Origin of the sequence: Bradyrhizobium sp. 4 (genome assembly GCF_023100905.1) — a bacterium.
Classification (GTDB): domain Bacteria; phylum Pseudomonadota; class Alphaproteobacteria; order Rhizobiales; family Xanthobacteraceae; genus Bradyrhizobium.
Genome location: NZ_CP064686.1, coordinates 6,904,841 through 6,959,567 on the forward strand (window position 1 = coordinate 6,904,841; position 54,727 = coordinate 6,959,567).

Genomic DNA, 54,727 nt, shown 5'->3' on the forward strand with positions numbered 1-54,727 from the left:
CCAGATGCGGCCGGACCTGCTGGCGGCGTCGGTCGACGACATCATGACCAGGCAGCCAAAGACCGTGCCGCCCTCGATGCTCGCCACCGAGATGATCGAGGTGCTGAACACCCGCAAGATCACGACGCTGGTCGTGACCGAGGCGGACAAGGTGGTGGGCATCGTGCACCTGCACGATCTGCTGCGGGCGGGCGTGGCGTAGGGGGCCACTCACCGTCATTGCGAGCGCAGCGAAGCAATCCAGACTGCCTCCACGGAAAGACTCTGGATTGCTTCGTCGCAAGAGCTTCTCGCAATGACGGCGGTTAGAGCAACGCCGGGAATCTTGCCGCCGTGTCCTCCAGCGGCAGCCGCAGCCCGTTCGCCAGATACGACACCGTGCGGTAGAAGCCGCACAGCAGCATGATCTCCAGGATCTGCGCCTCGTCGTAATGCGTCGACAGCGCGGCGAACTCGGCGTCGTCAAAGGTCGCGCGGTGATGCAGCGCGTCGACGGCGGCGATCAGCGCCTGCTCGGCCGGGGACCAGCACGGCGACCTCGCATCGCCCCGCACGGTGGCGTGCACTTCCTCCTCGGTGAGTTTCGCTGGCCCGGCAAAGACCGCGACGTGCACGCCCCATTCATATTCGCATTGGTTCAGCGCGCAGGTGCGGTCGATCACGATCTCGCGCTGGTGCAACGACAGCGGGCCGGGATCAAGCAGGCCGCCGGCGCGAAACTTGTCCCAGGCGCGGGTATGGCCCGCCATCATCCGGAACAGCAGCAGCGGCGGCGCACCTCGCATGATGCGGTCGAACTGCGCCTGGATCTCCGGGGGATAAGGCGGGGTCAGCGGGGCAATGCGTGGTGTGGCCTGGGACATCGGCCGCCTCTCTTGCTACATTTACTGTAGCATAACGCTACACTATCTGTAGCATTGCGCAAGAGGGCGGCGATGGCGAAACAGACCACTTCGAGATCGCGCGGCGTCCGTGGCTCGCGCACCGGGCGGCCGGTCATGGTGCTGCTCGACCTCCTGGGACGACGCTGGAGCCTGCGAATCCTGTGGGAGCTGCGCGACGCCCCCCTCACCTCGCGCGCATTGCGAGCGGCCTGCGACGAGGCCTCGCCGACGGTGCTGCAGGCGCGGCTGGACGATTTGCGCGAGGCCGGGTTCGTGGAACTGGGCGAAGCTGGCGGTTACGGGCTGACGGCGCTGGGGCGGGAATTGTGCGAGACGTTCATGCCGCTGCATAGGTTTGCGGAGCGGTGGCGAAGCAAGAGCGGCGCGTAAGTCTGGCGATGCCGTCCCGACAAGCTTGTCATTGCGAGCGCAGCGAAGCAATCGAGACTGTCGCCGCGGAAAGATTCTGGATTGCTTCGCTTCGCTCGTAATGACGGCGACCTAAGCCGCCGCCACCGTCAGATTCGCACCGTCGACCTGCACCACCTTCACACGCGTGCCCGCCGGCGTATCAGGACCTGCGACGCGCCAGACGGTGTCGCCGATGCGCATGGTGCCGTTGCCGTCGACAATCGGCTTCTCCAGCGTGAACTCGCGGCCGAGGAGCGCATCCGCGCGCTTGTTGAGGAAGGGGCTGGCGGCAATTGCATCCGGCTTCGGCCGGGCGAGCCGGCGCCAGACCGGCACGGCGGCGGCGGCGAAGATCGCGAACATCACGAGCTGGATCTGCCAGGATATCGCTACTCCGAACGAGATCAGCCCGACGAGCAGCGCGGCGAGCCCGAGCCAGAACAGGAACACGCCCGGCGCCAGCACCTCCAGCGCCATCAGGATGAAGCCGAAGATCAGCCAATTCCAGGTGCCGAGCGATACGAACATGTCGGTCATGACACGACCTCTTTGAAATGGCGCATGCCCTCGTCGGAAAACCGGTGTCCACTTTTCCGGGGCATGCGCTTTACCCCTGCCGCGGCGGCACCGCCGGCGGCGTGCTGCCGGTCGTCGGCACCGCCGCGCGACGAGCGGCGGCAGCCGCGGATGCCGCACTCTCGCCGAACGTCGCCTTGGCGATCTCGCCGATGCCGGCGAGCGAGCCGAGCATGCTGGTGGCTTCGATCGGCAGCATGATGATCTTCTGGTTCGGAGAGTCCGCGAACTGGCCGAACGCCTTGATATACTTGTCGGCGATAAAATAGTTCAGCGCCGCGACGTCGCCCTTGGCGATGGCTTCACTGACCATCTGCGTCGCCTTGGCCTCGGCTTCCGCCGACCGCTCGCGCGCTTCGGCGTCGCGGAAGGCGGCCTCGCGGCGACCTTCCGCCTGGAGGATCTGGCCCTGCTTGGCACCCTCTGCGCGCAGGATCTCGGACTGGCGCGCACCTTCAGCCTGAAGGATGTCGGCGCGTTTGACGCGCTCGGCCTTCATCTGTCGGCCCATGGCCTCGACGAGGTCTGCCGGCGGCACGATGTCCTTGATCTCGATACGATTGACCTTGAGGCCCCAGGGCGAGACAGCGGCATCGACCACACGCAGCAGGCGCTCGTTGATTTCGTCACGGTGCGACAACACCTGGTCGAGATCCATCGAACCCATCACCGAACGGATGTTGGTCATGGTCAGCACGGTGACGGCCTGGGTCAGGTTGGAAACCTCGTAGCTCGCCTTGGCGGCATCGAACACCTGAAAGAAGGCGACGCCGTCGACCGTCACGGTGGCGTTGTCCTTGGTGATCACCTCCTGCTCGGGGATGTCGATCACCTGCTCCATCATGTTGATCTTGCGTCCGACGCGATCGAAATAGGGCACGATCAGATTGAGCCCGGGGCTCAGCGTCTGGGTGTATTTGCCGAACCGCTCGATGGTCCAGTCATAGCCCTGCGGTACCGTTTTCACGCCGGCAATCAGCGTGACGATGACCAGCAAAACCAGCACAATTGCGAAAATGTCGAAACCGCTCATATTTCCTCCAAGGCGGGAAAAAGCCCTTTCCCGCGCTGTCATTGGTCGGGATCACGACCCCAAGGGTTCAGTAAAGCGTTCAGTAAAGAGTTCAGAAGATTCAAGGCTCAGCGGTCGTGCCTGGTTTCGGCATCGGCAGGATTCTACACAAGACGCCGGGAGAGGGAATGGTCGCGATTATGTATTTGCGAGGCGCTCTTGAAAGCGTGCTGGCGTAGACCTAGCGCCGACGTTAACGAATCCGGCCATGCCGGCCGTCGCAGCCGAATCCTACTCGATGACCTCGTTCGCGGTTGCGAGCAGGCTTGGCGGAAGCGTGACGCCGATCGCCTTCGCAGTCTTCAAGTTGATCGCGAGCTCGAACGTGGTGGGATTCTGGACCGGCAAGTCGGCCGCTCGCGCACCCTTCAGGATGCGATCGATATAGGAGGCGGCGCGGCGGAGCTGCTCGGCGCTATCGGTACTGTAGGACATCAAGCCACCCTCGTCGACGAAGGTGCGGCTCCAGAACACCGCCGGCACGCGCGCTTCATTGATCGCCGCCAGCAGAAGCGCACGGTTGGACATGGTGAAGAAGTCCGGCAGCACCAGTAGGCCGCCGTCTTTCCGTAGGGCCAGGGCGGCGATCGAGGCCGTGTCATGGACCGGCACGGGCTCCACCGTCACATCGAGCGCGCGGCCGGCGTCCTCGATCGTACGCAGCATCAGCGGCGCGAACGGCGCAGTGGCGGGATTGTAGACGACCAAGACACGGGACGGTTTTGGCGTGACCTGCGTCAGCATCTCCAGCCATTTGCCGGCCAGCGGGCCGTCGTAATCGGTGAAGCCGGTGACATTGCCGCCGGGATGGGCGAGATTCTGGACAAAGCCCTGGCTGACAGGATCTGTGACGACGGCGAAAACGATCGGGATGGTCGTCGTGCGCCGGCGCAGCTCCTCGACCGAGGGCGTGCCGACCGCAAGCAGGATGTCGGGCTTGAGCGCCACGAGTTCGTCGGCGAATTGCGCGATCCGTGCGCGGTCGCCGCCGCCGTTGCGCCAATCAATCTTGAGGCTGTCGTGCTCCTTCCAGCCATGGCCGGCAAGCGCCTCGACCAGGACCGCGCTACGCGTCTGACCGATCGCATCGTCGGCCGCAGTGACCGAGAGCACGCCAAGCCGGCGCGCCGCATTCGTTTGCGCCAGCACCGAGGCCGGCAGCGCCGCAATCACCCCAAGAAGCGCCAGAACCTCGCGGCGGTTCATGGGGCGCTCCTCAGATCCAGGCTCACTAGATCCAGCCCTGGAGCTCGCGCAGCACCAGCGTTCGGATCACATCCATGCCGGGGTCGCTGTCGTTGAGGCAGGGGATCGCGGAAAACTGCTCGCCGCCATTGTGCTTGAAGATCTCGGCATTCTCCTGCGCGATCTCCTCCAGCGTCTCGAGGCAGTCGGCGGAAAAACCCGGCGTGATCACCGCGATGCGGCGCACGCCCTCTTTCGCCAGACGCTCCATGGTCTTGTCGGTGTAGGGCTGCAGCCACTCGTCGAATCCGAACCGCGACTGGAAGGTCAGCAGCAGCTTTGTCTCATCCATGCCCAGCCGGCGGCGCAGCGCCTCTGTGGTCGCGACGCATTGGCTCTGATAGGGATCGCCCTTGTCGACATAGGCCTTCGGCATGCCGTGGAATGAGGCGACGATCAGCTCCGGCTTGAAGGGCAGGCTCGCCAGATGCGTCTCGATCGAGGTGGCGAGCGCCTCGATATAGGCTTCATCCTCGTAGTAAGGCGGCGTCACCCGCAGCGTCGGCTGCGCGCGCATGCGGGCAAGCACGCGGAACACCTCGTCGCAGACGGTGGCGGATGTTGCAGCCGAATATTGCGGATAGAGCGGTACGGCAAGGATGCGATCGCAGCCCTTCGCAATCAGGGCATCGATGCCCGACTTGATCGAAGGATTACCATAGCGCATCGCCCACTCCACCGTGACCTGGTCGCGGTCCGAAAGCATGGCCGCGAGCCTGTCGCTCTGCGAGCGCGTGATGGTCTTGAGCGGCGACTCGTTCTTCTCGGTGTTCCAGATCTTCAGATAGTCGCGCGCCTTGGCGCGGGGGCGGGTGCGCAGGATGATGCCGTTCAGCACCGCCTTCCAGATCAAGCCTTGATTCTCGATGACGCGGGCGTCCGAGAGGAACTCCTTCAGATAGACCCGCACGCCGCGCGCGTCGGCGGTATCGGGCGTGCCGAGATTGACCAGGAGCACACCGACGCGCGAGGGGGCGGGCTGCGTGGCCGGCATCGCGGCCTGGCTGGGAGCGATTGTCATCATGATCCGTTGCGTCGCGCGTTGTTCCGAACTTGTCAAGATTGGGGCGGTTTCGCTAGGGTCAGTACACAGGGGGAGAACCATGACGCTAGCGGAATGGTGCGTTTTCGGGGCGCTGCTGCTCTATCTCTTAACGATCGTCTCGATCAAATGGATCAGATTTCGCGGCTTCGACAATTCGCGGCCGCGCGATCCAGCCTTCTTCGAGGACGCCATCGCTCAGCGCGCCCTCGGCGCGCATCAGAACGGGATCGAGACCTTTCCGTTCTTCGCCTTTGCGGTGCTGCTCGCCGAATACAGGGATTCGCCGCAGCGCCTGATCGACGAGCTCGCGGTGCTGTTCCTGATCGTACGGATCGCCTATGTGCTGACCTATCTCGGCAACCGCCCGACGCTGCGCTCCATTCTCTGGAGCATCGGCTTTGCGATCAATCTCGGGATCTTCTTCATGCCAGCGTTGAAGCAGTTCTTGCCGGTGTGACATCTTTCCTTCCTTCTCCCTTGTGGGGGAAGGTGGCGCGAAGCGCCGGATGAGGGGTTCTGTCCGCGGCGCGGCGAGCCACCCTCTCCACAAGGGGCGAGGGAAAAACTCAGAAACACGTCGTCCGTTCGGCCGCGATGTAGCCCAACAACAGACCCGCGCCGAACAGCAGCACGACGCCGGCGGCGGCGAATTCGATACCGCGCATGAACAGTGCGCGGCTGCCGTCGCGTCCGGCGCTCAGGCGGGCGGCGATGTCCTTGGCGGAGACGGCGACCACAGCGATGGCCGCGACCGTGATCGCGGTGCCGAGCCCCATCAGCAGGGTCGCGGCAATGCCGGCCCAGAACAGGCCCTGGGCCAGCGCGAACACGAGCACCAGGATCGCGCCCGAACAGGGGCGGATGCCGACGGTCAGGATCGCGGCAAAGCCGCGTCCCCAGCCACCGGGGCCGGCGAGTTCGCTCGGCGTGGGGCCGTGGGAATGGCCGCAATGCTCGTCGTGAACGTGGTCATGCTGGTGGTGATGATGGGCCTGGGCGTGATCGTGGCCATGATGATCGTGCGCATCGTGATGGTGGTGACCGAGATCATGATGGTCATGCGGCACGCCCGCGATCGCCGGCACCGCCTGAACCGCCTGCAGCGCGCGGATGAAGGTGCGTCCCTTGACCCAGACCAGCCGCAGGCCGAACAGCGCGATCAGCGCGTAGCTTGCGATCTCGATCGCGCCTTCCGCCTTGCACATGGTCTTGGCGGTCGCATTCAGCACCCAGGCCGAGATGCCGACGATCAGGATGGCCACCAGCGACTGCATCAACGCGGAGGCAAACGACAGCATGATGCCGCGCCGGGCGGTCTCGCGATTGGCGACGAGATAGGAGGCGATCACCGCCTTGCCGTGCCCGGGACCAGCCGCGTGGAAGATGCCATAGGCAAACGAGATGAAGAGCAGCGTCCACACCGCGGAGCCATCGGACTTCGCGGCGCGGATGGTCGCCGACATCTGCCGATAGAATTCCGACTGTTTTGCCAACAGCCAGCCGATCAAGCCGCCGGCCTCGGGCTGGGCAGCTTGTGTCGAACGCGGCGCGCCGAACGGGTTCTGCGCGAGGAGATCGTGGAGCGCCGCATCGGTCACGCCCACGACGAGAAGAACGCCGGCGCAGACAGCGAGCCCGCGCGCCATGGGCGTGAGTTGCGGCTTCAAGGGCAATCCACCGTGATCTTGTTGGCGAACATCATGCCGAAATTGGAATTCTCGCCGTTCATAAAAGTCTGCTCGTTGAGCTTCTGAGCACTCGCGGTGCCGTCGCTCGGCCGGTCAAGTTTCATCTGGCAGCCGGCGGGCGCGCCGACCAGCTTGACCGGATTGTCCTTGGCCATCTGGAAGTCGATGAAGAAGGAGCGGTCGAACACTTCGAGCACCAATTGCCTGGGCTTGATCGGGTTCTTCAGGGGCAGCGTGAAGTGCAGGGTCAGGACCGTATCCTTGTAGTCGAGGAAGTAGTCGACCGGCTCCTGGAATCGCTCCTTCTTGCCGTCGGCTCGCGCGAAGGTGAAGTAGGCATATTCCTTCAGCGATTCGACATTGGTCTGCGCCAGTGGACCCAGCTCCTCGCGGGTGTAGGCGCCCTTGGCCTTGCTCTCGAGCCCCTGCACCGCATAGGCCGAGAACATGTCGTCAAACGTCCAGGCGTGGCGCACGCCGGTGATGGTGCCGTCCTCGGCGTAGAGCAGCTCGCTGGTCGCGGTGATCCAGACATGCGGATGCGCCTGCGCCGCGCCTGCCGCGAGCGACAGGGCGACAGCGAGCAGCAGCCCGAACAGGGCGCGCATGCCCGTCAGGCCGCCTTCGGAGCGTCGAGCAGGCCGCGGCGGCGCAAGAGCGCGTCGGGCTCCGGCGGCCGGCCGCGGAAGGCCTCATAGGCGGCTTCCGGATCAACCGATCCGCCGCTCGAGTAGATGTCGTCGTGCAGACGTTTTGCGATGGCCGGATCGAAGATGTCGCCGGCTTCCTCGAATGCACCGAAGGCGTCGGCGTCCATCACCTCAGACCACATGTAGCTGTAATAGCCGGCGGCATAATGATCGCCAGTGAAGATGTGACCGAATTGCGTCGGCCGATGACGCAGCGATATCTCCTCGGGCATGCCGATCTTTTCCAGCTCGCGTCTCTCGAAGGCGCGGACATCCTGCGCGGCGGAGGGCGGCTGGGTGTGGAATTCGAGATCGATCAGCGCCGAGGAGACGAACTCGACGGTGGCGAAACCCTGGTTGAATTTTCGCGCGGCCAGGAACCGTTGCAGCAGATCGTCCGGCAGCGGCTCGCCGGTCTGGTAGTGGCGTGCGAACTGCTGCAGCACCTCGGGCCGCTCCTGCCAGTGCTCGTACAGCTGCGAGGGTAGCTCGACGAAGTCGGTGAACACGGAGGTGCCCGACAGCGAGGGGTAGGTCACGTTGGAGAGCATCCCGTGCAGGCCGTGGCCGAACTCGTGGAACAGGGTGCGGGCATCGTCGGGCGACAGCAGCGAGGGTTCCCCATCCGCGCCCTTGGAGAAGTTGCAGATATTGAGGATCAGCGGCGCGACCTCGCCGTCGAGCTTCTGCTGGTCGCGCAACGAGGTCATCCACGCGCCAGAGCGTTTCGACGGCCGGGCGAAGTAGTCGCCATAGAACAGCGCTTTGTGCTTGCCGTCCCGCCCCTTCATCTCCCAAACCCGGACATCCGGATGCCAGACCGGCACGTCCTTGCGCTCCTCGAAGGTGACGCCGAACAGGCGCGTGGCGCAGTCGAAGGCGGCGGCGATCATGTGGTCGAGCGCGAGATACGGCTTGATCGCGGCGTCGTCGAAATTGGCGCGCTGAAGGCGCAGCTTTTCGGCATAGAAGCGCCAGTCCCAGGGGGCGAGCTTGAAATTGCCGCCCTCCTCGGTGATCAGCGCCTGCATGTCGTCGCGGTCGGCGAGCGCCCGCGCCCGCGCCGGCTTCCAGACCCGCTCCAGAAGGCCGCGCACCGCTTCCGGCGTCTTGGCCATGGAATCCTCGAGCCGGTAGGCCGCGAAGGTCGGGTAACCCAGGAGATTGGCGCTCTCCTCGCGCAGCTTGAGGACCTCGACGATGGTCGCGTTGTTGTCGTTGGAATTGCCGTTGTCGCCCCGCGCGGTGAAAGCCTTGTAGACCTTCTCGCGCAGGTCACGCCGGGCCGAGCTCTTCAGGAACTGTTCGACCGAGGAGCGCGACAGGGTGACGATGGCCTTGCCGGCCATGCCGCGTTCTTCTGCCGCAGCCTTGGCGCTGGCGACAAAACTCTCCGGCAGGCCCTGGCGGTCGGCTTCGCCGAGCTCCATGAACCATTCCTGCTCGTCGCCGAGCAGATGATGACTGAAGCTGGTCCCGAGCTGGGCGAGTCTCTCGTTGATCTCCGCCATCCGCGTCTTGGCCTCCTCGGAGAGGCCGGCGCCGGAGCGGTGGAAGCGGGTGTAGGTGCGCTCGAGCAGGCGGAGCTGTTCCAGTGTCAGACCGAGATTGGCGCGGTTCTCGTGCAGCTGGGCGATGCGGCCAAACAGCACGGCGTTCATCATGATCGGATTCCAGTGCCGCGCCATCCGCAAGGAAACCTCCTTGTCGATCTCCAGGATGGCCGGGTTGGAATGCGCGGAGACGAGGTCGTAGAAGACCGACGCGACCTTGCTGAGCAGCTTGCCCGAGCGCTCCAGCGCCGTGATGGTGTTGGCGAAGTCGGCCGCGGTCGGGTCGCTGGTGATCGCTGCGATCTCGGCGGAGTGGTCGGCGAAGGCCTGCTCGAAGGCCGGGAGGAAGTGCTCCGGCTTGATCTCGTCGAAGGGCGGGGTCGCAAACGGCGTCACCCAGGCCTTCAGCAGCGGGTTGGTCTCGGAGTCCGTAGTTTGGCGGGGTTCTGACATTACAAGTCCCGATTTGTGGCTCGATTGTTGCGGCCAGCTATAGCACGCGATGGGGCTTTTTTGGGCCATTTGCCCTTGCTCCCGGCTGCCTTTTCGGGGAGATTGCGGCCCTCCAAGCCTAGGACCCCTGAGCTCATGAACGCGACCTCCTCGTCTTCCCGTCGGATCGTCTGGCCGAGCGTCATCACCGTCATCAGCGCCGCCATCCTGATCGGCGCCGAGGTGTTCGGCGCGGCGTTTGCCGGCGGCTGGGCGCTCGCGATCCTGTTCGGGCTGGCCGAGCAGGGCACGCACATCCTTCAGGCCGCGCTGTTTGCACTCGGCGTGCTCGTGATGACTGCCTTCATCCGCGCCGCTCAGCGCGTCGAGCCGTTCACGAAGCGCGGCTGACACTTCCTCGCGTGCGAGAGACACGCGCGCAGAAAACTTAACGCGCGTTCATCTTCCGCGTCGCTCGCGCAACACTGCGCAAGCAGATGTTAGGCAATTCTGTTCGCAGTCTAAAAAATCTCTTGCGAAGCAGAGTCAAAACACTTATGTGCGGATTGCCCAATTTCGCACGTGCCTGTGGTCGTGTGTCAGTCGGTAGGTATCCGGACAAGAGGCCGGACAGCCGCCAAGGGGTGAAGAAGCCGAGGGGCTCTTCGGAAGTGTGGAAGTCGGAAGGCTCATAGCCGGAAGACGAAAGCAAACCCGGAGCGTCCAGCATCTCTCTCAAAGAGATGCCTTGTCGAAGGTGACTTTGCTCTTTGCAACCGTGACTGGCAGCCGGAGGCGAACCGGCGCACCCCGCTCTCAACGGGGGACGCGACTTAAAGCAACGACGGATCGGGCTTTTTTGGTCTCTACCGGCAGTCCAACGCCGGCGCGGGCTACTGAAAAGGCTTGTCCTTCATTGCCAGGTGTGCGGGCGGGAACATTCCCAACCAATCCACGGCAGCACAGTCTGATGTGAGTCTTTGGCTCGTCGCGCCTCCATCGCGCGATCTGGCCGGAGCGCTCTTATCCGACGTCATTTTTTGAACGGATCCCCGTCGCTGGGCCGTTTGGGAGAGTGCTATGACCGACCGTATCCAGGAATTCCTGCGCAACCGCCGCAGCGAGGGCCTCGACACCGAACCGTGCCTCGTCGTCGACCTCGAAGTCGTGCGCGACAATTACCAGACCTTTGCCAAGGCGCTACCCGACAGCCGCGTGTTCTATGCCGTCAAGGCGAACCCGGCGCCGGAAGTGCTGACTTTGCTCGCCTCCATGGGCTCCTGCTTCGACACCGCGACGGTCGCCGAGATCGAGATGGCGCTGGCCGCCGGTGCGACGCCCGACCGCATCTCCTTCGGCAACACGATCAAGAAGGAGCGCGACATCGCTCGCGCCTTCGCGCTCGGCATTCGGCTGTTCGCGGTCGATTGCACCGCCGAGGTCGAGAAGATCGCCCGTGCCGCGCCCGGCGCAAAGGTGTTCTGCCGCATCCTCTACGACTGCGCCGGCGCCGAATGGCCGCTGTCGCGCAAGTTCGGCTGCGACCCGGAGATGGCCGTCGACGTACTCGACGTTGCCAAGCGTCTGGGCCTGGAGCCGTGCGGCATCTCCTTCCATGTCGGCTCGCAGCAGCGCAAGGTGAAGGCGTGGGACCGTGCGCTGGCGATGGCCTCGCAGGTGTTCCGCGACTGCGCCGAGCGCGGCATCAACCTGACCATGGTCAACATGGGCGGCGGTTTCCCGACCAAGTACCTGAAGGACGTGCCGCCGGTGGTGACCTACGGGCGCTCGATCTTCCGCGCGCTGCGCAAGCACTTCGGCAACCAGATTCCGGAGACCATCATCGAGCCGGGCCGCGGCATGGTGGGCAACGCCGGCATCATCGAGTCCGAAGTCGTGCTCATCTCGAAGAAGAGCGACGAAGACGAGGTGCGCTGGGTCTATCTGGACATCGGCAAGTTCGGCGGTCTCGCCGAGACCATGGACGAGTCGATCCGTTACGCTATCCGCACCCCGCATGACGGTGCGGACATGACGCCGTGCGTGCTCGCGGGCCCGACCTGCGACAGCGCCGACGTGCTGTACGAGAAGAACCCGTATCCGCTTCCGGTGACGCTCGAGATCGGCGACAAGCTGTTGATCGAAGGCACCGGGGCCTATACGTCGACCTACTCGGCGGTGGCGTTCAACGGCATCCCGCCGCTGAAGACCTACCATATCTGATCGCCTCTCTTTCCGAGGCCTGACGAACCCGGGAGCCGGCTTGCCGGCTCCCTCCCTGACATTTCGATTTCTGACGACGCCTTGGACCGGGTGCTTTGGGCACGTCCGTTTCAAGCGGGGACTGACGCGCCATGACTGCTCTTCGGAAGACACAGGTTGATCCCACCTCGAAAGCCGCTCCGTTCGCGATCCGTGCGGAGCGTGCGGCCGACGTTGCGATGCGTGAAGCGCTGCTCGATGCGTCCTTTGGCGAGAACCGCTATGGCCGCACCTGCCAGCGCCTGCGTGACGGACGCGCACCCGCAGCCGGCCTCGCGCTGACCGCGATGCGCGAGGGGAAGCTCGTGGGAACCGTGCGGCTGTGGCACGTCAGCGCCGGAGGCAGGCCCGCTCTGGTCCTCGGACCGCTGGCGGTGGACCCTGCCTGCCGCGAGCTCGGGATCGGCGCCGCGCTGATGCAACAAGCGCTGGCTGCCGCCCGGGCGCGCGGCCATGCCGCCGTGATCCTGCTCGGCGATGCCCCTTATTACGCCCGCTTCGGCTTCTCCGCGGCCAACACCGGCGAGCTGTCGCTGCCCGGTCCGTTCGAACGCGACCGCCTGCTGGCGATCGAATTCACGACAGGCGCGCTGGAGGGCGCCGCCGGGATGATCGTCCCGACTGGGACGGCCTTGCCCAAACGGAGGGTAGTTCGCGCCCTCCAGGCGCGCGCGGCCTAAGGGATCGCCATGATGGCGACGACCCCGCCGCGTTAAGCGGCAACGCCCGGCTGTGCCTGCGTTAGGCTTCGTTCCTTTGGGGTTGCGCAGGCCGGCAAATTGCCCCTAAACCCCACGAAATTCCTCTTCAGTCGAGGCCCACGACCAATGTCCCGCCGCCTGATTTCCACCGGCTCCCCGTTCGAGAAGACCGCCGGCTACAGCCGCGCCGTGATCGACGGCGAGTTCGCCTTCGTCGCGGGGACCACCGGTTACGACTACACCACGATGACAATGCCGGCCGATGTCACGAGCCAGTCACGCAACTGCTTCAAGACCATCGAAGCTGCCCTGAAGGAGGGCGGCTTCGAGATGGCCGACATCGTCCGCGTGACCTACTACATCACCGACATCAAGGATGCGGACGCGCATTTCGCGGTCTGCGGCGAAGTCCTCGGCGAGATCCGCCCGGCCGCCACGCTTCTCGTCGTCTCGGCGCTCTACAAGCCCGAGATGAAGGTCGAAATCGAAGCCACTGCCAAGCGCCGCAGCGCCTGAGCCATCCCCCACCATTTGTTCGCCAGCACGTTCCGGAGAAACCATCCCATGAGCCCCGCCTCGCAGATCTACGCGAAGATCACTGGTCCCATCGTCATGGTCGGCTTCGGCTCCATCGGCAAAGGCACGTTGCCGCTGATCGAGCGGCATCTCGATTACGACAAGTCGCGCATCACCGTGATCGATCCGAAGGACGAGGGGCGCAAGGCTCATTGCGAGAAGCACAATGTGCGCTTCATCCAGAAGGGCGTGACCAAGGACAATTATCGGGAGTTGCTGACCCCGCTGCTCACTGAGGGCGGCGGCCAGGGCTTTTGCGTCAATCTCTCGGTCGACACCGGCTCAACCGACATCATGGAGCTCTGCAACGAGCTCGGCGCTCTCTATATCGACACCGTCAACGAGCCCTGGCTCGGCTTCTATTTCGATTCCTCGAAGGGCCCGGAGGCGCGCTCCAACTACGCCCTTCGCGAAGCGACGCTGGCCGCCAAGAAGGCGCGCCCCGCGGGCTCGACCACGGCCGTCTCCTGCTGTGGCGCCAATCCCGGCATGGTCTCGTTTTTCGTCAAGCAGGCGCTGCTCAACGTCGCCGCTGACCTGAAGCTCAATGCGCCCAAGCCGAAGACCAAAGCCGAATGGGCGGACTTGATGCGACAGGCCGGCATCAAGGGCATCCACATCGCCGAACGCGACACCCAGCGCTCCAAGAAGCCGAAAGAGCCCGATGTCTTCGTCAACACCTGGTCGGTGGAAGGTTTCCTGTCGGAAGGCGTGCAGCCATCAGAACTCGGCTGGGGCACCCACGAAAAATGGATGCCCGAGAATGCGCGCACCCACGAATCCGGCTGCGGCGCCGCCATCTATCTGATGCAGCCCGGCGCCAATACGCGCGTGCGCACCTGGTGCCCGACCCGCGGCGCGCAGTATGGCTTCCTTGTCACCCACAACGAGTCGATCTCGATCGCGGACTATTTCACCGTGCGCGACGCATCGGGCACGGCGGTCTATCGGCCGACCTGCCACTATGCCTATCATCCGGCTGACGATGCCGTGCTGTCGCTGCATGAAATGTTCGGCCGCGCCGCTAAGATGCAGGAAAAGCACCACATCCTCGACGAGAACGAAATCGTCGACGGCATCGACGAACTCGGCGTGCTGCTGTTCGGCCATGACAACAATGCCTATTGGTTCGGCTCGCAGCTCTCCATCGAGGAGACCCGCAAGCTCGCGCCCTATCAGAACGCCACCGGCCTGCAGGTGACCTCCGCCGTGCTCGGCGGCATGGTGTGGGCGCTGGAAAACCCGAACGAGGGCATCGTCGAAGCCGACGAGATGGATTTCGACCGTCTGCTGGAAATTCAGCTGCCGTATCTCGGGCCGGTCAAGGGTTTCTACACCGACTGGACCCCGCTGACGGATCGTCCTGGACTGTTTCCGGAAGATATCGACACCAGCGATCCCTGGCAGTTCCGGAACGTTTTGGTGCGGTGATTGTGCCGTCATGCCCGGACTTGTCCCGGGCATCCACGCACTTCTTTCTCGCGACTCCAAGAACGTGGATGGCCGGGACAAGCCCGGCCATGACGCCACAGCTGGCAGTTAGCTACTTCCTCTCGATCGGCGGCGCGATCTTCTCGGCTGGCGCCGGCGGCAATGTTGGTTTAGCCGCACCGGCAGCGCCCTGCGTCTGCGGGTCGGGCCGCGCGGGCTCTGGGGCTGGCGTGGTCGGCCGATCACCGCCGGGCTTGGCCTCCGCAGGCTTGTTCTGATCGTCGGACGGCGTGCCCTGAAGGGGTTGCGTCGCCTGGGCCGTCTGCATCCGGGTCTCGGCGCGGATTTGCGCCAGCGACATGCCTGACACCACGACGCCCGCCGCGAACAGCGAGCAGGCAACCATCAGGTCGATCTTCAGTCTGCGCTTCTCATATTGGCCGGGCATGTCGATCACCGCCTTTGTCCGTGGGATCAACGAAATCGCCGGTCCGCGGTTCCCTGCCCGTGGTGCGGGAACTCGGCGGCTGCGCGCCCAATCGCCGCGCTCAGTCCGTGGTGCTGACTTCCCAGGTGGCGTGGCGGACGCCGGGCAGGTGCTGGAGATCGGTGGCCACTGCATTCAGCTCGTTTGGATCGACGGCGCTCGCGACCAGCTTTGCCACGATCTCGATCAGATCATCCCCGGTTTCGACCATTTCGATATCGGCCACCAGATATTTTGCGCTCTCGAGCTTCTCAACGAGCCGGTCACGCATGTCGGGCAAGGCGTCCGATGCGACCGCGAGCTTGAAGTAATAGGTCGCCTCGGAGGTCTTCTCGTTGAGAGGGATGCGGTTGATGGCGTTGACCAGCGGCCGCAGCATGGTGTTGCCGGCAATGACGAAGACGGTGAGCGCCGCGGCCTGCGCGACCATGTCGGCGCCGGCGCAGGAGCCGACCGCGGCCGAAGCCCACAGCGTCGCCGCGGTATTGAGCCCGCGCACGTCCATGCCCTGCTTCATGATGACGCCGGCGCCGAGGAAGCCGATGCCCGAGACGACGTAGGAGATCACCCGCACCGCGCCGTCGGCGCCGGTCAGGTGCATGGCGAGATCGACGAAGGCGGCGGCGCCGACCGCGACCAGCACGTTGGTACGCAGGCCCGCGGTGCGCTGCCGGTATTGCCGCTCGGCACCGATCAGCGTGCCCAGCACGAAGGCCGTGAACAGGCTGACCAGCGTGTCCGCGAAGTCAGCGAGCTGGAAGGTCGTCAGAAACCGCATGGCCCCATCTACGGTCGGAACGATGACAGATTAAAGCTCCAGCAGGCCGCCGTCCCCATTTTCGTCGGCAAACGCCAGCAGCGTCCCCTTGGCATTCCAGGCGAGCGCGGCCACCGGCGGGGTGCCATTGCGGCGGACGAGGATCTCGGCGCCGTCCTCCAGACGCACCATCAGCACGGTGCCGTCGCTATAGCCGGCGGCGAAGATGTCGTTCCTGGGATGGCAGGCAACGACCGACACGCGCGCCTGCAGCGGCGCGAGCATCGCAGGCTCCTTGCCCATCGGGCCGTCCTTGCTGGCGAACGGCCATATGATGACGGTGTCGGCGCCCGAAGTCGCGAGCCCCTTGCCGCCCGCGCTCCACGACATCGAGCGGACGCGGCCGGGATAGCCGGTCATGCGCATGTGCCTGTTGTCGGCAAGCCGCCAGCCGTGCAGCGCCGATTCGTGCATCGTGGTGACCAGGAATTTGTTGTCCGGGCTGAAGGTAACGCCGAGATGCGAGCCGGCCCAGGGCAGGAATTCGGCCGATCCCGCCATGTTGGGAAACCACAGCGTCGCGCCGTTGTAATGGGCGATCGCGAGACGCTGGCCCTTCGGCGCAAACGCGAGGCCGCCGACGGTCGAGGGCACCTCGAGCGACTTCTCCTCGCTCTTGCCGCTCTTGAAGAAAGCGGTCTTGCCGGCCGACCAGGCGTAGGCACCGTCCGGATGCAGCGCTACCGCATCGATCCAGCGCCGCTTCGGGTCGGTGGCAAGCAGCGTCACCTCGCCCTTGGCGTCGAGCGACACGACTTTTCCATCGTCGCCGCCCATCACGAGGCGCTTGCCGTCGGAGGCGGCCGAGAGAATGCCGCCGCTGTGCACGGCGACCTTGCTGATCTCACCCTGGCCATCCACGAACGCAACGTTCTCCTCGCCGCCAACGAAGGCGGCGCGAGGCCCAAGGAAATGCACGGAGGTCACGACCGTCCCGAGCGCGAGCGGCTTGACGCGCTCGGTGACGGAGACGATCGAGGCGCAATCGGCGGGCGGCGTAAACTCTTTCATCACGAGACGATGCAGCTCTCAAAACCCTGGCGAATGAGATCTTGCGGCAATTCGCGACCGATGAAGACGAGGCGGCTCTCGCGCGGCTCGCCGTCCTTCCATTTGCGCTGGTGATTGCCCTCCAGCATCATGTGCACGCCCTGGAAGACGTAGCGGTCGTCGTCGTCGTGGAAAGCGAGGATGCCCTTGGAGCGCAGGATCTTGCCGCCCTCCACCTGCACCAGATTCTGGAGCCAGGGCATGAACACGTTCGGATCAAGCGGCTTGTCGGTCTTGAGCGACAGCGATTGCATGTCCTCGTCGTGATAGTGCTTCAGGCCGTGGCCGTGATCATGATCGTGACCGTGGTGATGATGATCATGGTCGTGGTCATGATCCTCGGCATTCAGGAAGTCCGGCTCGATGTCGAGGATGCGGTCGAGGTCGAAAGCGCCGCGGTCGAGCACGTCCGCCAAAGCCACCGAGCAGCGCTCGGTGCGGTGCAGCTTCGCATAGGGGTTGATGGCGCGGATGCGAGCCTCGACCTCGGCAAGCTCGGCCTTGGTGACGAGATCGGTCTTGTTCAGCACGATGACGTCGGCAAAGGCGATCTGGTTCTTGGCCTCGGGTGCATCCTTGAGACGGTCGGACAGCCACTTGGCATCCGCAACCGTGACGACCGCGTCAAGGCGCGCGTTCTTCTGCACGTCCTCGTCGACGAAGAAGGTCTGGGCCACCGGTGCCGGATCGGCAAGACCGGTGGTCTCGACGATGATGGCGTCGAACTTGCCCTTGCGCTTCATCAGGCCTTCCATGATGCGCACGAGATCGCCGCGCACGGTGCAGCAGATGCAGCCGTTGTTCATCTCGAACACTTCCTCATCGGCGCCGATGATGAGGTCGTTGTCGATGCCTATCTCGCCGAACTCGTTGACGATGACGGCGTACTTCTTGCCGTGGTTTTCCGACAGGATGCGGTTCAACAGCGTGGTCTTGCCGGCACCGAGATAGCCGGTCAGGACGGTCACGGGAATTTTTGGGGCGGTCGCTTCAGACATAACAACTCCGGACTTCGGGCTTTTCGCGCGACGCGAGGCGGGGTGGCCCCTGCCCTAGTGGTCAAGCGCGCTGGTCAGGGCCTTTATATTGTGCCTGACCATATCAATGTAAGTGGGTGCAGGCCCCTTTTCGCCGGTCAAACCGTCCGAAATCAGGGTCCCACCGACTTTTGAGCCGGTCTCCGCCGCGATCCGCCGGATCAGCCGGTCGTCGCTGATATTTTCCAGGAACACGGCCGGGATTTTTTGGGCCTTGATCTGGCCGATGATGGTGGCGATGTCCCGCGCGCTGGGCTCGGTTTCCGTCGAGACGCCCAAGGGCGCGATGAACCTGACGCCGTATTCGGCGGCGAAATACCCGAAGGCGTCATGGGTCGAGATCACCTTGCGCCGCTCCTGCGGGATTTTGGCCACGGCTTCGCGGACCTCGCGGTCGAGCGTTTCGAGCTTTTCCAGATAGGCCTTGGCCTGGGCGCGGAAGAACTCCGCATCATCTGGGTCGGCCGTAGCCAGCGCATCGGCGATGTCGGTGACGTAGATTTTGGCGTTGGGGACGGACTGCCAGCCATGCGGGTCTGCGGCAGAGCCGAGCTTGAGCGGCGCGATGCCCGCGCTCGCGGTGACCACCTGCGCCTTGCTTCCCGAGGACTGCACGAGGCGCGGCAGCCAACCCTCGAGACCAAGCCCGTTGACGACGACGAGATTTGCGTCCGCGATCCGCTTCGCATCGCTTGGCGCGGGCGTGTAGACGTGGACGTCGCTGTCGGCCCCGACCAGCGTCGTCAGATTGATCCGGTCGCCGCCGACATTGCGGACGAAATCGGCGAGGATCGAGAAGCTCGCGACGACCTTCAGTTGCTCCGCGGCGTGCAGCGGCGAGGCAATCAGCAAAAGCACACAAAGCAGGATGCGCCGCATCGCTATCACGCTTCCAGATGCCGGCCGGGAAACAGCTGCCTGACGACGCCGCCGACCCGGCCGAACAGGACGGAGACGGTGTAAAGCGCGCTCGCCACCAGAATGATCGCAGGGCCCGAGGGCACACGGGTCTGGAACGACAGCACGAGACCTGCATAGCCGGAGACTGCGGCAGCGACGACCGCGATGCAAATCATGACGGTGAGATCGCGCGACCAGAACCGCGCTATGCCGGCCGGCAGGATCATCAGACCGACCGCGAGCAGCGTGCCGAGCGCCTGAAAGCCGTTGACGAGGTTGATCACGACCAGCGCGAGGAAAGCGAGATGCGCAGGCCCGCCAGCCCGGCTCACGGTGCGCAAGAACAAGGGGTCGACACTTTCGATCACCAGCGGCCGGTAGATCACCGCGAGCACCAGCAGCGTCACCGTGGCGTTGAAGGCGACGACCAACAGCGTATGGTCGTCCATCGCGAGAATATTGCCGAACAGCACGTGCAGCAGGTCGATATTGGTGCCCTTGATCGAGACGATCGTCACGCCCAGCGCCAGCGATGCCAGATAGAAGGTCGCGAGCGAGGCATCTTCCTTCAACCCGGTCGAGCGCGCGACGAGGCCTGCGAGGATCGCGACGGCAAAACCTGCGATCAGGCCTCCGGCCGTCATCGCGAACAGATTGAGACCTGAGAGCAGAAAACCGACAGCGGCGCCGGGAAGGATTGCATGTGCCATGGCGTCGCCGACCAGGCTCATCCGCCGCAACATCAGGAACACGCCGATCGGCGCACCCGCGAGCGACAGCGCGATGACGGCCGCAAGCGCACGTCGCATGAACTCGAATTCGGTGAACGGGCCGATCAGCGCGTCATAGAGCATCGAATATCAAGCCGCCCGTGAGCGGGCATCATCGGCCGAGCAGGCGGCGGCGCTATCGTCGAAGGCTTCGCACATCCGCATCGCGACCATCAGGTTTTCCGGCGTCAGCACCTCCGCCGTCGGCCCCCACGCCACGGGACCGCGCGCCAGCACTAGCGTCTCGCTGAAATGGGTGCGCACCATCTCCATGTCGTGCAGCGCGGCGAGCACGGTGCGGCCCTCGCCATGCCAGTGCTTCACCAGCGTCAGCAGATCGGCCGTCGTCTTGCTGTCGATGGCGTTGAAGGGCTCGTCGAGCACGATCAGCCGCGCGTCCTGGAGCAGTACGCGCGCGAACAGCACGCGCTGCATCTGGCCGCCCGAGAGTGTGCCGATCGGGCGGTTCTCGAAGCCGTTGAGGCCAACGGAAGCGATCGCGCGGAGGATCTTTTCGCGCGCCGCCTTGCCGATGCCGCCGAACAGGCCGGTCCCACGCCACAGACCGGTGGCAACGAAGTCCAGCACCGAGATCGGGAAGCTGCGGTCGATCTCCGCGCTCTGCGGCAGATAGGCGATATCGCGGCTGTCGAGCCCGCCGAGATGGATGCTGCCGTCGAGCGGCCTGAGGATGCCGACGATGCCGCGCAGCAGCGTCGACTTGCCGGCGCCGTTCGGGCCGATCACGGCCAGCAACGCACCCGGCGCGACCTCACCATTGAGATGGTGCACGGCCGGATGGCGGTCATAGCCGAGCGTAACGTTGTGAAAATGCAGCGCCGCCATGGTCACCTCATTGCCAGGAAGACCACGCCCCAGAGCACGGCGCAGACCGCGAGCGCGGCCGCGAGGCGGGCGGCCATCGTCATGCGCAGGATCGACCAGTGCGCCGCCTGAGCCGGATGCGGAGAGGCCGCATCGTGGACATGGGCGTGGGTGTTAAGCGGGTGGCTGTGATCGTGTCCGTGCGAATGCCCGTGATCATGGGAATGGCCATGAGCATAGTCGTGATGATGGGCTGGGGACGCGGCGGGAACCATGCCGAAACGTTATATTATAACATTACCCCTGTCCACGCCGGGCTCAAGGCTTGCCAATCACCATGGAAATGGCGGCGGCGACGAACGGGAACGGCAGCGAGACCGCACAGCGGAACCAGACGAAACGGGCCGGCATGAAGGGCATTTCCCACAAAATCACCCGCTGGAAGGCAAACAGCGCCCAGGCGACGACATAGGCGACCACCTGCGGCACCCCACCGCCCGATTTCAGCGCCACCGTACCGATGGAGAACCCGATCACCGGGCCGCCGGGCGTCGCGGCCCCGGCGACCACGGCAGTCGCGACCCCGAGCCAGCCGCTGTCCGGGCCTAGCCAGCCGCTGATCACCTCCTGCGGGATGATGGCGGCGATGTAGCCGGAGCCGATCACCCCCAGCGCGATCCGTGGCACGATGTTGATGAAGTCCATCGAGCCTTCGCGCAGCGAGGCCTTGAACACCGGTGGGCCGCGGCGAAAGGCGATCAGGCCAACGCCGAACACCGAGCCCCACAACAGGATGTCGATCAGGAGCGCGGCGCTCAATTCTCATCGTCCTTCAGGACGGGCTTCGGATAGAGCCGGACATATACGAAGCGGCCGAGCGCGCCTGCGAGCACCGGCAACGGCAGCGAGATGACAATGCGCCACAGCGTGAAGTCGGTGCCCATGATCGGGATTTCCCAGGCCACCGCCCGGCCATAGCCGATCAAGGTCCAGCTCACGACCATGGCGATGGTGGCACCGAAATCGGCGCCGACCGCGAGCAGCGCACTCGCCACGGGATAGGCGGTGAAGGGACCGCCGGGCAGGATCGCGCCGAAGGCGGTGCCGATCAGAAGGCCTTTGAGGCCCGATTTCGGCCCGAGCGCGCGCGAGACTTTTTCGTGCGGCAGGATCTCGGAGATGAACGCGCCGAGCAGGCAACCAGCCAGCACGCGCGGCAGGATGCCGCCGAACAGCGAGAGATCGTGGGTCAGTATGTCGAGAACACCGTCGGTGCCGTCACGCCGCCAGACCAGCCCCGCGCTCACCGCCACCAGCGCTGCGATGATGATGGTCGACCAGCCGATCGGCTTCCGCACGCGACCCGGCCGCGGCTCGGATTCCGCGTCCTCGGCGGGCGCCGGGTCTTTCGGGGAGGGTTCTGACAACGGGCGCGTTCGGCTCGAGGGTGATGCCCGTCCTGATTAAGGGCGCCGCAGATGCGATGCAAACAGTACGATGACGGGAGCGATGCGCACCTCGCGCACGGCCATGCGGACGAAGTGCGAATTCCGCACAGCAAAAAGGCGGCCGCGCCTGCGACCGCCTTTTCAAGTCCGGCATTCCGGAGCGGCAAGGCCGCATCCGGAATGCGTGAAGCCTCAGGCCTTGTCGAGCTCAGGCCTTGTCGAACAGGGACTCGACGTATTCCCAGTTCACGAGGTTCTCGACAAACGCCTTCAGATAATCGGGACGGCGGTTGCGATAGTCGATGTAGTAGGAGTGCTCCCAGACGTCGCAGCCGAGGATCGGGGTGGCGCCGTGCACCAGCGGATTCTCGCCGTTCGGGGTCTTGGCAATCTCGAGCTTGCCGTTCTTGACCTGGAGCCAGCACCAGCCGGAGCCGAACTGGCCGACGCCGGCCGCCTGGAAGTCCGTCTTGAACTTCTCGAAGCCGCCGAGGTCCTCGTTGATCTTCTTCTCGATCTTGCCCGGCAGCTTGGTGCCGCCGCCATTGGGCTTCATCCAGCTCCAGAAATGGATGTGGTTGTAGTGCTGGCCGGCATTGTTGAACACCGCGGGGTTCTTGCCGAACGAGCCCTTGACGATCTCCTCAAGGGACTTGCCTTCCCATTCGGTGCCCTTGAGCGCGTTGTTGCCGTTGGTGACATAGGCCTGATGATGCTTGTCGTGGTGGAATTCGAGCGTTTCCTTCGACATGAATTGTCCGAGGGCGTCATAGGCGTAGGGGAGTGGGGGCAGCGTAAAGGTCATGGGTGTTGTCCGCGACTGATGGGGGAACGAGACTTAACGGTCACCCCTTATAGAAGGTTCCGTGGCCGTTAAATACCGCGAATTTTTCCAAAAGCGTGGTGCGGCGGCTTGGCCGGATTGCATAAAATCGTCGCAAGGATGTCGGCGTCTCAACCAGGCCGTAAAATATCATTGCCTTTGAGGTGCTTATGGCAGAACGAAACGCACCGACGGCGCGGAGATGCGAAAGAGAGAGCGATGAGCATCGAGATCGACATTTTGAACGGCGACGCCTCGTGGCGGATGGCGGAGCCGCTGCATCGGGCGGTCTTCGGGCCTGATATCGTCGGGAAGCAGCCCTGGGCTCACGTCAAATGGGCCAATGCCGACCTGCGCGTGCTCATCGAGACCCCCGAGGATGGTCTCGTCTGCCACGTCGGCATCTACTTCCGCACCGTCACCTGGAATGGGCAGAAGGTTCACATCGGCGGCATCGGCGGCGTCTGCACGCGGGAGGACCGGCGCGGCCGCGGCTATGCGACCATGGCGATCGACGCCGCGCTGCATACCATGCGCGCCAACGAGGCGGTCCGCTTCGCGCTGCTGTTCTGCGAGCCGCACAATGTCGCCTTCTACGAGGCCCGCAGCTGGCTCCCCTTCAAGGGCGAGGTCTATTGCGAGCAGCCGGAGGGGCGGATCCGCTTCACTCACATGGCGCCCTATGTCTGCAACATCGTCAGCGCGCCGACGCTGGGCACCATCGACCTCTGCGGCCTGCCCTGGTGAGCCCTGCGTGAGGCGCGGCTGGTGCCGGGGCTGTACGCCATATAATATGTCGATCATCATCTAATATTCCGCGCGGTGACACATGACGATCGACGCCTCCCTGGACGCCGTGCCGCCGCCTGCCCCGGCCGCCTCCCCCATCGCCAGTCTTTTGACGGCACCGATCCTGCCGACGCTGCTGCGGCTTGCGATCCCCAACATGATCGCGATGGTCGGCAGCACGTTGGTTGCGATCGCCGAGACCTCCTATATCGGCCGGCTCGGCACAATCCCGCTCGCAGCGATCGCGCTGGTGTTTCCGTTCGCCATGCTGACGCAGATGATGAGCGCGGGCGCGATGGGCGGCGGCGTCTCGTCTGCGATCAGCCGCGCGCTCGGCGCAGGCGATCGGACCCGTGCGGCGACGCTGGCGCTGCATGCCGCCATCATCGGCCTCTGCGGCGGGCTTTTCTTCACGGTGACGATGCTCGTCTTCGGCCGCTCGTTCTTCACGCTGCTGGGCGGGCGCGAGCGCGTGCTCGAGGAAGCCAGCGGCTATTCGCAAATGCTGTTCTCCGGCGCGGTCGCGATCTGGCTCGTCAACACGCTGGCCTCGGTGATCCGCGGCACTGGCGACATGCGCCTGCCCTCGATGGCGCTGATCGGGACGAGCGTGCTCCAGATCGCGCTCGGCGGCACGCTGGGGCTCGGCCTGTTCGGTGTGCCGCAATTCGGCATGCCCGGTGTCGCCGCCGGTCAGTTGATCGCGTTCACCTGTGCCGCGATCTTCTTCCTCTGGTATCTCTGGTCCGGCCGCAGCCGGCTGCCGCTGGATTTCCGCGCCTTCCATTTCGATCGCGCGTTGTTCTTCGACATCCTCAAGGTCGGCGCGGTGGCCTGCCTGTCGCCGCTCCAGACGGTACTCACCATTTTGATCTTCACCAAGATCCTGGCGACCTTCGGCACCGAGATGCTGGCCGGTTATGGCATCGGCTCGCGGCTGGAATTCTTGCTGATTCCGATCACCTTCGCCTTCGGCATCGCCTCGGTGCCGATGGTCGGCATGGCGATGGGCGCCGGACAGGTGAAGCGCGCGCGGCGCGTGGCCTGGACCGCGGCCGCGGCCTCGGGAATCACGGTGGGCCTGATCGGCGTCGTCATCGCGCTCGATCCGTCACTGTGGGTTTCGCTCTTCACCAGGGATCCCGGCGTTGCCGCCGCCGCGCACAGCTATTTCCATTGGGCGGGTCCGACCTTCGTGTTCTTCGGCATGGGCGTGTCGCTGTATTTCTCCTCGCAGGGCGCGGCGCGGGTCGGCGGTCCCGTGCTCGCCTCCACCGCGCGGCTGCTGATCGTCGCGATCGGCGGCGGCGCCCTCATGATGGCGCAGGCTCCGGCCTGGACCCTGTTCGCGCTGGTCGGCGGCGCAATGGCGGTGTTCGGGCTATCGACCGCGGCCTCGGTCGCCTTGGTACGCTGGGGCAAATGAGCACAGGTCAATGCACGCAGGCAAATAAACGCGCGAATGTGATTCCATCCAGCGTTGCACTATCCTGCTAGGCTGCTATGGAGGCGCTCCACTTTGGGGCTCTCTCCATGACTTCCAGATTCGCTGCTCTCATCGTCCTTCTGGCTGCGCTCCTTGGCGCGACTGCCGCCCATGCGCAGAGCGCCGACGGGACCTGGCTGACCCAGGCCGGCGACGCCCGCGTCAAGATCAGCAAATGCGGCGGCGGCATCTGCGGCAATGTCGTCTGGCTGCGTGAACCCCACGACACCGCGACCGGCCAGCCCGCCACCGACAGCAAGAATCCCAATCCCGCCCTCGCCAGGCGCCCGATGATCGGCTTGCCATTGTTCAGCGGCATGCAGCCGTCAGGGCCGAGCAAATGGTCGGGTCAGATCTACAATGCCGACGACGGCAGCACCTATGCGAGCAGCGTTACGGTGACATCAGCGGATTCGCTGCGGGTTGAGGGGTGCGTTGGCGCGCTCTGCGGCGGAGAAACGTGGACCCGGGCGGGGCGCTAGCGCTTCACGCCATCATCGCCTTCAGCGCCGTCGCCGCCGAAGCGTAGCCGCCCCGCGCACCGTCGATAAAATGGACGTGGTCACTGCGCAGCGCGGACGGGGTGAAGCAGGTCATCATCGCTGCATCCTGCTGGTGGAGGCCGTAACGCACGATGCCGTCGCGCGCGGCAGTCGCGAGGCGATCACTGAGGGCGCGCTCGAGCTCCGGCGTACAGTCGAGGATCATGCGCAGGCCGTCGTCATATTTGCGGAAGTCGGAGTTCTCCACGAGCTGCCGCTTATAAAGCTTCGGCACGAAGCCGCCGACCTTGAGATTGAAGCGCATGATCAGATAGACGAAAAGCGTATAGGCCAGCACGCTGGCGCGGCGTGCGAGCAACGGACCTCCGCGCTTGGTGCGCGCCTCATAGTCCAGCCCCTGCGGCGGCCATGTCAGCGGCGGACCTTGCGGCGGCACGGGCCGACCGGCATCCGGACTGCGCTCGACGAGATGGATGATGTCCTCGATCACCTTGCGGAATGCCGAGGGATCGGCGCCCTGGGTCGGCATCACCAGCACGGACAGGATCAGGCCGCGCGCCGCCGGAATGACCTCGAAGCGGCAGGACAGGCCGGAGAGATCGGGCTGCGTGCCCGCGGGCGCTTCGGTGATCGCAAACTCGCCGCGCTTCATCGCGGCGTCGGCCCAGGCGAGCCCGCCGCCCGAGAACATCGCATAGGACAAATTGGCCGAGGGACCGAAGCGCGCGACGCGCACGTCGAGGCCCTGCGCGCGGATGGCGCTCACCGGCACCAGCGCGACGCGCATCCCCAAATCGAGATCTTCCCGCACCCAGGTCGCGGTCGCAGCCAAAGCCTCGCGGGCCGGCTCGAGATCGCGGGGAGCGACCGCAAAACTCGCGCCGTCGCCGCCGAACACGAAGGGAAATTCGCGTCCCTCCAATGCGTTCGTCACCGCCGCGATCACGGCGGCACCGGCCATGTTCACCGCCTTGTAACGCTGCGCCGCGATGGCCTTGGTCGAATCCACGATGTCGGCAACGCCGACGCTCCAGTCGTCGGGCAGCGGCGAATACAAAGCGGGGTCCATCAGGCTGGTGAAGCCGCGAAAGACCGGAATGCCGCTATAAAAGGCTGATGTCATCGGATGATGCCGGATGGTTGGGACGCGCGTCCAAAAGACATACGTAGCAGGATCGATCCGGGTTCGCCGGGGGGGCGCGCCCTTGCAACCATTGGCCGAAATGGACCCGGACAACAAGATGAGGGCGCGCTGCAATGCCACAGAAGGTCATTGATCGGCATCAAACAGCGGGCCGCAAATGGCGTCTAGTCTCGATGATCTGACATGGTTGCGCGGGAACATCGACGTGTCCGACTTCAACGAGAAGGACTCCATCGCTTCGGTACGCCGGCGCACCGGGCGTGATCCCATCAGCGCGGTGAAGATGCCGGAAAGCCTGACCGCGGCCGTCGATAATTGGGCCGAAGCCCATCACCTGTCGCGCTCGGATGCTATCCGCACGCTGGTCGAACTGGGCCTGAAGGTCGCGCCCCCGGCACTCCCGCCAGGACACCCGCTCGCCTCGGATGCCACCAGGATCGAAGAGCTCGCAGTGCATGAACTCGAGGGGTTGCTCGATCCTGCCCTCTCTGAGGACGAACGCGAGCGCCGGATCCGCCGTCTGACCGATGGCCCGCCGGAGTTCTCACACGAACGGATTGACCTGCCGAAGCACCGGACCTGAATGCCTAGTGCAGCTTCTCGTCCTGACGCTTGCGCAGCACAGAGGCGGGAACGTCATGGCAGCCGACAAGGCGCACGAATTTCTGCGGATACATTTCGTAACCGTGATCACCGGAATTCTGATGAGACATCGGCTCGCAGTGAACGGGCTGGCCGTGAACGTCGCTTTGCTGGGCGGAAGATAGCTTTGCCGACGCCTTGCCCGGGTTCGAAGCGGTCATGGACTGCTCCCTATCGATTAGGGCAGATCGATTGACGTAACCCAATCGATTGCGCGGCATCTTACGACCAAATCCGGATCATGTCATTGCGCCGGATCAATGCAATTGTGGCGATGGAGTTCCGCCTACGCCGTGTTGCCCGCGTCGACCGTGAACACGCTACCCGTCACATTGCGACCGCCCTCGCCCAGCAGATATTCCACCATGCGCGCGACGTCGTCGGTCTCCGGCAGGCGCCGCAGCGCGCTGCGGCCGGCGATGCGCTTGCGGCTATCGTCGGAGAGATTGTGCGTCAGCTCGGTGTCGATGAAACCGGGCGCGATCGCGTTCACGGTGATGCCGAGCTTGCCGACCTCGCGCGCGAGCGAACGGGTGAAGCCGGTGGCGGCGGCCTTGGTCGCACCGTAAACCGAGAGGCCGTTATAGCCGGTGGTCGCGATGATTGAGGAGATGTTGATGATACGGCCGGCACCGTCGGCCATCATCTGGCGCGCGACATATTTGGTGAGAATGATCGGCGACAGCACGTTGAGCTGCACCAGCGCCTCGATCTCGGAATTGTGCATGGTCGCCAGCAGGCCTTCGGTGCCGAGGCCGGCATTGTTGACGAGGCCGTAGATCGGGCCGAATTCATCGCGCACGAGTTTGGCATAGGCCGGGATCGCGTCGATCACGGCGAGGTCACAGGCGCGGAAATGCAGGCGCCCTTCCGACCCGGCGATCGCCGCCGTGAGCTCGTCGCTCTCGCGCCGCGCGGCCGCGATCACGTTGTAGCCGGCATCGACAAGCCGCTTGCCGATCGCAAGGCCGATACCGCGGCTACCACCCGTGACGAGAACATTATGCATCGGTGCGCGCCAGTTTGCCGGCCGGGGTGACGTCGAGCGCCTCGACGAAGCGGATCACCGCCGGCACCTTATGGGACGCGAGCTGCGCGCGGCACTGATCCAGGATCTGGGCGCGGATCTCTTTCGCGCGCGCCGGATCGGTGCCGTCGGCGAGGATCACGTCGGCAACGACGATACCGCCGGTGATCGGGCTCTTGCGTGACTTCGCCCGCGACATCCGCACGTCGGGATGACGGTTGATCACCGCCTCGATCTCTTCGGGGTGAACCTTCAGCCCACCGATATTGATGATGCCGCCGCGGCGGCCGACGAAATAGTAGCGGTCGCCACGCAATTCGACGATATCGCCGCTGTCGACAAATCCGTCTACGTCGGTGAGCGCAGCCGCGTCGCGGCCGATGTAGGCGTGCGCCGTGCGCGTCGAGCGGATGCGTAGCGAGCCGTCGATGACCTTCATTTCGACGCCGTTGCGGTTGCCGAGATAGTCCGCCGGAAAGCCTTCCAGCCCATCATTGACGGCAAAGCCGACGCCGGCCTCGGTCGATGCATAGGCATGGCCGACGGAGGAATTCGGGAACGCCGTTTTCAGGCCGTCCAGCACCGCCTGGTCGGCGATCTCGCCGGAGAGGCGGACATAGCGCGGCGCGAACTGCGCGGCCGAGCCGCTCATCAACAGCTTGCGCCAGTGCGAGGGCGTGCCGGAGATGTGGGAGACGCCGCGCGCGTTCAACCGCGTGACGTGATCGCCGAGCGCCTCATGGGGATCGGACAGCACCATCGAGCCGCCGGAGAGGACGGCGCGGAGGAATATCTGCAGGCCGCCATAGCGGCGGATGTCGTAGAACGTCGCCCATACCGGCGCGGGTCCGCGCGCCGGGCCTTCGGCGACGATGGCGCCGGTGAGTGCTTCCAGTGTATGGCCGACGATTTTCGGCACGCCCGACGTGCCCGAAGTGAGCATCAGCCATTCCGTGGCGCGTTCGGTCCTGGCCGGCGTGGTAGCCTGAGGCGGCAGTTGTGCGGTGAGGACGAGCGGCACGCCGGTCTCGGCCAAGCGATCGGGCTCGTCGGTGACGACGGCGTCGATCCCGGCATCCGCCATCAGCGCATCGAGATGCGCGGGATTAAGATCGGGCGGGCACAGCAGCATGCGGCGCGCAATACCGTCGAGCTCGACCATGGCAAGGCCCGATCGGAGCTGGTCGGACAATTTCAGCAGCACCGCGCGGCCGGACAGCTCGCCCAGGCGGCCACCCAGGACCGTCTGCGACAGGATATCCGTCAGCGACACGACATCGTGCGCGTCCGACAGCGTGCGGCCGGTCAGCTCCGCGCCGAGATGGTCGCGAAGCGCAAAGATCTCACGCGGGGACATTTTCGTAGGCCCGCACGAAATCGCCCACAGTGGCGGGGAACGCTGCGTCCTCGGAGATGGTGAAGGGGTCGACGCCGGTCTCGTCCTCGAGGCGCGCCACCAGGATGGCGAAGGCGAGCGAGTCGAAGCCCGTCTCGTGCAGGGACAGATCGTCCGAGAGTGCGGGAAGCGCGACGTGCTGCTCCTTGGCGATCTGCTGGATCGCTTCAATGACCTTAGACCGTACCGACATGGCTGGCTCGCTTCTGTTGTCGTTCGTGTTGCGGCGGTTCTTGATGACCGCCTCCCTTGGCCGTTTGTTTACCCGACAGAAGTAAATGGCTTCTTGGACAATTCGGATAAAATTGGACCTATCTCCGAATTTTCGCGGGCTAGAGCCGGATCGTGCCCTCGTTGATTTGCGCATGTGTCTCCGCGTCCAGCGCGACATAGGTGCCGGCCTTCGGGTCCAGCATGAACAGCGGATCGGAGACCACGCCCGGATCAAATCCCTCGCGCGCGAGCTCGCCCTTTTTCTGCTTGAACGTCTCGGTCGCATCGAGTTCGCGCGAGATGCGTATGAAGACGGGGTGAGCATAGGCCGGCAGGCGCTGAGCGAGATGGGCGGGCAGCGCCTCGACGTCAAAGCCCTCGTTCACCACGACCGCGCTCATGCCGGCGCGGCCATCGGTGCCGGGGATGTTGACGCCGTAGGTGGTGGCATCGATCACGCCGGTGAAATCGCGTACGGCGTCGTTGACCTCCGAGGTCGCGACGTTCTCGCCCTTCCAGCGAAAGGTGTCGCCGATGCGATCGACGAAGTGGAAGAAGCCTTTCTCGTCGAGCCGCATCAGATCGCCGGTGCGGAACCAGGAATCGCCCTTGGCAAAGACATCGCGCAGGATCTTCTTCTCGGTTTCGCTCGCCTCGGTGTAGCCCTCGAAGCGACCGCCGCCCTCATCCGCCGTGCCGATGCGGCCTATGGCTTCGCCGGCCTCGCCGCGCGCGCAGGGAATACAAAACCCCTCTGCATTGCGCAGCGGCGCGCCGTTATCGGGGTCGAGCTTGACGAGGCCGGCAGGAAAACGATGCGCGAGCAGCGGCGGAACGCGGCCGATTGCGCCGGGCTGGCCCTCGACGTTGAACAGCGAGAAATTGCCCTCCGTCGCCGCGTAGAATTCGAGGATGCGCGGAATGGCGAAACGCGCCTGAAAATCATCCCAGATGTCACCGCGCAGGCCGTTGCCGCAGGCAAGCCGCAGGCGATGCCGGTTCTCGTATTCCGACGGCGACGCCTTGAGCAGGTAGCGGCAGAGCTCGCCGATATACTGAAACAACGTGCAGTCGTGGTGCACGACGTCCGGCCAGAAATTCGAGGCTGAGAATTTTTCCGCGATCACCACCGAGCCGCCGGCAGCGAGCATGCTGCATGGCGCGACGATGCCGCCGACCGAGTGGAACAGCGGCAGGCAATCGTAGAGCCGATCCTGCGGCGTCGCGCCGGTGAGGCCGGCGAACCAAAAGCCCCAATTGAGGATGCGGCGATGGCTGATGCTGGCGGCTTTCGGCAGGCCGGTCGTGCCGGAGGTGTAGATCAGCAGGGCGCGGTCGTCGATGGTGACGTCGCCACGCTCGTCCGGCGAAAGCGGCCCGTCATCGAGGGCGGCAAGCGCGACATCGATCGCACGTTCGCTGCGGGCATCGCCATGAGTCCAGACCTTTGCTTCCGTCCTCAGGTGCGGCGACGCCCCGTCCAGCGCCTCCGCAAGCTCGTGCGCGACAATGACGTGAGCGGGCCTTGCGACTCCGATGCAATGCGCGAGCGACTGGCCAACGAGCTTGGTGTTGATCAGCGCGACCACGCCGCCGACCCGGCTGATGCCGAGCCAGGCCGCGACATAGTCGATGCCGTTCGGCATGATCAGCGCGACAGTGTCGCCCTTGGCCACACCGGCCGAGCGTGCCCACCGCGCATAGCGATTGATGCGTTTCGAAAGTCCCTCATAGTCGAGGCTCGCGTCATCGGTGGCCAGCGCACTGCGATCTGGCTGGCGCTGCGCCCAATCATCGACGACGTCGGCGAACAGCCGGCCCGGCAACGTCTCGATCCGTGCGGTGAGCTCGATCGCCTTCAGCCAGATTTTCGAAGCCGAAGGTGCGCGCGCGGCTTTCGGTTGCTCGATGACGCCGGTTGTCATGCCGTTCATTCTTTCGGAACGTGTCTGCTGGTTCCCGGCAGCTTAGCTCGCACGCCCTGCCCAGGCGTTAAGAGACAAGGTAAAACCAGGTTAGTGCGCGATTAACTCTGTCATCCTTTACCAAACCGGATGCGATCGACGTGCGCGCGGCCTGGCAATTCTTGCGACAGCAGAGCCGGGCCGCGTTGCGCGGGAGGCTAGGCGGCTCCGGGCAAACGGGTTAGGCTTTTTGACCCTGCATTGTCCGGATTGCGAAAGGGAGACGACCTGTGGCTCTCGACTCGTCTGAGTTTCCTGTCCAGGTCGCGCCGTTCGAGCAGCCGCTGACCCATTTTGCCAGTCGCCTGAAGGACAGGCAGGTCAAGGTGGTCGCGATCGGCTCGTCGAGCACGGCGGGCGAAGGAGGCATCGCTCCCTATCCGCAGCGGCTGCTGGCCGACCTTCGGATACGATTTCCAAATGCCATGATCGAAGTGGTCAACCGGGGCGTTGGCGGCGAAGAGGCCCCTTTGGAGCTGAAGCGGTTCGACCATGACGTCTTCGATCTCAACCCCGATCTCGTCATCTGGCAGGTCGGAACCAATTCAGTGTGGCAATCCACCGATCCGCCCTCGTTCAAGGACACCACGCACGCCATCCGTGAGGGCATTGACCGGCTGCTCGGCGCCAAGCGGATCGACGTGATCCTGATGGACCTGCAATACGTGCCGGCGCTGCTGACACCGGCCAAGGCCGACAAGGCGAACGCGATGGTCGCGGCGATCAGCGAGATCGCGCATGCGAAGGGGGTCAACGTCTTTTGTCGCTTCGCACTGATGAAGAGCTGGCACGATGTTGCAGGAATTTCGTTCGACCGCATGGTCGACCCGGACGACGATAGCAGGCTGCACGCAAGCGACTGGACCACGGACAAGATGACCTGGCAGTTGACCGACGCGATCGTCACCGCGGCCAACAAGGCGCCTCACGGCAGCTAGTCCTGCATGCTCCGTCAGATTGATGGCCGAACGGGCGGTGAGCGCTAGCCGCCCCGCTGATGGCGCGAGCGCTGCGGCGGTGCGTTGAACGGATAATACGGATTGAGATCGCAGCTGGCGGAGCGGCCTGAAGCGGTAGCTCGGCACTGCGGCACTGAGGTGAAGGAGCAATCGTACCACTCCCCGCCACCGCCGTTCGCACCGGAATAGACGTGCATGCAGACGGGATAGCGCGGATCGAAGGTCTGCGCATGCGACGGCGCGGCCGTGAGCAGTGCACCGACGGTCATGATCAGGCCGAATAAGCGACGCATGAAAATTGCCCCCGAAAGTCGCATTGCGGATCGCTAGTGCACGTTCTTGTGGCGCCGGCGCGGCTGCGGCGGCGGTCGGTCGAAAGCATAATACGGGTTGACGTCGCAGCTTGCCGAGCGGCCCGAGGCCGTGGCGCGGCACTGCGGCAGCGAGGTAAAGGAGCAGTCGAAATAGTCGCCGCCGCCACCGCCGAAGCCGCCGGGCGTGTAGACGTGCATGCACACCGGGTAACGCGGATCGTAGGTCTGGGCGCTGGCATCTGCCGCCACGAACAGCATGACAATTGCGGTGAGGGTCAGGATCGGCAAACGCATGGAGAAATCCTCGAATCGTTCATGTCGGCGACCGGGATGCCGACCGCCTCATATGGCACAACACCACGACAGAGGCGACCGTTCCTGCGTGCAGATGACGGCAAGGTGAGTGCGGTGCACTGCGCCCGCTACCCGCCGAGCCCCTGCAACACCAGCCGGTTCAGCCTTGCCGCAAACGCGGCAGGGTCTTCCGGCAGCTCGCCGTCCAGGATCTGCGCCTGTTCGAGCAGGAGCAGACTGAGATCGTCGACCGCCTTCGAGCCGGCCTGAGCCTTCGTGATCGCGGTGACCAGCGGATGGCGCAGGTTGATCTCGAGGATCGGCTTGGTGCGCAGGCCGCGGTTCTGCTGGGCCAGGATGCGCTCGAGCTCGCGGCTCGGGCCCTGGCTGTCGGCGACGAGGCAGGAGGCGGAACTGGTGAGACGCGTCGAGGCCTTGACATCGCTGACGCGCTCGCCGAGCGCGGCCTTGATCACCGCAATGGTGGCGGCCTCGTCGGCGGACGGCTCGTCCTTTTTCGTCTCGTCCGCCTCGTCGACGCGTGGGATCAGGTCGAGGTTGAGATCGCCCTGGCTCAGCGACTTCAGCGGCTTGCCGTCGAATTCCGATGGCATCGACGTCCAGAAGGCGTCGACGGGATCGGACAGCAGCAGCACTTCGATGCCGCGCGCAGTCGCCGCCTCGAGCCGGGGGTTCGACTTCAGCCGATCGATGCTGTCGCCGACCAGATAATAGATCTCGGTCTGGTTCGGCTTGAAATCGGCGATGACGTCCTTCAGCGAACGCTTCTCGCCCGAGGTCGTGGTGAAACGCGACAGCGCGAGCAGCTTTTCGCGGCGTTCGAAATCTTCGTAGATGCCTTCCTTCAGCACCGCGCCGAAGGCCTCCCAGATCTTCGCGAAGTTCTCCGGATCCTTCTCCGCAAGGCTTTCGAGCTCGGACAATACGCGGGTCGCCACGGCCTTGCGGATCTGTGCGAGCTGCGGATTGTTCTGAAGCATCTCGCGCGAGATGTTGAGCGGGAGATCCTCGCTGTCGACGACGCCGCGGATGAAGCGGAGGTAGCCCGGCAGAAGATCGGCATCGTCGGTGATGAAGACGCGGCGGACATAGAGCTTGACGCGTCCCTTGCGGTTCGGCTCGAACAGATCGAACGGCTTGGTCGAGGGCGCGAACAGCAGCACGGCGTAGGAGTAACGCCCCTCCGCGCGATAATGCAGCGTCATCGCGGGATCGTCGAAGGCGGAGGCGATCTGCTGATAGGCCTTCTTGTAGTCTTCCGGCGTGAGCTCGGATTTCGAGCGCTGCCACAGCGCGCTTGCAGAATTGATCTGGCGCGGTTCGCCCTCTTCAGGCACGAGCTCGATCGGGAAGAGGATGTTGTCGGAATACGCGCCGACGATACGCTCGATCTCGTAGGCTTCGAGATATTTCTTCGCATCATCCTTGAGGTGCAGGACGATCTCGGTGCCGCGCTGCACGCGGGTCGCATCCTCCTCGCTGGCACGCGCGATCTCGAAGCCCGACCCGCCTGTGGACGTCCAGGTCCAGACGTCGCTCTCGCCGGCGCGGCGGCTGACCACGACGATCTTGTCGGCGACCATGAAGGCGGAATAGAAGCCGACGCCGAACTGGCCAATCAGGCCGAGACCATCCTTGGCCTCCTTGAGCTTCGACACGAAGGCCTTGGTGCCCGAGCGGGCGATTGTGCCGAGGTGGTCGATCAGCTCCTGCCGCTCCATGCCGATGCCATTGTCAGCGATCGCAAGCGTTCCGGCCGTCTTGTTCGGAATGATCCGGATCTTGGGCGCGTCGCCCTCGCCCAGCAGCGCCGGACTGGCGATGGCCTCATAGCGCAGCTTGTCGCAGGCGTCCGATGCGTTGGAGACGAGCTCGCGCAGGAAGATATCGGTCTCGGAATAGACGGAGTGCACCATCAGGTGCAGAAGCTCGGAAACCTCGGCCTGGAAGGGCTGCGTATGCACAGCCGTGTCTGACGTCGTCATGCGTTTACCCGGTCAATCGAAAGGGAAAGAAACCCGGGATATAACGCGAGGGGGCAGGGGATCAAGTGAAGTCAGCAACCGCCCCCCGGGGCGGAGGCCGACGTGTCCGTGGCAAATGCCGATCAGGTCACACAGCGACCGGGCTGGAGCAGCTTTGCGACCTCGGTCAGGGAGCTGACCATCGGCTCGCAGGCGATGGTCGGCTTTTTGCGGCTCTGCTTCTGATCCGGGAGCAACACCGGCGGCTTGGCGTTACCGGTCTCGATCACCGCGGGGACCCGCAGCAGCACCGACGTGTCGGCGAGATCGTTCAGCCGCATCGACACGGTACGGGTTGGAACCTCCGCCTGCTTGATATCGGCCAACCGGTCGGCTTTGCTGGAGCGATTCACGTTGTGGCCCGGCTTGTCAGCGACTGCCTGCCAGCGGTCGGCCAGATCATGGCCGGAGGCCAGCTGCACGGCGCCCACCTGAACGGCGCCGAGCGTCGCGGCGAGCGCGACGGCGCCTAAAAATACCTTTTGGATCTGTGACATGGCTGTCGGTCCCTCGCCCCATGGCGATCGCGGGAACAACGCGAGGAGAGGACCGGGAGTTCTCAGTCGTTAAGATCACTTAACCGTGTGCAAAAAAGGCACGCCCTCGCGAAAAATTCCCACGAAAAATTTCGCAACCGCCTGGAACGACTTTCGCGGACGGGAGTCGTCTCAACAGCCGGCTATTCCCCCCTGCCCCATAAGCCGGCGACGTAGGGCGCGACTGTGGTGATGCCAGTCGCGCCTTACTTTTGTCTGGCGTTCAGTTCGCCTTCGCCGCGAGCCACTCCCGCCCCTCTCCATAGAGCTTCTCGACCTCAGGCCCCGTCAGGCCCGGCATGTCGCGCTTGACCTTGTAGCCGATCAGCTCCTGCATGTAGGCGAGGTGGCGGTAGCCTTCGGGCAGCGCGGCAAGGGCTTTCTGGTCGAGCTGAAGTGTCGCGGCGGGATCGACCGGGTCGATCCGGTCCTTCTCGTAGATCGGCTGGCGGCGGACGATGCCCCATTTTCCCTGCCGCTTCTCCAGGAAATCGTAGAAGCGCCCGGTGCAGACGACGTCGCAGGGCACGTCGTGCACCGGCGCGCGCTGCGAGATGGTCATCTTGGTCTGCGCGACGGCGCGCGCCCCCTCGAGATCGATACTGCAGCCGCCGAGGAAATGCAGGATGCGCACGCCCTTGGCGAACCCCTCCTGGCTGACCCGCATGAAATCCCGCGCCGGCCCCTGAAACCAAGTGGCGGACATCCAGCCTTCTTCGTGCCAGACCGTGGCAAAGCGCTCCCAATCGCCGGCGTCGCGCCACACCGCCCAGTTCTCGATGAGGTCGCGGATGGCGAGGCGGTCGAGGAGTTGCTGGTCCATGAACACGTCTCCGATGGCACCGCGGCTGCAACGCGGCCGCTGCAGGAGGTATGAGCGGCGAATTCGATGGCCGTCAAGCGTGGCAACCTGGTCAATAAAAATCCGGCGCACCTTGCGGCACGCCGGATCGAATTTCGTCGGGCGCTGGCGCCTTCGTTACGCCGCCGGTACCTTCGGCGCGCGGTTGCGGGAGTTGCGCTGGAAGAACAGCGCCTGGCTCGCCACCGCCGACACCATCGCCGGCTGGAACGGTTTCGAGATCAGGAACGCCGGCTCGGGGCGCTCTCCGGTAAGGAAGCGTTCCGGATACGCGGTGATGAACACCACCGGCACCTCGAAGGTGCGGAGCAGCTCGTTGACGGCGTCGAGGCCCGACGAGCCGTCGGCGAGCTGGATGTCGGCCAGGATCAAGCCGGGCCGCCTGTTCTTTGCCAAGGCGACCGCATCGGCGTGGGTACGGGCGACGCCGACGACATTGTGGCCGAGATTCTTCACCAGGCTTTCGAGGTCCATGGCGATGAAGGTCTCATCCTCGATGATCAGCACGTCGGTGGCGATCTCGGCGGCCATCTCACGGCCTGCGGCATCCGCGAGCCGGCGCGTCTCGCCGACGTCGGTGCCAAGAATGTAGCCGACCTCTTCCTCCGAAAATCCCTCGAGCGAGAGCAGCAGGAAGGCTTGCCGCGGCAACGGCGTGATGTTCGAGAGCCGCCGCTCCGGCGGCATCGGCAGGTTCGTCACCTCGGAATCGTCGTTGACGGAAACGGAATTCCAGATCTGGGTGAACAGCCGGAACAGGCCGGCGCGCGGCCCGTGGCTCTCGTCGAGCACCGACGGATCTCCCAGCATGGCTTCCAACATGGCTGCGACATAGGCGTCACCGGAGGACTGGCTGCCCGTCAGGGCGCGTGCGTACCGGCGCAACAACGGCAAGTGTTCAGCAACAAGCTGTGAACGGGACATCCCCACTCCATATCATCATCGGGCCGACCTTGACGTGCAGGCGTTAGGCGGGGGGCCCGGGTTCCCCTGCTGGGCTGATTACGCCTCAGCCTGAGAAAAGTTCCGCATGGGGGCGGAACTTTTTCTCGCAGCTCGCATTGAGCCTATCCAGGGAACGGCTCCCGGTTGAGAGAACTTCTCGATTTTACAGTCACTTAACTCGGGGAAACGTGGAACAGGTCATGAAAGATCTCAAGTCTCAAGCCAGCAAAAGCACGACCCCCGGCAAGGGAGGGCTCACTCCGGAGATACAGTCCCGGATCGGGCACCAGCTGCGCGCCATGTACGACGACGTGGTGCGGCAGGGGGTTCCGGACCGGTTCGCGGAACTGATCAAGAAACTTGATGCGCCGGGAGCGGCACCCCAAGTGGAAAATGGTGGCGGCTCTAACGACAACAATGGGAGGGATTGATGCCTCTCACGGACTCCCTGCGTAACGACATCCTGGCGGCCGTGCCCAGTCTGCGCGCGTTCGCCATCTCGCTCAGCGGCAATGCCGACCGCGCCGACGATCTGGTCCAGGAGACGCTGTTGCGCGCGCTCGCCAACATCGATTCGTTCCAGCCCGGCTCCAATCTGCCGGCGTGGCTGTTCACGATCCTGCGCAACCTGTTCCGCTCCGACTATCGCAAGCGGCGGCGGGAAGTCGAGGACGCCGAAGGCAACTATGCCAAGACGCTGAAGACGCAGCCCTCGCAGAACGCCCATCTCGAGTTCGAGGAATTCCGCACGGCGCTCGACAAGCTTCCGCAGGACCAGCGTGAAGCGCTGATCCTCGTCGGCGCCTCCGGCTTCTCCTACGAGGATGCGGCTTCGATCTGCGGCTGCGCGGTGGGCACAATCAAGAGCCGCGTCAACCGTGCGCGCTCCAAGCTCGCGGCGTTGCTCTATGTCGACGGCGCCGAGGATTTCGGGCCCGACGAGACCATTCGCGCCGTCATCGGCGGCAGCGGCGGCTGACCGCCGGCGTCAATCGGACCGAGACCGCGATGAAGGCGGCCGCTTCCGCGGCCGCCTTCGGATGTCTTAAGCGTGAAACTTGATGCGTGCCTGCGTCGTCTCGATCACTCGTCCACGAAGGTCACGGTCTCGGCCACGCTCGCACGCGACGTGCGGTAGCTGTTGACCTTGTGGGCGTGGTCCGCATAGCCGAACGAGATACCGCAGACGATGCGGCGGTCAGCAGGCAAATTGAAATGGCGGCGGATCAGGCCGGAGTGGCGCGCGAGCGCCGCCTGCGGAATCGTGCCGAGCCCGAGCGCCTGCGCGGCCAGCATGAAGTTCGAGACATAGGCGCCGCAATCGATCGCACCGTAGATACCGAGCGGCTCATCGGTATGGACGATGGCCACATGCGGCGCGCCGAAGAAATTGTAGTTCTCCAGCGCCTGCTTGGCATAGGCCATCTTGTCTCCGCGCGCGATGCCGAGCGTGTTGTAGAGCTGAAAACCGCTCTGGCGACGGCGATCGAGATAGGCGCCGAGATATTCGCGCGGCGGCGGGAAATCATAATCGTCCCCGAGACCGCCCGAAGCCTCCTTGTAGATCAGCTTGCGGAAACGCTCCTTGGCCTCGCCGCTGGCGATGACGACCTGCCAGGGCTGGCTGTTGCACCAGGACGCCGTGCGCTGCGCGGTTGTCAGCAAATGTTCGATCGTCGCGCGATCAACCTCCTTGGCCAGGAAGGCTCGTACCGAGTAGCGCTCGTTGAGTAGCTCTTCGAGTACGCCGATGCGGTCGTTTTGCTTTACTTGTGCGTCCATGGATCAACTCGCGCCTTCTCTTCGTAAGGTGGGCAAAGGCGCATAGCGCCGTGACCACCGACAGACTTACCTCGGCGCATCTGCGCATGGTGGGCACGCTTGGCTTTGCCCACCCTACAAGATACAGCGAAAGACTAGATCACCGTCCCTTGGTCGGGATCTTGTTGTACGGCACGTCCTTGTCGACGCGGATGTCGCCCGGCAGTCCCAGCACGCGCTCGGCGATGATGTTACGCAAAATCTCGTCAGTGCCGCCCGCGATGCGCATCGAGGGCGAGGACAGCAGCATCTGCTGAAACTGGCCCTGAACGGTTTCCTCGTCGCTGCCTGTGAGAACGCCGGCCGCGCCCTGGAGGTCCATGGCATAGGTTGCGATGTCCTGCAGCATCATGCCGGACACGAGCTTGCCGATCGAATTCTCCGGCCCCGGCCGTTCACCCTTGGACAGCGCCGAGATCGCCCGGTAGCTGGTGTATTTCAGCCCGCTCGACTTCACCGCCCAGCTCGCGAGTTTTGAGCGCACGGCGGGATCGTCGATGGCGAGACCATCCTCCAGCATCAGATTGGAGCAGAACTCGAACATCTCGGGGACGCCGGTCGCAAGCCGCGAGCCGATCGACATCCGCTCGTTCATCAACGTGGTCAGCGACACGCTCCAGCCCTCGCCGACGGCACCGAGGCGCTGGCTGTCGGGAATGACGACGTCGGTGAAATAGACCTCGTTGAACTCCTGCATGCCGTTGGCCTGCTTGATCGGACGCACCTCGACGCCGGGACTCTTCATGTCCAGGAAGAACATGGTGAGCCCCTTGTGCTTGGGCACATTGGGATCGGTGCGCGCGATCAAAAGACCGTAGTCGGAATAGTGCGCGCCAGAGGTCCATATCTTCTGGCCGTTGACGACCCAATTGTCGCCCTTCTTCTCCGCGCGCGTGCGCAAGCCCGCGACGTCGGAGCCCGCCGACGGCTCGGAGAACAGCTGGCACCAAATCTCCTCGCCCGCGGCCAGCTTCGGCAAATGGCGCCGCTTAGCGTCCTCGCTGCCAAAAGCCATCACGGTCGGGCCACACATGCCCTCGCCGATCTGGAACGGCTGCGTCAGCTTGCCATAGACGCCCTCCTCCTGCTGCCAGATCACCCGCTCGATCGGCGTCGCACCCCGGCCGCCATATTCCTTGGGCCAATGCAGGCAGGCCCAGTTGCCTTCGGCCTTCTTCTTCTGCCAGGCCTTGCCGACATCGACGATGTCGTGGTTGGCGAGCCGGATGCGGCCGAGCGAGGATTTTGACAGCTCGGCCAAAAACTCCTTCGGCGCGTTGGCCTCGACCCATTTGCGCGCGGTCTCGCGGAATGCGGCTTCCCGCGGGGTGTCGTCGAAATTCATGGCGGACCTCTTCGTTCTTGCTCTGTCTTAGTCCCTCATGGTGAGGAGGCGCGCAGCGCCGTCTCGAACCATGTGGCCTCAGTCGGGCCTGCATCCTTCGAGACGCCGCGTTCCGCGGCTCCTCAGGATGAGGATCATCAGTCTCTTCCTTTCGTCGGGATCTTGTTGAACGGCACGTCCTTGTCGACCCTGATGTCGCCGGGCAGGCCCAACACCCGCTCGGCGATGATGTTGCGCATGATCTCGTCGGTGCCGCCTTCGACACGGGTGCCCGGCGCGCGCAGCAGCATCGCCTGGAAGCGGCCGGCGAGTTCGGCATCCTCGCCGCTGACCACTCCGCCCGCGCCCTGCAGGTCCAGGGCATAAGTCGCGACATCCTGGATCATCGAGCCCGCCACCAGCTTGCCGATGGAATTTTCCGGTCCCGGGCGCTCGCCCTTCGACAGTGCGGAGATCGCGCGCATGCTGGTGTATTTCAGCCCGCTCGCCTTCACTGCCCAGTTCGCGAGCTTCGCGCGCACGGCACGATCGTCGATGGCGGGGCCATCGTCCAGCATCAGGCTGGAGCAATATTCGAACAGCTCGGGGAAGCCGGTCGAGACGGCCGCGCCGATCGCGCTGCGCTCGTTCATCAGCGTCGTCAGCGAGACGTTCCAGCCGTCACCAACCTCGCCGAGGCGCTGGTGATCGGGAATGCGGACGTTGGTGAAATAGACCTCGTTGAAGTCGGAAGCGCCGCTCGCCTGCTTGATCGGCCGCACCTCGACGCCCGGGCTCTTCATGTCCAGGAAGAACATGGTCAGGCCCTTGTGCTTGGGCACGGTCGGATCGGTGCGGGTGAGCAAAATTCCGTAGTCGGAATAGTGCGCGCCCGACGTCCATATCTTCTGGCCGTTGATCACCCAGTCGTCGCCGTCCTTTTCCGCGCGGGTTCGCAACCCAGCGACGTCGGAGCCGCCGGCGGGCTCGGAGAACAGCTGGCACCAGACCTTTTCGCCGGAGGCGAGCGGCGGCAAATAGGCGCGCTTATGCTCCTCGCGCGCGAACGCCATCATGGTCGGCCCGCACATGCCGTGGCCGATGATGAACATGCGGGATAGCTGGCCGAACGGCCCCTCTTCCTGCTGCCAGATCACACGTTCGATCGGCGACGAGCCGCGGCCACCATACTCCTTAGGCCAATGCAGACAGGCCCAGCCGGCATCGGCCTTCTTCTTCTGCCAGGCCTTTGCAACGTCGAGGATGTTGGCGTTCTTCAATTGCGTGCGGCCGAGGGAGGATTTGCGGAGCTCGTCCTCGTATTGCTTCGGTGCATTCGCACCGATCCAGGCGCGCGCGGTGGCGCGGAATTCGGCTTCCTGCGGGGTATCGTCGAAGTTCATGACGTTGCCTTTGCCTACGCCGCGTTCTTCTTGCGCATGCGGTCGATCAACTGGTCTTCCCAATAGGACAGACTGCCGAGCCCGAGCGCCATGGCGTTGGCGCGGCGGTAGTACATGTGGCAGTCGAACTCCCAGGTGAAACCCATGCCGCCGTGAACCTGGATGTTGTTCTTGGCGCAGTGCTGAAACGCCTGCGTTGCACTGATGCGCGCGGCTGCAGCCGCTTCCGGCAATTCGCCTGCATTGGTCGAGAGCGCCCAAGCGCCGTAATAGCTGTTGGAACGCGCCAGCGTCGCCGACACGTACATGTCCGCCAGCATGTGCTTGACGGCCTGAAACGAACCGATCTGTCGGCCGAAGGCGATGCGGTCGAGCGCATAGTCGCGGCCCATCTCCAGCGCGCGGTCGGAGCCGCCGACCTGCTCGAACGCGCAGAGCACCGCGGCGCGATCGAGCACTTGAGTCAAGATGCTCCAGCCTTCGCCGGCCGCACCCAGCGGCTCGGCCTTGCAATCCCTAAAAGTAATCTCGGCCTGCCCGCGGGTCGGATCGAGATTGGTCAGGCTTTTCACCTCGACGCCGCCGTCCCTGAGATCGACGATGAACAAGGAGATGTCGCCGTCGCGTCCGCTCGATCCCGTGCGTGCCGCGACCACCGCGAAGTCGGCGATCGCGCCATCGGCGACCGGCTTCTTGACACCGTTGAGCATGCCATTGGCAGCCGTGAGCTTGACGTTCTTCGGTGACGGATTGCCTTTTCCCTCGAATAGCGCCAGCGTTCCGATCGCCTCGCCCGAGGCAATCGCCGACAACCATTTCTTCTTCTGCGCGTCGCTGCCCGCGATCAGCAGCGCTTCGGCTGCGAGATAGACGGTGGAGGAAAACGGCACCGGCGCGTTCGCCCGGCCCATCTCTTCAGCGATCACGCAAAGTTCGAGATGACCGGCGCCGGCGCCACCAAAGTCCTCTGGGATTGCAACACCGAGAAAACCCATCTCGGCGAGCCCCTTCCACAGCTCCTTGTCATACGGCGCCTTGCCGTCGAGAACTGCGCGCACCGCCTTTGGCGAGCATTTCTCAGTGAGGAATTTGCGCGCCTGATCGCGGAGCTGCTTCTGGTCGTCGGAGAAATCGAAGTTCATGGCGCGTATCCGTGTTGATGATGTCGATTACTTGAGAATGATGACGTCCTGGTCGGGCTTGTCCGCATAAAGCCGCTCGACCAGCGCGGCACGGCGCTCCAGGCCGGCGCGCTGGTTGATGTAGCCCTTGTCGGTGAGCTCGTTACCGTCGATCGAGGGCGGTTCCGCCATCAGCAAGGCGCGCGCGATGATACGGCTGCTGGCGCCTTCGCACTCCTTGTTGTGAGCCTCCAGCCCGCGCCTGAAGCAAGCGATCACCTCGGAATGCTTCACTGCATCATCGAAGCTGAGATCGGGATTGCCGGCGAGCTGGCGGCAGGCGTGCAGGTTCGGCCAGGCCAGCAGGCCGATGAAAGCGCGATCCTGCCCCGCGACCAGCGCGTCATGGACGACAGGCGTTGCCGCGGCGATCGCATCCGTGCGCAGCGAGCCGACATGGACGAAGGTGCCGGTGGTCAGCTTGAAATCTTCCACCACGCGCCCGGCAAAGATGATGCCCTTCACCGGATCAGTGTCGTCGACGAAGATGCCGGCGTCACCGATGCAGTAAAAACCTTCCTCGTCGAACATCTTCTTCGTCAGGTCAGGCTGGCCGAAATAGCCCGGCGTGACGTTGACGCCGCGGAGACGCAGCTCGTATTTCGAGCCGCAGGGCACCATCTTCAAGTCGACGCCGGGGAACGGCAGGCCGATCAGGCCGACGCGCTCGGTGTCCCAATAGGTGCCGGTCGAGGTCGGCGCGGTCTCGGTCGAGCCCCAGCCGGTGTAGAACACGATGCGCTCGCCGGTGGTCTTCACGGCGAGAGCCTGCATGCGATCGTAGAGATCATCCGGCAGTCGCGCGCCGCCATAGGCCATGATCGAGAGGTTCTTGAAGAAGGATCGGCACAGCCCGTCGTCCTTCTCCATGGCGGCGGCGAGCGCGGCATAGCCCGCGGGGACGTTGGCGTAATAGGTCGGCGAGATCTCGCGCAGATTGCGCAGCGTCTCATCGAACTGGCCCGGCATCGGCCGGCCGTCATCGATATAGAGCGTGCCGCCGTCGACCAGGATCGGATGGAACGCCGCGTTGCCGCCCATGGTGTGGTTCCAGGGCATCCAGTCCAGCATGGTCGAGATCGGACCGCCGGGATCGCGCGGCCGCACCTGCATCATCATCGCCGCATTGGCGCACATCATCGCTTGCGTGTTGATGACGGCCTTGGGCATGCCGGTCGAGCCTGACGTGAACAGCAGCTTGCCGACGGTCTCAGGCGCGATCTTCGCGATCGACGCTTCGACATCGGCCGTCACGGCCGTCGCCGCGAGCCCGGCAAAGCTGACGCTCGCGATACCCTCGCAGGGCCGCGAGACGTGAACCACGGTGACGCCTGTGAGATCGAGCGCTTTCAGCGCCTTCTCGAAGGTCGGGCCGTCCTGCACCATCACCGCGCCCGGCTTGATCAGGTCGAACAAATATTTCAGCTTGACGTGATCATGGCTCATCAAGGAGTAGGCCGGCGAGACCGGCGCGGCCGGGACGCGCGCCTGCATCGCCGCCTGCGTCATCAGCGCGTGCTCGATCGAATTGCCGGAGAGGATCGTGACCGGGCGGCCGTCGAGCGCGAGATTGAGCAGGCCTTGCGTCAGCGCATCCACGGTGCGCTTGGCCTCCCCATAGGACACCTTACGCCATTCGCGGTTAGGGCCGCCGCGCTGGGCAAGCCAGATCCGCTCGGGCGCTTCCTTCGCCCATTTTGCCAGCGAAGCCGGGATATGCTTCTCGTAGGTCTGCAGCGGGATGCGCGACTTCAGCACCACCGTGCCGTCGTCGCGGCGCTCGACATCGATGTCGCGCGCCAGCCACTCGACCTTGCGAAAGGCGGGCTTCGTCATCACCGCCGCCGCGCTTCCACTCATTTTGCGTCTCCCGGAATTTCTCGTCCTTTACGGATCTTCATTGTCAGCGCCTGATATAGACAGGCTTTCGCTTCTCAAGGAAGGCCCTGATGCCTTCCGAAAATTCCTCGGAGCGGCTGCACAGAACCTGGTTGCGATCCTCCATCGCGATCACGGCTTCCAGCGATCCGGCATCGACGCTCATGTTGAGACATTCTTTGGACAGGCGTAGGCCCACGGGCGAGGCCGTGATCATCGCGTCGACATAGGGTTCGGCGGCCTCATCGAGCTTGTCCTCGTCGACGACCTCGGAGACCAGCCCGACCGCGAGCGCCCGCTCGGCGCCGATGAAGCGTCCCGTGAGGATCAGCTCCGAGGCAACGGAGACACCGACAAGGCGTGGCAGGAAATAACTGGTGCCGATGTCGCAGCCGCCAAGGCCGAGCTTGATGAAGGCGCAGTTCATCCGCGCCGATCTCGTCGCGATGCGGATGTCGGAGGCGAGCGCCAGCGCAAAGCCGCCGCCGGCCGCCGCGCCCTGCACCAGCGCGAGGATCGGCTGCGGACAGCGCCGCATCAGCATCACGATGTCGGCGATGCGCCGCTGCGAATCCAGCGACTCGGTGACATCAGGCGGCTCCTGCTGGCCGGCACGGCGCGCCATCGCCGCCTTGAGATCGAGTCCTGCGCAGAAGTTCTTGCCGGCGCCCTTCAGCACCACGACGCGCGTATCCCGGTTGCGCTGGAGGCCCTGGAAATAGACGTTGAGCGCGTCGATCAACGCATGATCGAGCGCGTTGAGGTGTTCGGGACGATTGAGCGTCACTGTGTCGACGCCGTCATTTTGCTCGATCAGCAGCGGTTGGGACATGAGGCGCCTCGTGCTTGCCGCCATTCGCGGTGCCGATTGCTACGCCCTCTCCCCTTGTGGGAAAGGGCATGTACGCTGCGAACCCGGAATTCGCTTGGGTGAGGGGTCTGTCTCCGTGGATAGAGACCCCTCATCCGGCGCGCTACGCGCGCCACCTTCTCCCACAAGGGGAGAAGGGAGGAAGAGCTACCGCGGCGCCATGCGGATCGCGCCGTCGAGACGGATGGTCTCGCCATTGAGCATCGGGTTCTCGACGATGTGCACGGCCAGCGAGCCGTATTCATTGGCGTCGCCGAGACGCGCGGGATGCGGCACCTGGGCACCGAGGCTCTTGCGGGCCTCTTCGTTCAAACCCATCAGCAGCGGCGTCAGGAACAGGCCGGGGGCGATGGTGTTGACGCGGATCTTCTGGCTCGCGAGATCGCGCGCCGCCGGCAGCGTGAGACCGACGACGCCGCCCTTCGACGCCGCATAGGCGATCTGACCGATCTGCCCTTCGTAAGCCGCGACCGACGCCGTGTTGACGATGACGCCGCGCTCTTCACCGACCGGCTCGATCGTGACGAGGCGCTCGGCGAACAGACGCAGGCAGTTGAAGGTGCCGATCAAATTGACATTGATGATGCGCGCGAACTTTTCCAGCGGGTAGACGCCATCGCGGCCGACGATGCGCTGCGAGCCGCCGATACCGGCGCAGTTCATCAGCACGCGCGCGACGCCGTGCGCGGCTTTCGCCTTGGCGATCGCCGCCTTGATCTGCTCCTCGCTGGTGACATCGGCGTGAAGCGCGATGCCCTTCACTTCGGCGGCAACCTTCTCGGCGTTTTCCTTGCTCTGGTCGATCACGCCGATCTTGGCGCCCTTGGCGGCCATCGCGCGGGCGGTCGCGGCACCAAGGCCCGACCCGCCGCCCGTGATGAGAACGGCTACGTCTTTCAACTGCATCGCTTGTACCTTTCCTCGAACCTTTTCCTTGGGCGTTTCTTCTCTAGACTTCTGCGTTCTGGCCGGTCATCCGGCCGCGGCAGCTTCCTCGATATTCGTGAGAATGCCGCCGCAGATCAGCGTTTCCATATGCTTGATGTATTGCCGGCAAACGTCGTCGGTGACCGGGCCGACGCCGGTCGCGCGTGACATCGCGTGCCGGCCGAAGAACAAATGATCGCAGGCGCCGATCAGGCTGGTGTAGAACAGCACCGGATCGGTGGCGCGGAATTCGCCCTGACTGACGCCTTCGGCGAGCAGGCGGCGATGGAAATCCAGCAGCGGTGCGACGAAGAATTTCGAGACTTCGTCCGCGGAGCCCGCGACGCTCTCGTGCAGCAGATAGTGGATCAGCCGGTTCATGTAGGGAAACCGGTGATAGGCGCGGATGATGCCGCCGATATGCAGCTTCAACTTGGCGGTCGGCGTGATCGGCTGGGCCAGCAGATATTCGAGATTGGACAGTTCCGTCCCCGCGTCGCGCTCGAGCAGCGCCAGCAGCAGGCCGTCCTTGTTGCCGAAGTGATATTTGACCAGCGCGGCGTTGGCACCGGACTTCTGGGCGATGTCGCTCAGCGAAATCTCGATCGAGGAGCGTTCGATCATCAACTCGCTCGCGGCCACGAGCAATTTCTCTGCTGTGGAATTCTTTCCGCTGGGGAGCCTGTTCGGTACGCTGGTAGTCACGGATATCCCCGATTTTGGCGCGAGAGCGGCCGCAGATAAGCCCAAGCAGCGCCTCTCCACAAGAGTTAATTGATCGATTGACTAAACGACCAGTCGCCCCTTAAATCCGCCCGACAAGCAACCGTTCAAAATAATCCAGGGAGAAACCGACATGGCCGAGGCTTATATCGTCGCCGCCGCGCGTACCGCCGGCGGGCGCAAGGGGGGCCGCCTCGCCGGATGGCATCCGGCCGATCTCGCCGCGAAGGTACTGGACGAGCTGGTTGACCGCACCAAGATCGATCCCTCGCTGGTCGAGGATGTGATCATGGGCTGCGTCATGCAGGTCGGCGAGCAGTCCAACAACGTCGCGCGCAACGCCATCATGGCCTCGAAACTGCCGGAGAGCGTGCCGGGTACCTCGATCGACCGCCAATGCGGCTCCTCGCAGCAGGCGCTGCACTTCGCAGCCCAAGCCGTGATGTCCGGCGCGATGGACGTGGTGATCGCCGCCGGCGTGGAATCGATGACACGCGTGCCGATGGGCCTGTCGTCGCAGCTTCCCGCCAAGAACGGCTTTGGCAATTACAAGAGCCCGGGTATCGAGCACCGTTATCCAAACATCGTGTTCAGCCAGTTCACCGGCGCCGAGATGATGGCCGAGAAGTACGGCCTCTCCAAGGATGAGCTCGACCAGTACTCCTACAACAGCCATCAGCGTGCGATCGCGGCAACGCAGGCCGGTCACTTCAAAAAGGAGATCGTGCCGCTCGAGATCACCCGCGCCGACGGGTCCAAGGACACCCACCACATCGACGAAGGCATCCGCTTCGACGCCACACTCGACGGCATCAAGGGCGTCAAGCTGATCGCCGAGAACGGCAAGCTCTCCGCGGCCAGCGCCAGCCAGATCTGCGACGGCGCCTCCGGCGTGATGGTGGTGAACGAGCGTGGCCTGAAGCAGCTTGGCGTGAAGCCGCTGGCGCGCGTCCACCACATGACGATGATGGGCGGCGATCCCGTGATCATGCTCGACGCACCGCTGCACGCCACCAAGCGCGCGCTGGAGAAGGCCGGCATGACGATCGACGAGATCGACCTGTTCGAGGTCAACGAGGCCTTTGCCTCGGTGCCGACGGGGTGGCTCAAGACCACTGGCGCTGATCCGGAACGTCTCAACGTCAATGGCGGCGCCATCGCGCTCGGCCATCCGCTCGGCGGCTCCGGCACCAAGCTGATGACGACGCTGGTGCATGCCTTGCATCAGCGCGGCAAGCGCTACGGGCTCCAGACCATGTGCGAAGGCGGCGGCATGGCGAATGTGACGATCGTGGAGCGTCTGTAAGCTCCCACGTGTCCCGGACGCGCTGCAGCGTGAAACGCTGCGGCGCAGAGCCGGGACCCATGCCTTACAATGGACCCCGGATCTGCAGCGCACCGCTACGCGCTGCGCTGCGTCCGGGGAACATCACTCCTAGCCGTAAACAGAGACATGACTCACCCCTCCATTCACGCTCGCGCCACACCCGACAAGATCGCCTATCAGATGGCCGGGACCGGCAAGGCGATTACCTATCGCGAGCTCGACGAGCTTTCGAACCAGGGCGCGCACCTGTTCCGCTCGCTCGGGCTGAAGGCCGGCGACCACATCGCGCTGCTGATGGAGAACCGCCTCGCCTTCATGGAGATCTGCTGGGCTGCGCAACGCAGCGGGCTCTATTACACCGCGATCAGCCGCTATTTGAAGCAGGACGAGATCGACTACATCATCGCCGATTGCGGCGCCAAGGTCGTGATCACCACGCCGAAATGCGCCGACCAGATCAAGGCCCTGATCAAGGGTGCGGCCGGCGAGCCGGTCTTCTACATGATGGACGAGCCGCAAGCCGGCTTCTGCTCCTACGACAAGGAAGCCGCCGCGCAGCCGACAACGCCGATCGACGACGAGGTCGCCGGCTATGACATGCTGTATTCATCGGGCACCACCGGCCGGCCCAAGGGCATCAAGAAGGCGTTCGAGGGCAAGCCGATCGACGAGCCGAACGCGTTTCTGCGCGTCCTCTGCGCCAGCATGTGCGGCATGAACGACGAGACCACCTATCTCTCACCGGCGCCGCTCTATCACGCGGCTCCCTTGCGCTTCAACATGATGGCGATCCTGCTCGGCGGCACTTCCATCATCATGGAGCAGTTTGACGCCGAAGATTTCCTGAAGCTGGTCGAAAAATACAAGGTGACCCACGCGCAGCTCGTGCCGACCATGTTCGTGCGCATGCTGAAGCTGCCGGACGAGGTCCGCAACCGCTACGACGTCTCGACGCTGAAGGGCGCGATCCACGCCGCCGCGCCCTGCCCGGTCGAGGTCAAGGCCAAGATGATCGAATGGTGGGGGCCGATCCTGATCGAGTATTACGCGGGCTCCGAAGGCAACGGCGTCACCGTCTGCAACTCGAAAGAATGGCTGGAGCACCGCGGCAGCGTCGGCCGCGCCGTGGTCGGCAAGATCAAGATTCTGGACGAGAACGACGAGGAGCAGCCGACGGGCGAGATCGGCACGGTCTATTTCGCCGATGCGCCGGTTTTCACCTATCACAACGATCCCGAGAAGACGAAGAAGGCCTACAACGCAAAAGGCTGGTCGACGCTCGGCGACGTCGGCTATCTCGACAGTGACGGCTTTCTCTTTCTCACCGACCGCAAGTCCTACATGATCATCTCGGGTGGCGTGAACATCTACCCGCAGGAGACCGAGGACGTGCTCATCACCCACCCCGAAGTCGCCGACGTCGCCGTGTTCGGTGTACCGAACGACGAGATGGGCGAAGAGGTCAAGGCGGTGGTGCAGCCGCACGATCCCAAGCGCGCCGGCAAGGAGCTCGAGGCCGACCTGATCGCCTACTGCAAGAGCCGCCTCTCGACGATCAAATGCCCGCGCTCGATCGATTTCGAAGCCGAGCTGCCGCGCACGCCGACCGGCAAGCTGGTGAAGCGGCATTTACGCGACAAATATTGGCCGAAGGCGGCGGCGAAGATTTAGCCCGCGGCGTCATCGCCTCAATCGAACAAGCTCGGCGTGTGGTTCACCAGCGCGCCTTCGATCTCCAGCATCTTCAGCTTCGTCACCACGCCGCCATTCGCGGAGAAACCGCCGGGCTTGTTGCCGGCCGCCAGCACGCGATGGCAGGGCACGACGATCGGGCAGGGGTTGCGGCCGAGCGCCTGGCCGACGTCGCGCGACAGCTCGACACCGCCGAGCTGCTTGGCGATGTCGCCATAGGTGACGGTCTTGCCCGGCGGAATGGTGCGGGCGATCGCGTAGACGCCACGGTTGAAGTCGGGCACGCCGTCGAGGTCGAGCGGGATGTCGGTGAGGTCATCCGGCTCGCCGGCGAGCAGCTTTGTGATGCGGTCGATCGCCTGCTGCACTTCGACGGTCGGTTCGGCTTCGCTGGCGTCGGCATGGCGCTGGCTGATGCGGGTGCGGATCTTCTGCTCGCCGCCCATCGGCAGTTGCGTGCCATTGATGCCGCGCGGACCCCAGGCAATGGCGCACAGGCCGATCTTGCTATCGAACAGGGCAAAATGCTGGTCGGTCATGTTTTGGTCCCTGGCTTGCGTTCCCTCGCATGCCCCCAATGTGAACTGAGCTCAAATCTAGGCTTAGAAATAGTTGCGATCCACCCGGTTTCCGGGAATCTTGCACAGGAGTTCCGCCTCCCTTTTTCGCGAGCCCAGAATGCAGAGCCTCCACGTCAACGGATACGACATGCCCTATCTCGACGTGGGCGAAGACCGAGGCCGGCCGCCGCTGGTCTGCGTTCATGGCTCGCTCAACGATTTCCGTGTCTGGGGCTGCGTGCTCGGGCCGCTGTCGCAGCGGCACCGGGTGATTGCTGTCAGCTTGCGGCACTTCTTCCCGGCGCAATGGGATGGCGTCGGCGACACCTATTCGATCGCCCAGCATGTCGACGACGTCATCGCCTTCATCGAGGAACTCGACCTCGGTCCGGTTGATTTGATGGGCCATTCCCGGGGCGGGCACATCTGCTTCCGGGTGGCGCAGCGGCGGCCGGAGCTGCTCCGGCGGCTGGTGCTGGCCGAGCCCGGCGGCGAGCTCGATGCGAGCCTCGATCCTGATTATGCCGGCGGCCCCTCGCCGCTGCTGGCGCGGTTCACGGCCTCGGCCGAGAAGATCGCGGCCGGCGACATTGACGGCGGCCTTGCCGTCTTCGTCGACACGCTTGAAGGCGCCGGCACCTGGCCGCGGCTGCCGGCGCTGGTGAAGCAGAATCTGCGTGACAACGCTTTCACCCTGATCGGCCAGGTCCGCGACAACCGCCCGCCATTCTCGAAGGCGGACGCGGAGTCCATTACGATGCCGACGCTGTTCATCCTGGGCGCACGGACCAAGGGCCTGCTGCCGAAAGTGCTGCATGCGCTCGCCGCGCATGTGCCGTATTCCAGGACGGCGGTCATCCCGAACGCAACGCATCCGATGTTCGAGCAGGCGCCGCAGAAATACTCCGAAGTGGTGCTGGATTTTCTGGCGGGCTGATCATGCAGACATTTCGCGTCAACGATTACGACATGGCCTATCTCGAAGTGGGACGAGGCCCGCCGCTGGTCTGCGTGCATGGCACGCTGGGCGATTTCCGCACCTGGTACTCCGTGCTCGGTCCGCTGTCGAAATCGCATCGCGTGATCTCGGTCAGCCTGCGGCATTTCTTTCCCGAGCATTGGGATGCCGTCGGCGACGATTACAAGATGGCCCAGCACGTCGCTGACGTGATCGCCTTCATCGAGCAGGTCGAACCCGCGCCGGTCGATCTGATGGGCCATTCGCGCGGCGGCCACATCGCGTTTCGCGTGGCGCAGTCGCGGCCGGATCTGTTGCGCAAACTGGTGCTGGCCGAGCCCGGCGGTGATCTCGATGCCAGCTTACCAGTGCCTGCAGGCACGCCCGCCCATCCGCCGCTGGCGGCGCGCACGGCGCGCTCGGTCGAGATGATCCGCGCCGGCGACATCGAGGGCGCGCTGCAGAACTTCTACGAAGGCATCGAAGGCGACGGCTCGTGGCGGCGCGTGCCGGCGGCGGCGAAGCAGCAATTGCGCGACAATGTGATCACCTTCCTCGGCCAGATCAACGAGCAGCGCAGGCCCTACACGCTCGCGGACGCGCAGGCGATCAGGACCCCGACTCTCCTGATCGGCGGCGGCGCGACGACGGGGAGCCTGTCGGTGATGTGGCGCGTGCTGGCCGCGCACATCGCGGGCGCCAAGACGGTCGTGATCCCCAATGCCGGCCACTGGATGTTCGAGCAGGCACCGCTGGAGTTCGGCGAGGCGGTGAACGCATTCCTGGCGGAGTAGGCCCCACCCCTCTTTTCTTTTTCCTCAAAATAACCCCATGCACAGTAGTCGAGCCCAGCAATATCAATGGCTTGGCGAAGCGCAAAACAGGGTCGGACGCCGCATTGGCCGCGCTTGACGCCCCTATCCTCTCGCCGTACCTTCGAATACGGAATTCCGTATTCTCTGTTGGCCTTCGGAGCTGCCGGCGTGATCCCTCTCGACCCGCTTCCGAACTTGATCGACCAGGTCTATGCGCGGATCCTGGAGGCGATCTCCGATCGCACGCTGCAGCCGGGCCAGCGCATCCGCCAGAACGAGCTCGCCGACAGGCTCGGGGTGTCGCGCCAGCCGGTGTCGCATGCGCTGCACCTGTTGCACCGGCAGGGACTGGTCGCCGAAAGCGGCCGGCGCGGCTTTGAAGTCACCCAGCTCGATCCCGCACGCATCCGCCAGCTCTACGAGGTGCGCGGCGCGATCGATGCGCTGGCGGCACGGCTTGCAGGGGAGCGCGCGGCAAGCGATGCGGCGGGACGCGCGCGGCTGGAGGCGGCGCTCGCCGCCGGGCGCGGGATCGATGGCAAGACCACGCTCGCCGAGCTGATCGCGCTCGACGTCGAGTTTCATCGCGCGATCTATCGGCTCGCCGGCAATCCCGTGATCGAAGAGACGATTACATCGCAATGGCCGCATATGCGCCGCTCGATGGCGACGGTGCTGTCCGAGCTCGATTATCGCGGCAGTGCCTGGGCCGAGCATGCCGACATTGCCGGACACATTTTCGCAGGCGATGCGAAGGCGGCCGAACGTGCGGCGCTTGCGCACGCGCAGACGGCTGGACGGATGACCGAGGAGAGATTGAGGGCGACGGAAGAGGCGGCGGCGTAGCAGCCACCACCGCCAAAGACGTGGATGGCCGGGTCAAGCCCGGCAATGACGAGCGATAACAAAAATTAAAACAGGAGGACGCGCCATGAAACTGTCCCAGGAGCAATTGGAGTTCTTCCACCGCGAGGGCTGGCTGTTCCTGCCCGAATTGTTCAGCCCGGAGGAGGTCGATCTTCTCGCGCGCGAGGCGGTCGCCATCTATGACGCAAACCGGCCGGAAGTCTGGCGCGAGAAGAGCGGCGCGCCGCGCACCGCCTTTGCCGCGCATCTCTACAACGAGGCCTTCGGCATCCTCGGCGCGCATCCGCGCATGATCGACCCGGTCGAGCAGCTGTTCGGCGAGCAGGTCTACATGCACCAGTTCAAGATCAACGCAAAATCCGCCTTCACCGGCGACGTCTGGCAATGGCACCAGGATTACGGCACCTGGAAGCGCGACGACGGCATGCCGGAGCCGCGCGCGATGAACATCGCGATCTTCCTCGACGAGGTGATGCCGATCAACGGCCCGCTGATGCTGGTGCCGCAGAGCCAGAACGCCGGCGACCTCAAGGCCTCGC

Annotated in this window: 61 protein-coding genes (2 of these 61 cut by a window edge); 21 read left to right on the top strand and 40 right to left on the bottom strand. The window is 64.4% G+C overall.

The window, feature by feature from the left end; genetic code table 11:
* Positions 1-202 carry the final stretch of a KpsF/GutQ family sugar-phosphate isomerase gene (locus IVB45_RS33010; protein WP_027514060.1) on the top strand. Its footprint begins 806 nt before the window's first position, so only the last 202 of its 1,008 coding nucleotides appear in the window; the start codon falls outside the window, past its left edge; it ends in the stop codon at positions 200-202.
* Positions 203-305: 103 nt separating this feature from the next.
* On the opposite strand, the gene IVB45_RS33015 is transcribed toward IVB45_RS33010, so the two are convergent.
* A complete protein-coding gene (locus tag IVB45_RS33015) occupies positions 306-863 on the bottom strand; it encodes a carboxymuconolactone decarboxylase family protein (RefSeq protein WP_247357859.1) in 558 nt (185 codons plus the stop codon).
* A 72-nt stretch (positions 864-935) separates the two neighbouring features.
* Here IVB45_RS33015 and IVB45_RS33020 point away from each other — a divergent pair, with 72 nt between their 5' ends.
* Positions 936-1,274, top strand: a complete 339-nt coding sequence (locus IVB45_RS33020; RefSeq protein ID WP_247357858.1) for a helix-turn-helix domain-containing protein — start codon at positions 936-938, stop codon at positions 1,272-1,274.
* Between the two features lie 111 nt (positions 1,275-1,385).
* Here IVB45_RS33020 and IVB45_RS33025 read toward each other — a convergent pair whose 3' ends face one another.
* The 4 genes from IVB45_RS33025 to hemH all read right to left on the bottom strand — a co-directional run bounded on the left by IVB45_RS33025 (position 1,386) and on the right by hemH (position 5,212).
* Positions 1,386-1,832: an NfeD family protein gene (locus tag IVB45_RS33025; protein ID WP_007597152.1), complete on the bottom strand. Its 447-nt coding sequence runs from the start codon at positions 1,830-1,832 to the stop codon at positions 1,386-1,388.
* A gap of 70 nt (positions 1,833-1,902) precedes the next feature.
* On the bottom strand, positions 1,903-2,904 hold the full coding sequence (locus IVB45_RS33030; protein WP_247357857.1) for an SPFH domain-containing protein: 1,002 nt from the start codon (positions 2,902-2,904) through the stop codon (positions 1,903-1,905).
* 270 nt (positions 2,905-3,174) lie between these two features.
* Complete coding sequence (locus IVB45_RS33035) at positions 3,175-4,149, bottom strand: ABC transporter substrate-binding protein (protein WP_247357856.1); 975 nt, start codon at positions 4,147-4,149, stop codon at positions 3,175-3,177.
* Positions 4,150-4,174: 25 nt separating this feature from the next.
* Positions 4,175-5,212, bottom strand: coding sequence for a ferrochelatase (hemH, locus tag IVB45_RS33040; protein ID WP_247357855.1), 1,038 nt, complete (start codon positions 5,210-5,212; stop codon positions 4,175-4,177).
* A gap of 79 nt (positions 5,213-5,291) precedes the next feature.
* Here hemH and IVB45_RS33045 point away from each other — a divergent pair, with 79 nt between their 5' ends.
* Positions 5,292-5,690, top strand: a complete 399-nt coding sequence (locus tag IVB45_RS33045; RefSeq protein ID WP_027565541.1) for an MAPEG family protein — start codon at positions 5,292-5,294, stop codon at positions 5,688-5,690.
* Between the two features lie 109 nt (positions 5,691-5,799).
* Here IVB45_RS33045 and IVB45_RS33050 read toward each other — a convergent pair whose 3' ends face one another.
* From IVB45_RS33050 to IVB45_RS33060, 3 genes are read right to left on the bottom strand one after another with little or no spacing between them, the layout of a single operon-like run.
* Positions 5,800-6,900, bottom strand: a complete 1,101-nt coding sequence (locus IVB45_RS33050) for a nickel/cobalt transporter (RefSeq protein WP_247357854.1) — start codon at positions 6,898-6,900, stop codon at positions 5,800-5,802.
* A complete protein-coding gene (locus IVB45_RS33055; RefSeq protein ID WP_247357853.1) occupies positions 6,897-7,529 on the bottom strand; it encodes a DUF1007 family protein in 633 nt (210 codons plus the stop codon). Before IVB45_RS33055 ends, IVB45_RS33050 begins: the two co-directional genes overlap by 4 nt.
* Before the next feature lie 5 nt (positions 7,530-7,534).
* Positions 7,535-9,616, bottom strand: coding sequence for a M3 family metallopeptidase (locus IVB45_RS33060; protein ID WP_247357852.1), 2,082 nt, complete (start codon positions 9,614-9,616; stop codon positions 7,535-7,537).
* Between the two features lie 135 nt (positions 9,617-9,751).
* Here IVB45_RS33060 and IVB45_RS33065 point away from each other — a divergent pair, with 135 nt between their 5' ends.
* From IVB45_RS33065 to IVB45_RS33085, 5 genes are all read left to right on the top strand, one after another.
* On the top strand, positions 9,752-10,006 hold the full coding sequence (locus tag IVB45_RS33065) for a hypothetical protein (protein ID WP_247357851.1): 255 nt from the start codon (positions 9,752-9,754) through the stop codon (positions 10,004-10,006).
* Between the two features lie 669 nt (positions 10,007-10,675).
* Positions 10,676-11,818, top strand: a complete 1,143-nt coding sequence (locus IVB45_RS33070) for a type III PLP-dependent enzyme (protein WP_027565545.1) — start codon at positions 10,676-10,678, stop codon at positions 11,816-11,818.
* A 131-nt stretch (positions 11,819-11,949) separates the two neighbouring features.
* On the top strand, positions 11,950-12,537 hold the full coding sequence (locus tag IVB45_RS33075; protein WP_247357850.1) for an N-acetyltransferase: 588 nt from the start codon (positions 11,950-11,952) through the stop codon (positions 12,535-12,537).
* Between the two features lie 147 nt (positions 12,538-12,684).
* Positions 12,685-13,074 (top strand): RidA family protein, encoded by a 390-nt coding sequence (locus tag IVB45_RS33080; protein WP_247357849.1) that lies wholly within the window; start codon positions 12,685-12,687, stop codon positions 13,072-13,074.
* A gap of 48 nt (positions 13,075-13,122) precedes the next feature.
* On the top strand, positions 13,123-14,565 hold the full coding sequence (locus tag IVB45_RS33085) for a homospermidine synthase (protein WP_247357848.1): 1,443 nt from the start codon (positions 13,123-13,125) through the stop codon (positions 14,563-14,565).
* Between the two features lie 112 nt (positions 14,566-14,677).
* On the opposite strand, the gene IVB45_RS33090 is transcribed toward IVB45_RS33085, so the two are convergent.
* The 11 genes from IVB45_RS33090 to IVB45_RS33140 all read right to left on the bottom strand — a co-directional run bounded on the left by IVB45_RS33090 (position 14,678) and on the right by IVB45_RS33140 (position 22,704).
* Positions 14,678-15,013, bottom strand: coding sequence for a hypothetical protein (locus IVB45_RS33090; RefSeq protein WP_247358119.1), 336 nt, complete (start codon positions 15,011-15,013; stop codon positions 14,678-14,680).
* Between the two features lie 100 nt (positions 15,014-15,113).
* Positions 15,114-15,830, bottom strand: a complete 717-nt coding sequence (locus IVB45_RS33095; protein ID WP_247357847.1) for an MgtC/SapB family protein — start codon at positions 15,828-15,830, stop codon at positions 15,114-15,116.
* A gap of 30 nt (positions 15,831-15,860) precedes the next feature.
* Entirely contained in the window at positions 15,861-16,880 is a 1,020-nt protein-coding gene (locus IVB45_RS33100) for a WD40 repeat domain-containing protein (RefSeq protein WP_247358118.1), read from the bottom strand.
* Positions 16,880-17,917: a GTP-binding protein gene (locus IVB45_RS33105; protein WP_247357846.1), complete on the bottom strand. Its 1,038-nt coding sequence runs from the start codon at positions 17,915-17,917 to the stop codon at positions 16,880-16,882. Before IVB45_RS33105 ends, IVB45_RS33100 begins: the two co-directional genes overlap by 1 nt.
* A gap of 54 nt (positions 17,918-17,971) precedes the next feature.
* Positions 17,972-18,835 (bottom strand): metal ABC transporter substrate-binding protein, encoded by an 864-nt coding sequence (locus IVB45_RS33110; protein WP_247357845.1) that lies wholly within the window; start codon positions 18,833-18,835, stop codon positions 17,972-17,974.
* A gap of 5 nt (positions 18,836-18,840) precedes the next feature.
* Positions 18,841-19,710 (bottom strand): metal ABC transporter permease, encoded by an 870-nt coding sequence (locus tag IVB45_RS33115; RefSeq protein ID WP_247357844.1) that lies wholly within the window; start codon positions 19,708-19,710, stop codon positions 18,841-18,843.
* 6 nt (positions 19,711-19,716) lie between these two features.
* Complete coding sequence (locus tag IVB45_RS33120) at positions 19,717-20,472, bottom strand: ABC transporter ATP-binding protein (protein WP_247284733.1); 756 nt, start codon at positions 20,470-20,472, stop codon at positions 19,717-19,719.
* Between the two features lie 2 nt (positions 20,473-20,474).
* Positions 20,475-20,726 (bottom strand): hypothetical protein, encoded by a 252-nt coding sequence (locus IVB45_RS33125; RefSeq protein ID WP_247357843.1) that lies wholly within the window; start codon positions 20,724-20,726, stop codon positions 20,475-20,477.
* A gap of 43 nt (positions 20,727-20,769) precedes the next feature.
* Positions 20,770-21,270, bottom strand: a complete 501-nt coding sequence (locus IVB45_RS33130; protein WP_247357842.1) for a hypothetical protein — start codon at positions 21,268-21,270, stop codon at positions 20,770-20,772.
* Positions 21,267-21,878, bottom strand: a complete 612-nt coding sequence (locus IVB45_RS33135; RefSeq protein ID WP_247357841.1) for a permease — start codon at positions 21,876-21,878, stop codon at positions 21,267-21,269. The genes IVB45_RS33130 and IVB45_RS33135 overlap by 4 nt, the downstream gene beginning before the upstream one ends.
* A gap of 229 nt (positions 21,879-22,107) precedes the next feature.
* On the bottom strand, positions 22,108-22,704 hold the full coding sequence (locus IVB45_RS33140) for a superoxide dismutase (RefSeq protein ID WP_007615200.1): 597 nt from the start codon (positions 22,702-22,704) through the stop codon (positions 22,108-22,110).
* Between the two features lie 237 nt (positions 22,705-22,941).
* Here IVB45_RS33140 and IVB45_RS33145 point away from each other — a divergent pair, with 237 nt between their 5' ends.
* The 3 genes from IVB45_RS33145 (at position 22,942) to IVB45_RS33155 (ending at position 25,479) form a co-directional block, all read left to right on the top strand.
* Entirely contained in the window at positions 22,942-23,469 is a 528-nt protein-coding gene (locus tag IVB45_RS33145) for a GNAT family N-acetyltransferase (RefSeq protein WP_027565557.1), read from the top strand.
* 82 nt (positions 23,470-23,551) lie between these two features.
* Positions 23,552-24,937: an MATE family efflux transporter gene (locus IVB45_RS33150; protein ID WP_247357840.1), complete on the top strand. Its 1,386-nt coding sequence runs from the start codon at positions 23,552-23,554 to the stop codon at positions 24,935-24,937.
* Between the two features lie 107 nt (positions 24,938-25,044).
* The gene (locus tag IVB45_RS33155; protein WP_027565559.1) at positions 25,045-25,479 is read left to right on the top strand and encodes a DUF2147 domain-containing protein; all 435 of its coding nucleotides are present in this window, start codon (positions 25,045-25,047) and stop codon (positions 25,477-25,479) included.
* A gap of 4 nt (positions 25,480-25,483) precedes the next feature.
* Here IVB45_RS33155 and IVB45_RS33160 read toward each other — a convergent pair whose 3' ends face one another.
* The gene (locus IVB45_RS33160) at positions 25,484-26,623 is read right to left on the bottom strand and encodes a DUF3095 domain-containing protein (RefSeq protein ID WP_247357839.1); all 1,140 of its coding nucleotides are present in this window, start codon (positions 26,621-26,623) and stop codon (positions 25,484-25,486) included.
* 178 nt (positions 26,624-26,801) lie between these two features.
* Here IVB45_RS33160 and IVB45_RS33165 point away from each other — a divergent pair, with 178 nt between their 5' ends.
* Entirely contained in the window at positions 26,802-27,227 is a 426-nt protein-coding gene (locus IVB45_RS33165) for a ribbon-helix-helix domain-containing protein (protein ID WP_247357838.1), read from the top strand.
* A 4-nt stretch (positions 27,228-27,231) separates the two neighbouring features.
* Here IVB45_RS33165 and IVB45_RS33170 read toward each other — a convergent pair whose 3' ends face one another.
* The 5 genes from IVB45_RS33170 to IVB45_RS33190 form a co-directional block, all read right to left on the bottom strand.
* Positions 27,232-27,447, bottom strand: a complete 216-nt coding sequence (locus IVB45_RS33170; protein WP_247290104.1) for a hypothetical protein — start codon at positions 27,445-27,447, stop codon at positions 27,232-27,234.
* Positions 27,448-27,572: 125 nt separating this feature from the next.
* Entirely contained in the window at positions 27,573-28,295 is a 723-nt protein-coding gene (locus tag IVB45_RS33175; RefSeq protein WP_027565563.1) for an SDR family NAD(P)-dependent oxidoreductase, read from the bottom strand.
* The gene (locus IVB45_RS33180; RefSeq protein WP_247357837.1) at positions 28,288-29,670 is read right to left on the bottom strand and encodes a fatty acid--CoA ligase family protein; all 1,383 of its coding nucleotides are present in this window, start codon (positions 29,668-29,670) and stop codon (positions 28,288-28,290) included. The genes IVB45_RS33175 and IVB45_RS33180 overlap by 8 nt, the downstream gene beginning before the upstream one ends.
* Positions 29,657-29,902, bottom strand: a complete 246-nt coding sequence (locus IVB45_RS33185; protein ID WP_007597226.1) for an acyl carrier protein — start codon at positions 29,900-29,902, stop codon at positions 29,657-29,659. The genes IVB45_RS33180 and IVB45_RS33185 overlap by 14 nt, the downstream gene beginning before the upstream one ends.
* A gap of 139 nt (positions 29,903-30,041) precedes the next feature.
* Positions 30,042-31,856, bottom strand: coding sequence for a long-chain-acyl-CoA synthetase (locus IVB45_RS33190; RefSeq protein ID WP_247357836.1), 1,815 nt, complete (start codon positions 31,854-31,856; stop codon positions 30,042-30,044).
* Between the two features lie 260 nt (positions 31,857-32,116).
* On the opposite strand from IVB45_RS33190, the gene IVB45_RS33195 reads away from it, so the two are divergent.
* Positions 32,117-32,824, top strand: a complete 708-nt coding sequence (locus IVB45_RS33195) for an SGNH/GDSL hydrolase family protein (protein WP_027565566.1) — start codon at positions 32,117-32,119, stop codon at positions 32,822-32,824.
* Positions 32,825-32,868: 44 nt separating this feature from the next.
* On the opposite strand, the gene IVB45_RS33200 is transcribed toward IVB45_RS33195, so the two are convergent.
* From IVB45_RS33200 to IVB45_RS33225, 6 genes are all read right to left on the bottom strand, one after another.
* On the bottom strand, positions 32,869-33,138 hold the full coding sequence (locus IVB45_RS33200; protein ID WP_027565567.1) for a DUF3551 domain-containing protein: 270 nt from the start codon (positions 33,136-33,138) through the stop codon (positions 32,869-32,871).
* 33 nt (positions 33,139-33,171) lie between these two features.
* A complete protein-coding gene (locus tag IVB45_RS33205) occupies positions 33,172-33,453 on the bottom strand; it encodes a DUF3551 domain-containing protein (RefSeq protein ID WP_027565568.1) in 282 nt (93 codons plus the stop codon).
* A gap of 128 nt (positions 33,454-33,581) precedes the next feature.
* Positions 33,582-35,459, bottom strand: coding sequence for a molecular chaperone HtpG (htpG, locus tag IVB45_RS33210; protein ID WP_247357835.1), 1,878 nt, complete (start codon positions 35,457-35,459; stop codon positions 33,582-33,584).
* A 122-nt stretch (positions 35,460-35,581) separates the two neighbouring features.
* Positions 35,582-35,995 carry a hypothetical protein gene (locus tag IVB45_RS33215; protein WP_027514096.1) on the bottom strand — a complete coding sequence of 138 codons (414 nt, stop codon included), beginning with the start codon at positions 35,993-35,995 and terminating at the stop codon, positions 35,582-35,584.
* 262 nt (positions 35,996-36,257) lie between these two features.
* Positions 36,258-36,857 carry a nuclear transport factor 2 family protein gene (locus tag IVB45_RS33220; protein ID WP_247357834.1) on the bottom strand — a complete coding sequence of 200 codons (600 nt, stop codon included), beginning with the start codon at positions 36,855-36,857 and terminating at the stop codon, positions 36,258-36,260.
* Positions 36,858-37,013: 156 nt separating this feature from the next.
* The gene (locus tag IVB45_RS33225; RefSeq protein ID WP_027565571.1) at positions 37,014-37,820 is read right to left on the bottom strand and encodes a response regulator; all 807 of its coding nucleotides are present in this window, start codon (positions 37,818-37,820) and stop codon (positions 37,014-37,016) included.
* 221 nt (positions 37,821-38,041) lie between these two features.
* Between IVB45_RS33225 and IVB45_RS33230 the strand changes: the two genes are divergently transcribed.
* Both IVB45_RS33230 and IVB45_RS33235 read left to right on the top strand, forming a co-directional pair.
* Positions 38,042-38,272 (top strand): NepR family anti-sigma factor, encoded by a 231-nt coding sequence (locus tag IVB45_RS33230; RefSeq protein ID WP_027565572.1) that lies wholly within the window; start codon positions 38,042-38,044, stop codon positions 38,270-38,272.
* A complete protein-coding gene (locus IVB45_RS33235) occupies positions 38,272-38,820 on the top strand; it encodes a sigma-70 family RNA polymerase sigma factor (protein WP_007597240.1) in 549 nt (182 codons plus the stop codon). The genes IVB45_RS33230 and IVB45_RS33235 overlap by 1 nt, the downstream gene beginning before the upstream one ends.
* A 104-nt stretch (positions 38,821-38,924) precedes the next feature.
* Here IVB45_RS33235 and IVB45_RS33240 read toward each other — a convergent pair whose 3' ends face one another.
* The 8 genes from IVB45_RS33240 to IVB45_RS33275 form a co-directional block, all read right to left on the bottom strand.
* Positions 38,925-39,623 (bottom strand): nitroreductase, encoded by a 699-nt coding sequence (locus tag IVB45_RS33240; protein ID WP_247357833.1) that lies wholly within the window; start codon positions 39,621-39,623, stop codon positions 38,925-38,927.
* A 139-nt stretch (positions 39,624-39,762) separates the two neighbouring features.
* On the bottom strand, positions 39,763-41,007 hold the full coding sequence (locus tag IVB45_RS33245) for an acyl-CoA dehydrogenase (protein ID WP_247357832.1): 1,245 nt from the start codon (positions 41,005-41,007) through the stop codon (positions 39,763-39,765).
* Positions 41,008-41,144: 137 nt separating this feature from the next.
* Positions 41,145-42,389, bottom strand: a complete 1,245-nt coding sequence (locus IVB45_RS33250) for an acyl-CoA dehydrogenase (RefSeq protein WP_247357831.1) — start codon at positions 42,387-42,389, stop codon at positions 41,145-41,147.
* A 14-nt stretch (positions 42,390-42,403) separates the two neighbouring features.
* A complete protein-coding gene (locus tag IVB45_RS33255; RefSeq protein ID WP_247357830.1) occupies positions 42,404-43,531 on the bottom strand; it encodes an acyl-CoA dehydrogenase family protein in 1,128 nt (375 codons plus the stop codon).
* A 27-nt stretch (positions 43,532-43,558) separates the two neighbouring features.
* Positions 43,559-45,430: an AMP-binding protein gene (locus IVB45_RS33260; protein ID WP_247357829.1), complete on the bottom strand. Its 1,872-nt coding sequence runs from the start codon at positions 45,428-45,430 to the stop codon at positions 43,559-43,561.
* A 43-nt stretch (positions 45,431-45,473) separates the two neighbouring features.
* A complete protein-coding gene (locus IVB45_RS33265; protein WP_247357828.1) occupies positions 45,474-46,280 on the bottom strand; it encodes an enoyl-CoA hydratase/isomerase family protein in 807 nt (268 codons plus the stop codon).
* Between the two features lie 186 nt (positions 46,281-46,466).
* Positions 46,467-47,225: an SDR family NAD(P)-dependent oxidoreductase gene (locus IVB45_RS33270; RefSeq protein ID WP_247357827.1), complete on the bottom strand. Its 759-nt coding sequence runs from the start codon at positions 47,223-47,225 to the stop codon at positions 46,467-46,469.
* 66 nt (positions 47,226-47,291) lie between these two features.
* Positions 47,292-47,996 (bottom strand): TetR family transcriptional regulator, encoded by a 705-nt coding sequence (locus IVB45_RS33275; RefSeq protein ID WP_007615253.1) that lies wholly within the window; start codon positions 47,994-47,996, stop codon positions 47,292-47,294.
* A gap of 106 nt (positions 47,997-48,102) precedes the next feature.
* On the opposite strand from IVB45_RS33275, the gene IVB45_RS33280 reads away from it, so the two are divergent.
* Both IVB45_RS33280 and IVB45_RS33285 read left to right on the top strand, forming a co-directional pair.
* The gene (locus IVB45_RS33280; RefSeq protein ID WP_247357826.1) at positions 48,103-49,275 is read left to right on the top strand and encodes an acetyl-CoA C-acetyltransferase; all 1,173 of its coding nucleotides are present in this window, start codon (positions 48,103-48,105) and stop codon (positions 49,273-49,275) included.
* A 147-nt stretch (positions 49,276-49,422) separates the two neighbouring features.
* Entirely contained in the window at positions 49,423-50,967 is a 1,545-nt protein-coding gene (locus tag IVB45_RS33285; protein WP_247357825.1) for an acyl-CoA synthetase, read from the top strand.
* Positions 50,968-50,984: 17 nt separating this feature from the next.
* Here the strand turns inward: IVB45_RS33285 and IVB45_RS33290 are convergent, their stop codons facing one another.
* Positions 50,985-51,527: a methylated-DNA--[protein]-cysteine S-methyltransferase gene (locus IVB45_RS33290; protein ID WP_027565581.1), complete on the bottom strand. Its 543-nt coding sequence runs from the start codon at positions 51,525-51,527 to the stop codon at positions 50,985-50,987.
* 139 nt (positions 51,528-51,666) lie between these two features.
* On the opposite strand from IVB45_RS33290, the gene IVB45_RS33295 reads away from it, so the two are divergent.
* From IVB45_RS33295 to IVB45_RS33310, 4 genes are all read left to right on the top strand, one after another.
* Positions 51,667-52,485 carry an alpha/beta hydrolase gene (locus IVB45_RS33295; protein WP_247357824.1) on the top strand — a complete coding sequence of 273 codons (819 nt, stop codon included), beginning with the start codon at positions 51,667-51,669 and terminating at the stop codon, positions 52,483-52,485.
* Positions 52,486-52,487: 2 nt separating this feature from the next.
* Positions 52,488-53,300, top strand: a complete 813-nt coding sequence (locus IVB45_RS33300) for an alpha/beta hydrolase (RefSeq protein WP_247357823.1) — start codon at positions 52,488-52,490, stop codon at positions 53,298-53,300.
* Between the two features lie 189 nt (positions 53,301-53,489).
* On the top strand, positions 53,490-54,167 hold the full coding sequence (locus IVB45_RS33305; protein ID WP_247357822.1) for a GntR family transcriptional regulator: 678 nt from the start codon (positions 53,490-53,492) through the stop codon (positions 54,165-54,167).
* Positions 54,168-54,252: 85 nt separating this feature from the next.
* A protein-coding gene (locus IVB45_RS33310) for a phytanoyl-CoA dioxygenase family protein (RefSeq protein ID WP_247290141.1) crosses the window boundary here: on the top strand, positions 54,253-54,727 show its 5' portion. It continues 326 nt past the right edge of the window; 475 of the gene's 801 nt are visible here — the first part of the coding sequence; its start codon is at positions 54,253-54,255; the stop codon falls past the right edge of the window.

Coding starts and splice junctions, on each gene's coding strand:
- IVB45_RS33015 (WP_247357859.1), bottom strand. CDS start 863: ATGTCCCAGGCCACACCACGCATTGCCCCGCTGACCCCGCCTTATCCC.
- IVB45_RS33020 (WP_247357858.1), top strand. CDS start 936: ATGGCGAAACAGACCACTTCGAGATCGCGCGGCGTCCGTGGCTCGCGC.
- IVB45_RS33025 (WP_007597152.1), bottom strand. CDS start 1,832: ATGACCGACATGTTCGTATCGCTCGGCACCTGGAATTGGCTGATCTTC.
- IVB45_RS33030 (WP_247357857.1), bottom strand. CDS start 2,904: ATGAGCGGTTTCGACATTTTCGCAATTGTGCTGGTTTTGCTGGTCATC.
- IVB45_RS33035 (WP_247357856.1), bottom strand. CDS start 4,149: ATGAACCGCCGCGAGGTTCTGGCGCTTCTTGGGGTGATTGCGGCGCTG.
- hemH (WP_247357855.1), bottom strand. CDS start 5,212: ATGATGACAATCGCTCCCAGCCAGGCCGCGATGCCGGCCACGCAGCCC.
- IVB45_RS33045 (WP_027565541.1), top strand. CDS start 5,292: ATGACGCTAGCGGAATGGTGCGTTTTCGGGGCGCTGCTGCTCTATCTC.
- IVB45_RS33055 (WP_247357853.1), bottom strand. CDS start 7,529: ATGCGCGCCCTGTTCGGGCTGCTGCTCGCTGTCGCCCTGTCGCTCGCG.
- IVB45_RS33060 (WP_247357852.1), bottom strand. CDS start 9,616: ATGTCAGAACCCCGCCAAACTACGGACTCCGAGACCAACCCGCTGCTG.
- IVB45_RS33065 (WP_247357851.1), top strand. CDS start 9,752: ATGAACGCGACCTCCTCGTCTTCCCGTCGGATCGTCTGGCCGAGCGTC.
- IVB45_RS33070 (WP_027565545.1), top strand. CDS start 10,676: ATGACCGACCGTATCCAGGAATTCCTGCGCAACCGCCGCAGCGAGGGC.
- IVB45_RS33075 (WP_247357850.1), top strand. CDS start 11,950: ATGACTGCTCTTCGGAAGACACAGGTTGATCCCACCTCGAAAGCCGCT.
- IVB45_RS33080 (WP_247357849.1), top strand. CDS start 12,685: ATGTCCCGCCGCCTGATTTCCACCGGCTCCCCGTTCGAGAAGACCGCC.
- IVB45_RS33085 (WP_247357848.1), top strand. CDS start 13,123: ATGAGCCCCGCCTCGCAGATCTACGCGAAGATCACTGGTCCCATCGTC.
- IVB45_RS33090 (WP_247358119.1), bottom strand. CDS start 15,013: ATGCCCGGCCAATATGAGAAGCGCAGACTGAAGATCGACCTGATGGTT.
- IVB45_RS33095 (WP_247357847.1), bottom strand. CDS start 15,830: ATGCGGTTTCTGACGACCTTCCAGCTCGCTGACTTCGCGGACACGCTG.
- IVB45_RS33100 (WP_247358118.1), bottom strand. CDS start 16,880: ATGAAAGAGTTTACGCCGCCCGCCGATTGCGCCTCGATCGTCTCCGTC.
- IVB45_RS33105 (WP_247357846.1), bottom strand. CDS start 17,917: ATGTCTGAAGCGACCGCCCCAAAAATTCCCGTGACCGTCCTGACCGGC.
- IVB45_RS33110 (WP_247357845.1), bottom strand. CDS start 18,835: ATGCGGCGCATCCTGCTTTGTGTGCTTTTGCTGATTGCCTCGCCGCTG.
- IVB45_RS33115 (WP_247357844.1), bottom strand. CDS start 19,710: ATGCTCTATGACGCGCTGATCGGCCCGTTCACCGAATTCGAGTTCATG.
- IVB45_RS33120 (WP_247284733.1), bottom strand. CDS start 20,472: ATGGCGGCGCTGCATTTTCACAACGTTACGCTCGGCTATGACCGCCAT.
- IVB45_RS33125 (WP_247357843.1), bottom strand. CDS start 20,726: ATGGTTCCCGCCGCGTCCCCAGCCCATCATCACGACTATGCTCATGGC.
- IVB45_RS33140 (WP_007615200.1), bottom strand. CDS start 22,704: ATGACCTTTACGCTGCCCCCACTCCCCTACGCCTATGACGCCCTCGGA.
- IVB45_RS33145 (WP_027565557.1), top strand. CDS start 22,942: ATGAGCATCGAGATCGACATTTTGAACGGCGACGCCTCGTGGCGGATG.
- IVB45_RS33150 (WP_247357840.1), top strand. CDS start 23,552: ATGACGATCGACGCCTCCCTGGACGCCGTGCCGCCGCCTGCCCCGGCC.
- IVB45_RS33155 (WP_027565559.1), top strand. CDS start 25,045: ATGACTTCCAGATTCGCTGCTCTCATCGTCCTTCTGGCTGCGCTCCTT.
- IVB45_RS33160 (WP_247357839.1), bottom strand. CDS start 26,623: ATGACATCAGCCTTTTATAGCGGCATTCCGGTCTTTCGCGGCTTCACC.
- IVB45_RS33165 (WP_247357838.1), top strand. CDS start 26,802: ATGGCGTCTAGTCTCGATGATCTGACATGGTTGCGCGGGAACATCGAC.
- IVB45_RS33170 (WP_247290104.1), bottom strand. CDS start 27,447: ATGACCGCTTCGAACCCGGGCAAGGCGTCGGCAAAGCTATCTTCCGCC.
- IVB45_RS33175 (WP_027565563.1), bottom strand. CDS start 28,295: ATGCATAATGTTCTCGTCACGGGTGGTAGCCGCGGTATCGGCCTTGCG.
- IVB45_RS33180 (WP_247357837.1), bottom strand. CDS start 29,670: ATGTCCCCGCGTGAGATCTTTGCGCTTCGCGACCATCTCGGCGCGGAG.
- IVB45_RS33185 (WP_007597226.1), bottom strand. CDS start 29,902: ATGTCGGTACGGTCTAAGGTCATTGAAGCGATCCAGCAGATCGCCAAG.
- IVB45_RS33190 (WP_247357836.1), bottom strand. CDS start 31,856: ATGAACGGCATGACAACCGGCGTCATCGAGCAACCGAAAGCCGCGCGC.
- IVB45_RS33200 (WP_027565567.1), bottom strand. CDS start 33,138: ATGCGTCGCTTATTCGGCCTGATCATGACCGTCGGTGCACTGCTCACG.
- IVB45_RS33205 (WP_027565568.1), bottom strand. CDS start 33,453: ATGCGTTTGCCGATCCTGACCCTCACCGCAATTGTCATGCTGTTCGTG.
- htpG (WP_247357835.1), bottom strand. CDS start 35,459: ATGACGACGTCAGACACGGCTGTGCATACGCAGCCCTTCCAGGCCGAG.
- IVB45_RS33215 (WP_027514096.1), bottom strand. CDS start 35,995: ATGTCACAGATCCAAAAGGTATTTTTAGGCGCCGTCGCGCTCGCCGCG.
- IVB45_RS33220 (WP_247357834.1), bottom strand. CDS start 36,857: ATGGACCAGCAACTCCTCGACCGCCTCGCCATCCGCGACCTCATCGAG.
- IVB45_RS33225 (WP_027565571.1), bottom strand. CDS start 37,820: ATGTCCCGTTCACAGCTTGTTGCTGAACACTTGCCGTTGTTGCGCCGG.
- IVB45_RS33230 (WP_027565572.1), top strand. CDS start 38,042: ATGAAAGATCTCAAGTCTCAAGCCAGCAAAAGCACGACCCCCGGCAAG.
- IVB45_RS33235 (WP_007597240.1), top strand. CDS start 38,272: ATGCCTCTCACGGACTCCCTGCGTAACGACATCCTGGCGGCCGTGCCC.
- IVB45_RS33240 (WP_247357833.1), bottom strand. CDS start 39,623: ATGGACGCACAAGTAAAGCAAAACGACCGCATCGGCGTACTCGAAGAG.
- IVB45_RS33245 (WP_247357832.1), bottom strand. CDS start 41,007: ATGAATTTCGACGACACCCCGCGGGAAGCCGCATTCCGCGAGACCGCG.
- IVB45_RS33250 (WP_247357831.1), bottom strand. CDS start 42,389: ATGAACTTCGACGATACCCCGCAGGAAGCCGAATTCCGCGCCACCGCG.
- IVB45_RS33255 (WP_247357830.1), bottom strand. CDS start 43,531: ATGAACTTCGATTTCTCCGACGACCAGAAGCAGCTCCGCGATCAGGCG.
- IVB45_RS33260 (WP_247357829.1), bottom strand. CDS start 45,430: ATGAGTGGAAGCGCGGCGGCGGTGATGACGAAGCCCGCCTTTCGCAAG.
- IVB45_RS33265 (WP_247357828.1), bottom strand. CDS start 46,280: ATGTCCCAACCGCTGCTGATCGAGCAAAATGACGGCGTCGACACAGTG.
- IVB45_RS33270 (WP_247357827.1), bottom strand. CDS start 47,225: ATGCAGTTGAAAGACGTAGCCGTTCTCATCACGGGCGGCGGGTCGGGC.
- IVB45_RS33280 (WP_247357826.1), top strand. CDS start 48,103: ATGGCCGAGGCTTATATCGTCGCCGCCGCGCGTACCGCCGGCGGGCGC.
- IVB45_RS33285 (WP_247357825.1), top strand. CDS start 49,423: ATGACTCACCCCTCCATTCACGCTCGCGCCACACCCGACAAGATCGCC.
- IVB45_RS33290 (WP_027565581.1), bottom strand. CDS start 51,527: ATGACCGACCAGCATTTTGCCCTGTTCGATAGCAAGATCGGCCTGTGC.
- IVB45_RS33295 (WP_247357824.1), top strand. CDS start 51,667: ATGCAGAGCCTCCACGTCAACGGATACGACATGCCCTATCTCGACGTG.
- IVB45_RS33300 (WP_247357823.1), top strand. CDS start 52,488: ATGCAGACATTTCGCGTCAACGATTACGACATGGCCTATCTCGAAGTG.